Origin of the sequence: Nonomuraea sp. NPDC049646, from assembly GCF_044465525.1 — a bacterium.
Classification (GTDB): domain Bacteria; phylum Actinomycetota; class Actinomycetes; order Streptosporangiales; family Streptosporangiaceae; genus Nonomuraea.
Window position 1 is genome coordinate 781994 of sequence record NZ_JBITLU010000002.1, and the last position, 55419, is coordinate 837412.

The 55419-nt window shown below is 73.7% G+C and carries 52 protein-coding genes and 1 pseudogene (2 of these 53 only partly in view); 21 read left to right on the forward strand and 32 right to left on the reverse strand.

Annotated elements, in window-relative coordinates; genetic code table 11:
* The 7 genes in view from ACIBQ8_RS08450 to ACIBQ8_RS08480 are tightly spaced (each overlapping or abutting the next) and all read right to left on the reverse strand, a layout consistent with a single transcriptional unit that may run on beyond the window.
* Positions 1-370 carry the 5' portion of a P1 family peptidase gene (locus ACIBQ8_RS08450; protein WP_397191562.1) on the reverse strand. It extends 752 nt beyond the left edge of the window, so 370 of the gene's 1122 nt are visible here — the first part of the coding sequence; the start codon lies at positions 368-370; its stop codon lies beyond the left edge, outside the window.
* Complete coding sequence (locus ACIBQ8_RS08455; RefSeq protein WP_397191563.1) at positions 370-1551, reverse strand: M20 family metallopeptidase; 1182 nt, start codon at positions 1549-1551, stop codon at positions 370-372. The genes ACIBQ8_RS08450 and ACIBQ8_RS08455 overlap by 1 nt, the downstream gene beginning before the upstream one ends.
* Positions 1548-2384, reverse strand: a complete 837-nt coding sequence (locus ACIBQ8_RS08460; RefSeq protein WP_397191564.1) for an ATP-binding cassette domain-containing protein — start codon at positions 2382-2384, stop codon at positions 1548-1550. Before ACIBQ8_RS08460 ends, ACIBQ8_RS08455 begins: the two co-directional genes overlap by 4 nt.
* A complete protein-coding gene (locus tag ACIBQ8_RS08465; RefSeq protein ID WP_397191565.1) occupies positions 2353-3267 on the reverse strand; it encodes an ABC transporter ATP-binding protein in 915 nt (304 codons plus the stop codon). The genes ACIBQ8_RS08460 and ACIBQ8_RS08465 overlap by 32 nt, the downstream gene beginning before the upstream one ends.
* On the reverse strand, positions 3254-4087 hold the full coding sequence (locus ACIBQ8_RS08470; RefSeq protein WP_397191566.1) for an ABC transporter permease: 834 nt from the start codon (positions 4085-4087) through the stop codon (positions 3254-3256). The genes ACIBQ8_RS08465 and ACIBQ8_RS08470 overlap by 14 nt, the downstream gene beginning before the upstream one ends.
* Positions 4084-5022: an ABC transporter permease gene (locus tag ACIBQ8_RS08475; protein ID WP_397191567.1), complete on the reverse strand. Its 939-nt coding sequence runs from the start codon at positions 5020-5022 to the stop codon at positions 4084-4086. The genes ACIBQ8_RS08470 and ACIBQ8_RS08475 overlap by 4 nt, the downstream gene beginning before the upstream one ends.
* On the reverse strand, positions 5019-6518 hold the full coding sequence (locus ACIBQ8_RS08480; RefSeq protein WP_397191568.1) for an ABC transporter substrate-binding protein: 1500 nt from the start codon (positions 6516-6518) through the stop codon (positions 5019-5021). Before ACIBQ8_RS08480 ends, ACIBQ8_RS08475 begins: the two co-directional genes overlap by 4 nt.
* Before the next feature lie 89 nt (positions 6519-6607).
* Here ACIBQ8_RS08480 and ACIBQ8_RS08485 point away from each other — a divergent pair, with 89 nt between their 5' ends.
* From ACIBQ8_RS08485 to ACIBQ8_RS08510, 6 genes are all read left to right on the forward strand, one after another.
* Entirely contained in the window at positions 6608-7357 is a 750-nt protein-coding gene (locus ACIBQ8_RS08485) for a FadR/GntR family transcriptional regulator (RefSeq protein ID WP_397191569.1), read from the forward strand.
* 29 nt (positions 7358-7386) lie between these two features.
* Positions 7387-8370 carry an adenylate/guanylate cyclase domain-containing protein gene (locus tag ACIBQ8_RS08490; RefSeq protein WP_397173702.1) on the forward strand — a complete coding sequence of 328 codons (984 nt, stop codon included), beginning with the start codon at positions 7387-7389 and terminating at the stop codon, positions 8368-8370.
* The gene (locus ACIBQ8_RS08495) at positions 8367-9125 is read left to right on the forward strand and encodes an aminotransferase class IV (protein WP_397191570.1); all 759 of its coding nucleotides are present in this window, start codon (positions 8367-8369) and stop codon (positions 9123-9125) included. The genes ACIBQ8_RS08490 and ACIBQ8_RS08495 overlap by 4 nt, the downstream gene beginning before the upstream one ends.
* Positions 9126-9154: 29 nt before the next feature.
* Entirely contained in the window at positions 9155-10126 is a 972-nt protein-coding gene (locus ACIBQ8_RS08500; protein WP_397191571.1) for an LLM class flavin-dependent oxidoreductase, read from the forward strand.
* A gap of 119 nt (positions 10127-10245) precedes the next feature.
* Positions 10246-12408: a choice-of-anchor J domain-containing protein gene (locus tag ACIBQ8_RS08505; protein WP_397191572.1), complete on the forward strand. Its 2163-nt coding sequence runs from the start codon at positions 10246-10248 to the stop codon at positions 12406-12408.
* Between the two features lie 87 nt (positions 12409-12495).
* Positions 12496-14007 carry an acyl-CoA synthetase gene (locus ACIBQ8_RS08510; RefSeq protein ID WP_397173694.1) on the forward strand — a complete coding sequence of 504 codons (1512 nt, stop codon included), beginning with the start codon at positions 12496-12498 and terminating at the stop codon, positions 14005-14007.
* A 15-nt stretch (positions 14008-14022) separates the two neighbouring features.
* Here the strand turns inward: ACIBQ8_RS08510 and ACIBQ8_RS08515 are convergent, their stop codons facing one another.
* Positions 14023-15636, reverse strand: a complete 1614-nt coding sequence (locus tag ACIBQ8_RS08515; RefSeq protein WP_397191573.1) for a benzoate-CoA ligase family protein — start codon at positions 15634-15636, stop codon at positions 14023-14025.
* Between the two features lie 67 nt (positions 15637-15703).
* Positions 15704-16663, reverse strand: a complete 960-nt coding sequence (locus tag ACIBQ8_RS08520; RefSeq protein WP_397191574.1) for a LysR family transcriptional regulator — start codon at positions 16661-16663, stop codon at positions 15704-15706.
* Between the two features lie 64 nt (positions 16664-16727).
* Between ACIBQ8_RS08520 and ACIBQ8_RS08525 the strand changes: the two genes are divergently transcribed.
* Together ACIBQ8_RS08525 and ACIBQ8_RS08530 are read left to right on the forward strand one after the other, a co-directional pair.
* Positions 16728-17924, forward strand: coding sequence for an MFS transporter (locus ACIBQ8_RS08525; protein ID WP_397191575.1), 1197 nt, complete (start codon positions 16728-16730; stop codon positions 17922-17924).
* A gap of 37 nt (positions 17925-17961) precedes the next feature.
* On the forward strand, positions 17962-19155 hold the full coding sequence (locus tag ACIBQ8_RS08530) for a S8 family peptidase (RefSeq protein WP_397173689.1): 1194 nt from the start codon (positions 17962-17964) through the stop codon (positions 19153-19155).
* 20 nt (positions 19156-19175) lie between these two features.
* On the opposite strand, the gene ACIBQ8_RS08535 is transcribed toward ACIBQ8_RS08530, so the two are convergent.
* Genes ACIBQ8_RS08535 through ACIBQ8_RS08555 form a run of 5 tightly spaced genes read right to left on the reverse strand, consistent with a single transcriptional unit; the run spans position 19176 to position 24610 of the window.
* On the reverse strand, positions 19176-20135 hold the full coding sequence (locus ACIBQ8_RS08535) for an aldo/keto reductase (RefSeq protein ID WP_397191576.1): 960 nt from the start codon (positions 20133-20135) through the stop codon (positions 19176-19178).
* Positions 20132-21004, reverse strand: a complete 873-nt coding sequence (locus ACIBQ8_RS08540; protein ID WP_352327509.1) for a branched-chain amino acid ABC transporter permease — start codon at positions 21002-21004, stop codon at positions 20132-20134. The genes ACIBQ8_RS08535 and ACIBQ8_RS08540 overlap by 4 nt, the downstream gene beginning before the upstream one ends.
* Positions 21004-22155: an ABC transporter substrate-binding protein gene (locus ACIBQ8_RS08545; protein WP_397173685.1), complete on the reverse strand. Its 1152-nt coding sequence runs from the start codon at positions 22153-22155 to the stop codon at positions 21004-21006. The genes ACIBQ8_RS08540 and ACIBQ8_RS08545 overlap by 1 nt, the downstream gene beginning before the upstream one ends.
* On the reverse strand, positions 22152-23861 hold the full coding sequence (locus tag ACIBQ8_RS08550; RefSeq protein WP_397191577.1) for an ATP-binding cassette domain-containing protein: 1710 nt from the start codon (positions 23859-23861) through the stop codon (positions 22152-22154). Before ACIBQ8_RS08550 ends, ACIBQ8_RS08545 begins: the two co-directional genes overlap by 4 nt.
* The gene (locus tag ACIBQ8_RS08555; protein ID WP_397191578.1) at positions 23861-24610 is read right to left on the reverse strand and encodes an ABC transporter ATP-binding protein; all 750 of its coding nucleotides are present in this window, start codon (positions 24608-24610) and stop codon (positions 23861-23863) included. Before ACIBQ8_RS08555 ends, ACIBQ8_RS08550 begins: the two co-directional genes overlap by 1 nt.
* Before the next feature lie 185 nt (positions 24611-24795).
* Here ACIBQ8_RS08555 and ACIBQ8_RS08560 point away from each other — a divergent pair, with 185 nt between their 5' ends.
* Entirely contained in the window at positions 24796-26145 is a 1350-nt protein-coding gene (locus ACIBQ8_RS08560; RefSeq protein WP_397191579.1) for an amidohydrolase, read from the forward strand.
* A gap of 19 nt (positions 26146-26164) precedes the next feature.
* Here ACIBQ8_RS08560 and ACIBQ8_RS08565 read toward each other — a convergent pair whose 3' ends face one another.
* Entirely contained in the window at positions 26165-27001 is an 837-nt protein-coding gene (locus ACIBQ8_RS08565) for an aldo/keto reductase (RefSeq protein WP_397191580.1), read from the reverse strand.
* Positions 27002-27116: 115 nt separating this feature from the next.
* On the opposite strand from ACIBQ8_RS08565, the gene ACIBQ8_RS08570 reads away from it, so the two are divergent.
* Positions 27117-27944 carry a metallophosphoesterase family protein gene (locus tag ACIBQ8_RS08570; protein WP_397191636.1) on the forward strand — a complete coding sequence of 276 codons (828 nt, stop codon included), beginning with the start codon at positions 27117-27119 and terminating at the stop codon, positions 27942-27944.
* Between the two features lie 13 nt (positions 27945-27957).
* Here the strand turns inward: ACIBQ8_RS08570 and ACIBQ8_RS08575 are convergent, their stop codons facing one another.
* Genes ACIBQ8_RS08575 through ACIBQ8_RS08590 form a run of 4 tightly spaced genes read right to left on the reverse strand, consistent with a single transcriptional unit; the run spans position 27958 to position 31497 of the window.
* The gene (locus ACIBQ8_RS08575; protein ID WP_397173678.1) at positions 27958-28602 is read right to left on the reverse strand and encodes a LuxR C-terminal-related transcriptional regulator; all 645 of its coding nucleotides are present in this window, start codon (positions 28600-28602) and stop codon (positions 27958-27960) included.
* Positions 28593-29780 (reverse strand): sensor histidine kinase, encoded by a 1188-nt coding sequence (locus ACIBQ8_RS08580; RefSeq protein WP_397191581.1) that lies wholly within the window; start codon positions 29778-29780, stop codon positions 28593-28595. The genes ACIBQ8_RS08575 and ACIBQ8_RS08580 overlap by 10 nt, the downstream gene beginning before the upstream one ends.
* Before the next feature lie 11 nt (positions 29781-29791).
* The gene (locus ACIBQ8_RS08585; RefSeq protein WP_397191582.1) at positions 29792-30586 is read right to left on the reverse strand and encodes an ABC transporter permease; all 795 of its coding nucleotides are present in this window, start codon (positions 30584-30586) and stop codon (positions 29792-29794) included.
* Complete coding sequence (locus ACIBQ8_RS08590; RefSeq protein ID WP_397173673.1) at positions 30583-31497, reverse strand: ATP-binding cassette domain-containing protein; 915 nt, start codon at positions 31495-31497, stop codon at positions 30583-30585. The genes ACIBQ8_RS08585 and ACIBQ8_RS08590 overlap by 4 nt, the downstream gene beginning before the upstream one ends.
* 174 nt (positions 31498-31671) lie before the next feature.
* Here ACIBQ8_RS08590 and ACIBQ8_RS08595 point away from each other — a divergent pair, with 174 nt between their 5' ends.
* The 4 genes and pseudogenes from ACIBQ8_RS08595 to ACIBQ8_RS08610 form a co-directional block, all read left to right on the forward strand.
* A complete protein-coding gene (locus ACIBQ8_RS08595) occupies positions 31672-31848 on the forward strand; it encodes a hypothetical protein (RefSeq protein WP_397173672.1) in 177 nt (58 codons plus the stop codon).
* 100 nt (positions 31849-31948) lie between these two features.
* Positions 31949-32404: a hypothetical protein gene (locus ACIBQ8_RS08600; RefSeq protein ID WP_397191583.1), complete on the forward strand. Its 456-nt coding sequence runs from the start codon at positions 31949-31951 to the stop codon at positions 32402-32404.
* Between the two features lie 10 nt (positions 32405-32414).
* Positions 32415-33086 carry a glycine-rich domain-containing protein gene (locus tag ACIBQ8_RS08605; protein WP_397173668.1) on the forward strand — a complete coding sequence of 224 codons (672 nt, stop codon included), beginning with the start codon at positions 32415-32417 and terminating at the stop codon, positions 33084-33086.
* A 69-nt stretch (positions 33087-33155) separates the two neighbouring features.
* Positions 33156-33623: pseudogene (locus ACIBQ8_RS08610) on the forward strand (methyltransferase domain-containing protein); the annotation flags it as partial.
* On the opposite strand, the gene ACIBQ8_RS08615 reads toward ACIBQ8_RS08610, so the two are convergent.
* Both ACIBQ8_RS08615 and argG read right to left on the reverse strand, forming a co-directional pair.
* Entirely contained in the window at positions 33615-34730 is a 1116-nt protein-coding gene (locus tag ACIBQ8_RS08615; protein WP_397173666.1) for a cupin domain-containing protein, read from the reverse strand. The pseudogene ACIBQ8_RS08610 and the gene ACIBQ8_RS08615 overlap by 9 nt on opposite strands.
* A 101-nt stretch (positions 34731-34831) precedes the next feature.
* Positions 34832-36280 carry an argininosuccinate synthase gene (gene argG / locus ACIBQ8_RS08620; RefSeq protein WP_397173664.1) on the reverse strand — a complete coding sequence of 483 codons (1449 nt, stop codon included), beginning with the start codon at positions 36278-36280 and terminating at the stop codon, positions 34832-34834.
* A 153-nt stretch (positions 36281-36433) separates the two neighbouring features.
* On the opposite strand from argG, the gene ACIBQ8_RS08625 reads away from it, so the two are divergent.
* The gene (locus tag ACIBQ8_RS08625; RefSeq protein ID WP_397191584.1) at positions 36434-37600 is read left to right on the forward strand and encodes an acyl-CoA dehydrogenase family protein; all 1167 of its coding nucleotides are present in this window, start codon (positions 36434-36436) and stop codon (positions 37598-37600) included.
* A 54-nt stretch (positions 37601-37654) separates the two neighbouring features.
* On the opposite strand, the gene ACIBQ8_RS08630 is transcribed toward ACIBQ8_RS08625, so the two are convergent.
* The 8 genes from ACIBQ8_RS08630 to ACIBQ8_RS08665 form a co-directional block, all read right to left on the reverse strand.
* A complete protein-coding gene (locus ACIBQ8_RS08630; protein ID WP_397191585.1) occupies positions 37655-38344 on the reverse strand; it encodes a GntR family transcriptional regulator in 690 nt (229 codons plus the stop codon).
* A 142-nt stretch (positions 38345-38486) separates the two neighbouring features.
* Positions 38487-39347: a 3,4-dihydroxyphenylacetate 2,3-dioxygenase gene (gene hpaD, locus ACIBQ8_RS08635; protein WP_397173659.1), complete on the reverse strand. Its 861-nt coding sequence runs from the start codon at positions 39345-39347 to the stop codon at positions 38487-38489.
* Entirely contained in the window at positions 39347-40783 is a 1437-nt protein-coding gene (locus tag ACIBQ8_RS08640; protein ID WP_397173658.1) for an aldehyde dehydrogenase family protein, read from the reverse strand. Before ACIBQ8_RS08640 ends, hpaD begins: the two co-directional genes overlap by 1 nt.
* Positions 40780-42267, reverse strand: coding sequence for a GMC family oxidoreductase (locus tag ACIBQ8_RS08645; RefSeq protein ID WP_397191586.1), 1488 nt, complete (start codon positions 42265-42267; stop codon positions 40780-40782). Before ACIBQ8_RS08645 ends, ACIBQ8_RS08640 begins: the two co-directional genes overlap by 4 nt.
* Complete coding sequence (locus ACIBQ8_RS08650; RefSeq protein WP_397191587.1) at positions 42254-42940, reverse strand: ABC transporter ATP-binding protein; 687 nt, start codon at positions 42938-42940, stop codon at positions 42254-42256. Before ACIBQ8_RS08650 ends, ACIBQ8_RS08645 begins: the two co-directional genes overlap by 14 nt.
* On the reverse strand, positions 42937-43626 hold the full coding sequence (locus ACIBQ8_RS08655) for an ABC transporter ATP-binding protein (RefSeq protein WP_397173653.1): 690 nt from the start codon (positions 43624-43626) through the stop codon (positions 42937-42939). The genes ACIBQ8_RS08650 and ACIBQ8_RS08655 overlap by 4 nt, the downstream gene beginning before the upstream one ends.
* Positions 43623-45509 carry a hypothetical protein gene (locus tag ACIBQ8_RS08660; protein WP_397191588.1) on the reverse strand — a complete coding sequence of 629 codons (1887 nt, stop codon included), beginning with the start codon at positions 45507-45509 and terminating at the stop codon, positions 43623-43625. Before ACIBQ8_RS08660 ends, ACIBQ8_RS08655 begins: the two co-directional genes overlap by 4 nt.
* Entirely contained in the window at positions 45509-46768 is a 1260-nt protein-coding gene (locus ACIBQ8_RS08665) for an ABC transporter substrate-binding protein (protein WP_397191589.1), read from the reverse strand. The genes ACIBQ8_RS08660 and ACIBQ8_RS08665 overlap by 1 nt, the downstream gene beginning before the upstream one ends.
* Positions 46769-47046: 278 nt before the next feature.
* Between ACIBQ8_RS08665 and hpaE the strand changes: the two genes are divergently transcribed.
* Positions 47047-48513 (forward strand): 5-carboxymethyl-2-hydroxymuconate semialdehyde dehydrogenase, encoded by a 1467-nt coding sequence (hpaE, locus tag ACIBQ8_RS08670; protein WP_397191590.1) that lies wholly within the window; start codon positions 47047-47049, stop codon positions 48511-48513.
* A gap of 74 nt (positions 48514-48587) precedes the next feature.
* Positions 48588-49682, forward strand: coding sequence for a glycerophosphodiester phosphodiesterase (locus tag ACIBQ8_RS08675; protein WP_397191591.1), 1095 nt, complete (start codon positions 48588-48590; stop codon positions 49680-49682).
* Positions 49683-49781: 99 nt separating this feature from the next.
* On the opposite strand, the gene ACIBQ8_RS08680 is transcribed toward ACIBQ8_RS08675, so the two are convergent.
* Together ACIBQ8_RS08680 and ACIBQ8_RS08685 are read right to left on the reverse strand one after the other, a co-directional pair.
* On the reverse strand, positions 49782-50621 hold the full coding sequence (locus tag ACIBQ8_RS08680) for a DUF1206 domain-containing protein (protein ID WP_397173645.1): 840 nt from the start codon (positions 50619-50621) through the stop codon (positions 49782-49784).
* A gap of 67 nt (positions 50622-50688) precedes the next feature.
* Positions 50689-51477, reverse strand: coding sequence for an SDR family NAD(P)-dependent oxidoreductase (locus tag ACIBQ8_RS08685; RefSeq protein ID WP_397191592.1), 789 nt, complete (start codon positions 51475-51477; stop codon positions 50689-50691).
* A 66-nt stretch (positions 51478-51543) separates the two neighbouring features.
* On the opposite strand from ACIBQ8_RS08685, the gene ACIBQ8_RS08690 reads away from it, so the two are divergent.
* On the forward strand, positions 51544-52314 hold the full coding sequence (locus tag ACIBQ8_RS08690; RefSeq protein WP_397173642.1) for a MoaF C-terminal domain-containing protein: 771 nt from the start codon (positions 51544-51546) through the stop codon (positions 52312-52314).
* Positions 52315-52326: 12 nt separating this feature from the next.
* Positions 52327-52719 (forward strand): nuclear transport factor 2 family protein, encoded by a 393-nt coding sequence (locus ACIBQ8_RS08695; protein WP_397173640.1) that lies wholly within the window; start codon positions 52327-52329, stop codon positions 52717-52719.
* Between the two features lie 41 nt (positions 52720-52760).
* Here the strand turns inward: ACIBQ8_RS08695 and ACIBQ8_RS08700 are convergent, their stop codons facing one another.
* Positions 52761-53696 (reverse strand): TIGR03619 family F420-dependent LLM class oxidoreductase, encoded by a 936-nt coding sequence (locus tag ACIBQ8_RS08700; protein WP_397191593.1) that lies wholly within the window; start codon positions 53694-53696, stop codon positions 52761-52763.
* Between the two features lie 96 nt (positions 53697-53792).
* Here ACIBQ8_RS08700 and ACIBQ8_RS08705 point away from each other — a divergent pair, with 96 nt between their 5' ends.
* Both ACIBQ8_RS08705 and ACIBQ8_RS08710 read left to right on the forward strand, forming a co-directional pair.
* The gene (locus ACIBQ8_RS08705) at positions 53793-54983 is read left to right on the forward strand and encodes an ABC transporter substrate-binding protein (RefSeq protein ID WP_397191594.1); all 1191 of its coding nucleotides are present in this window, start codon (positions 53793-53795) and stop codon (positions 54981-54983) included.
* A protein-coding gene (locus tag ACIBQ8_RS08710; protein WP_397191595.1) for a branched-chain amino acid ABC transporter permease crosses the window boundary here: on the forward strand, positions 54983-55419 show its 5' portion. It continues 421 nt past the right edge of the window; the window shows 437 of its 858 coding nt (coding positions 1-437); its start codon is at positions 54983-54985; its stop codon lies beyond the right edge, outside the window. Before ACIBQ8_RS08705 ends, ACIBQ8_RS08710 begins: the two co-directional genes overlap by 1 nt.

The following is a 55419-nucleotide window of genomic DNA, read 5'->3' on the forward strand; positions in this document are numbered from 1 at the left end:
CGTAGATGACGGCCGCCGGGACGATGGGCACCACGCCGCCCGCCACCGGGAAGCCGATGCCCGCGTCGGCCAGCCCGTCCATCACCCCGCAGGCCGCGCTCAGCCCGTACGCGCTACCGCCCGACAGCACGACGGCGTGCACGCGCTCGACCAGGTTGCGCGGATCCAGCAGCTCGGTCTCGCGGGTGCCGGGAGCGGCGCCGCGCACGTCGACGCCGGCCACCACGCCGTCCGGGGGCGCCAGCACCACGGTCGTGCCCGTGCGGTAGCCGCCGCCCACGCGGTGCGCGTGCCCGACGCGCAGCCCGGCGACGTCCACCAGCGAGTTCGTCGGCCCTGGACGCATCCCGGGGCCGGGTCCGGCGAGCATCAGAAGTCCCGGTGCAGGAAGCGCCGCGCCGCCTCGGCGAACACCCGGGTGCACCGGACGATCTCGGCGACCTCGACGTACTCGTCCGCCTGGTGGGCGATCCACTTGCCGCCGGGGCCGTACACGACCGAGGGGACGCCGCCCCAGTGGGTGAGCACGGTCCCGTCCGTCGAGCCCGGCACGCCGCCGTAGACCGGCTCCTCCCCCGTCACCGTACGGTGGGCCGCCGCCAGCGCGGCCACCACCGGGTCGGTCACCGGCACGTCCACCGGCGGCCGGTCCACCAGCACCGCCACCGACGCCTCGATCCCGTCCTCGGCGGCGGCGAGGGCGGCCACCCGGTCGGCGACGACCTTGTGCTCCAGCCCGGGGATCGTGCGCACGTCCACGAAGACGGACGCGGTGGCGGGGATGACGTTGACCTGCTCCTCGCTGCCCGCCCGGAGCACGGTCGGGGTGACGTACACCTCGCCGAGGTGCTCGTGGGCCGGGTGCCGTTCCTGGAGCTCCCGCTGGAGGGAGCGCAGGGCGACCAGCAGCGCGCCGACCGCCTGGACGGGGTTGCGGCCGTGCTGCGGCATCGCGCCGTGGGCCATCTTGCCGGTGAGGTCGACGCGCAGCCGCAGCGCGCCCTTGGCCACCGCGCAGATCTCCCCGGCCTCGGGCTCGGCGACGATCGCGCCGTCCACCCCGTCGGCCAGCCCGGAGGCGACGAAGTGGTGGGCGCCGATCATCAGGCCCTCCTCGTCGGCCAGCGCGCACACCTTGATCCGGCCGGGGAACGGGCCGGCGAGCTGGAGCGCGCGGGTGGCGTAGAGGGTGGCGGCCAGGCCGGACTTCATGTCGGCGCTGCCCCGGCCCCACAGCCGCCCGTCGCGGATCTCGCCGCCGAACGGGTCGACGGTCCAGGTGGACAGGTCGCCCTCGGTCACGACGTCGGTGTGGCCCTCGAACATCAGCGTCGGCCCGTCGCCGCCGCCGCCCTCGACCACCGCGACGACGTTGGGCCGCCCGGCGGCGGCCTCGCTCACGACCGGGTCCCAGCCCCACTCGCGCATCCTGGCCTCGACCAGCTCGGCGGCGGGCCGCTCGGTGCGGCCGCGCGCGGGGTCGTTGGTGCTGGGGATGCGCACCAGGGCCTGCGTGAACTCCACGACTCCCCGCTCGTCGACCTCGATCACAACAATCCCTCCAGGGTCGGTACGGCCTGCAGCAGGTCACGCGTGTAGGGGTGGCGCGGCGCGGCCCAGACGTCGTCCACCGGGCCGGTCTCGACGATCTCGCCGCCGCTCATGACGGCCACGGTCTCGCACACGTGCCGGACCACCGACAGGTCGTGCGAGACGAACACGAGCGTGAGGCCCAGCTCGTCCACGAGGTCGGCGAGCAGGTTGAGTATCTGGCCGCGGACGGACACGTCGAGGGCGCTGACGGGCTCGTCGGCGACCAGCACCTTCGGCCGGGGCGCGAGCGCGCGGGCGACGGCGATGCGCTGCCGCTGCCCGCCGGAGAACTGGTGGGGGTAGCGGTCGGCGGCCGAGGCGGGCAGGCCGACCGCCTCCAGCAGCTCGGCCACCCGCCCGCCGACCGGCAGGCCGAGCGCGACCAGCGGCTCGGCCACCAGGTCGCGCACGCGCATGCGCGGGTCGAGCGAGCTCATCGGGTCCTGGAAGACGATCTGCAGGTTCTCCCGCAGGAAGCGCAGCCGCCGCTCCGGCAGGCCGGTGATCTCCCGCCCGTCGAAGACGACGGACCCGCCGGTGGGCCGGTCGAGGCCGCACAGCAGGCGCAGCAGCGTGGACTTGCCGGAGCCGGACTCGCCGACGATGCCGAACCGCTCGCCGCGGCGGACGGTCAGCGACACCTCCCGCAGGGCGTGGACGGGCGCGGCCGGCCTGGTGAGCGAGGTGCGCGGGCGGCGGTAGACCCGGCTGAGCCGGCGGGCCTCGATCAGCACGTCGCCCATGGGCTCGTTCTGCGGCTCATTCTGCGGGGTGCCAGCATGCGTGGGCATGGCCGTCTCCTGTCAGCGCCGGCGGGGTCTCGCACCGCGGGGTGGCGTGCGGGCAGCGGTTGCGGAACACGCAGCCCTCGGGGAAGGCGCCCGCGGGCGGCACGCTGCCCTTGATGGTCGGGAGCCTGGTGCCGCGCGGCGTGAGCCGGGAGGCGGCCAGCAGGCCCTCGGTGTAGCGGTGGCGGGGGCGGGTGAAGACCTCGCGAACGGTCCCGGTCTCGACGACGCGGCCGCCGTACATGACGATCACCCGTTCGCAGACGGAGGCCACCACCGCCAGGTCGTGGGTGATGAACAGCAGCGCGGGGGCGACCTCGGCGATCAGCTCCAGCATCTGCTTCTGCACGGTGACGTCGAGCGCGGTGGTCGGCTCGTCGCAGACGAGCAGCCCCGGCTCGTTGGCCAGGGCGATGGCGAGCATGACGCGCTGCCGCTGGCCGCCGGAGAGCTGGTGGGGGTAGGCGCGGGCGATCTGCCCCGGTTCGGGGAGCCGGACGCGGTCCAGCAGGGCGAGCGCGCGCCGCCCGGCCTCGGCCCGGGGGACGCCGTGCAGGGTCATGGCCTCGGCCACCTGCGCGCCGACGCGCATGAGCGGGTTGAGCGCGGTCATCGGCTCCTGGAAGACCATCGACAACTCGCGCCCGCGCAGGTCCTTCAGCCGCTTCTCGGGCACGCCGACCAGGTCGCGCTCCCCCAGCCTGGCCGTGCCGGACGCGGTGACGCCCTCGGGCAGCAGGCCCATGAGCGACAGCGCGGTCAGCGACTTGCCGGACCCGGACTCGCCGATCAGCCCGACCCGCTCGCCGGGCCCGATCGCGAACGACACGTCGTGCACGAGCCCCACCGCGCCGGCCCGTACGGAAAGCCGCTCAACCGTCAGCACGGACCCTCCTGAGCTTCGGATCGAGGTGGTCGCGCAGCCCGTCGCCGAGCAGGTTGAACCCGAGGACGGCGAGCGCGATCGCCAGGCCCGGCCACAGCGCGAGGCGCGGGGTGGAGAACAGCAGTTCCTGCGACTCCTGCAACATCCGCCCCCAGGACGGGGTCGGCGGCCGGGTGCCGAACCCGAGGAACGACAGCGCCGCCTCGGCCAGGATCGCGATCGCGAACGACACCGACGCCTGCACGATCAGCACCGACCCGATGTTCGGCAGCACGTGCCGCACGGCGATCGCGCCCCGGCGGCGGCCCGCGGCGCGCGCGGCCAGGACGTAGTCGGTCACCATGACCTGGAGCGTCGCGGCGCGGGCCACCCGCGCGAACGCGGGCACGGTGGCGACCCCGATCGCGATCATCGCGGTGAGCGTGCCGGCTCCGTAGACCGCGCCCAGCATGACGGCCAGCAGCAGCGCGGGGAAGGCGAACACCAGGTCGTTGACCCGCATGATCAGCTCCGAGAGCCAGCCGCGCGGCGTCATCCCGGCGGCCACGCCGAGCGGCACGCCGAGGACGGCGGCGATCCCGACGGCCACCACGCCGACGTAGAGGGTGGTGCGCGCGCCGACCATGAGCTGGCTGAGGGTGTCGCGGCCGAACTTGTCGGCGCCCAGCAGGTAGCCGCCGCCGGGGTCGCGCAGCTTGCGGGCGGCGTCGACGAGGGTCGGGTCGTGCGGCGTCCAGACGAACGAGACCAGCGCGGCCAGCGTCACCAGCCCGACCAGCGCGCCGCCGGTCAGCAGCGCGGCGTTCGCCCGGCCCCTCATCGCAGCCTCGGGTCGAGCAGGCGGTAGGCGACGTCCACCACGAAGTTGATCAGCAGGACGGCGGCCACCAGCACCATCACCACACCCTGGACGAGCAGCAGGTCGCGCCCGGCGACGCCGTTGAGCAGCAGGTCGCCGAGCCCGGGCAGGACGAACACGCGCTCGACCACGACCGCCCCGACCAGCAGGGTGGCCAGTTGCAGGCCGAGCACGGTGACCACGGGGATGGAGGCGTTGCGCAGGCCGTGCCGCCACAGGGCGCCGGTGCTGCCGCGGCCCTTGGCGCGGGCGGTGCGCAGGTAGTCCTCGCGCATGACGTCGAGGACGGCGCTGCGCACGTAACGGGTGAGCACGGCGCCCTGGACGAGCCCGAGCGACAACCATGGCAGCAGCAGCGAGCGCAGCCACTCCTGCGGGCTGTCGGCGAAGGGGACGTACCCGCCGGAGGGCAGCGCCTGCGCCTTCACCGCGAACACGAACACCAGCAGGATGCCCGCGAGGAAGGCGGGGACGGCGATGCCGAGCTGGCTGGCCGCGCTGATCGCCGCGCCGAGCGGGTTGCGGTGGTGGACGGCGGCGAACGTGCCGAGCGGCACCGCGACGACCAGCGCCAGCAGCATGCCGCCGAGCACCAGCACGGCCGTCACACCGAGCCGCTCGCCGATCTGCGGGCCGATGGGCGAGCTGGTGACGTAGGAGACGCCGAAGTCGCCGTGGGCCAGCCCGCCGACCCAGTCGAGGAACTGCACGGCCGGCGGGCGGTCGGTGCCGAACTGCCGGCGCAGCGCGGCGACCGCGTCGGGGGTGGCGTTGACGCCGAGCGCGATCTCGGCCGGGTCGCCGGGCAGCAGCGCCATGAACGCGAACACCGCGACGGCGGCGACGGCGGCGCTCACGATCAGCACCGCCAGCCGTTTGAGCAGGTAGAGCGTCACTGCTTGGCGAGACCGGTGAAGTCGAAGGACTCCGCGATGGCGTTCTTCGGCAGCCCGGTGACGCCCTTCTTCGCCACGATCAGGTTGGGGAACAGGAACAGCCAGTCGGCGGCGGCGTCATCGGAGAGCAGCTTGGCGGCCTTCTTCAGGTCGTCGGTCTGCTGCTGCTCGGTGCCGGCGTCGGCGGAGGCGAGGAGTTTGCCGAACTCGGGATTGTCATAGTGGAAGTAATACGATTTATCGGCAAAAATCCCCATGTCGCGGGGCTCGACGTGGTTGATGATGGAAAGGTCGTAGTCGCCCTGCTTGAACACCACGTCCAGCCAGCGGGCCGGGAACTCCAGCGGCTCGATGTCGGCCGTGATGCCCACCTGGGCCAGCTGCGACTTCACGACCTGCGCGCTGGCCACCGCGTACGGCAGGTTGGGGATGCGCATCTTGACCGTCAGCGCCTTGCCGCCCAGCAGCTCCTTGGCCTTGGCGGGGTCGTAGGGGTAGTCGCCGGTGCGGTCCTCGTACCAGGGGTCGGTGGGCGGCACCATCGAGCCGATGAGCTGGCCGCGCCCGGCCCACGCGGTGTCCAGCAGCGCCTTGTGGTCGATGGCGTACCGGACGGCCTGGCGCGCCTTGACGTCGTCGAACGGCGGCCGGCCGTTGTTCATCGACAGCACGACCTCGCCGTTGGTGGTGCCCTCGACCGTCTGGAACCGGTTCGGGTCGGCGAACTGCTGCAGCGACTCGGGGGCCTGGACGGCGGAGATGACGTCGATGCCGCCGGTCAGCAGCGCGTTGTTCATCGCCGTGGCGTCCTTGAAGTACTTCAGCGTGATCGCCGACAGCGCCGGCCTGGCGCCCCAGTAGGCGGGGTTGGCGGCGAGCTGGATCGACTCGCCGCGCTTCCACGCCCCCAGCGTGTACGGCCCGGTGCCGACGGGCTTGTTGGCCAGGTCGGCCACGCCGGTGCGGCTGAACATGGCGCCGAGCCGGGTGGCCAGGGCGTAGAGGAAGCCGTTGCTCGGCCGCTTGAGGGTGACGACGGCGGTGGCGTCGTCGGTCTTGGCCACCTTGTCGATGACGTCGAGCTGGGCCTTGATCTTGAGCTTCCAGTCGCTCCTGACCCGGTCGAGGGAGAACACCACGTCGTCGGCCGTGAACGGCGCCCCGCTGCTGAACGTGACGCCCTTGCGCAGGGTGAAGGTGTAGGTCTTCCGGTCGTCGGAGACCGACCACTTCTCGGCCAGCAGCGGCTTGATCGCGCCGTCCTGGTCGAGCTTGACCAGGCCCTCGTAGACGTTGACCAGCAACGCCTGCGGGATGGCCGCGCCCTCGGTGGCGGTGAAGTCGAGGTTGGCCGGCTCGGCGACGAACCCGACGGACAGGGACTGGGCCTTCGGGGCGCCTGCGGTGCCGGAGCCGCCGGAGCCGGAACCGCCGCCACAGGCGGCTGTGACCAGCAGGAGACCGCCCACGGCGATCCAGATTCCGATTCGCCTCATGTCTTACAGCCTCCTGGCTAGTGCACTGGTCTGACCAGTAGGCTACGCACATTGCCAGTCCGTGACGGCTCGGGTCAAGGGGGCTTCCGATGGGTGCACGGTTCGAGCCGGTGCGGGCCGTACGCGCTTACGAGCGGGTCGTGGAACAGGTCGAGGAGGCCATCGAGAGCGGGGCCCTCGGCCCGGGGGCGCGGCTGCCGAGCGAGCGCGAGCTGATGGTGCAGTTCTCGGTCGGGCGCTCCACGGTGCGGGAGGCGCTGCGCGTGCTCCAGGCGCGCGGCCTGGTGCGCTCCCGGCCGGGCGATCCCAACGGCGCGGAGGTGCTGCCGTTCTCCCCCGCCGCCTTACACAAGTCGATGACCACGCTGGCGCGGGTGGCCGAGCTGTCGCTGGCCGAGCTGGTGCAGTTCAGGATGGTGCTCGACTCCTCGGCCGCGCTGCTGGCCGCGCGGCTGCGCACCGAGGAGCAGCTCGCCGAGATGGAGGCGGCCATCGCCGGCATGCGCGCCGCCACGCCCTCCGGCCACGACGCCTTCAGCGCCGCCGACGTGGCCTTCCACGACGTCATCGTGGCGGCCAGCGGCAACACGCTGATCCAGGTCTGCACCGACGTGGTGCGCTCGGTCGTGCTGGGCCTGATCGCCGGGAAGATCGCCGACGCGCCCGACCGCGAGTCGCTGATGCGGCGCAGCATCCGGCACCACGAGGAGGTGCTGGCCGCCGTGCGCGCCGGCGACGGGGCCTCGGCCGCCCGCCTGCTGCGCCGGTCCATGTACGACTACTACGCCGTCCACCTGCCCGACGCCGAGCGGCCCGCCCTGCGCGCCCTCCTGGAGTGACGCCCGCCACAGGGTGTTATGTTGCACGCGTGTCACGCGAGGACGGGGACGGGGTGGCGGAGGCGTTCCTGCGCGCGCCGCGCCGCTACACCAGCCACCAGGTGGCCCATATGGCCGGGGTCCCGGTCTACCGCGCGCGCCGGCTGTGGCGGGCGCTGGGGTTCGCCAACGTGGCCGACGACGCCGTCGAGTTCACCGACTCCGACGTCGAGGCGCTGCGCACCATGCTCGCGATGGTCAGCTCCGGCGCCTACGACGAGGAGCACATGCTGCTGATGGCCCGCTCGATCGGGCGGGCGACGGCCCGGCTCGCCGAGTCGCAGGCCGAGCTGGGCGCCGAGGCGCTCGACCAGGCGGGCGTGCCGCTGGCCGAACGGCCGCGGGCCTGGCGGCGGCGGGCCGAGCGGGTGGTGCCCGACCTGGCGCGGCTGCTGGTCTACGCCTGGCAGCGGCAGCTCGCCGCCGCCGCCGGCCGGCTGGCCGACCAGGACATGAGCGCCGTGCGCATGGCGGTGGGGTTCGCCGACCTGGTGGCCTTCACCCGGCTCAGCCGGCAGATCACGGCGACCGAGCTGGCCCGGCTGGTCGACAGGTTCGAGGGCCGCTCGGCCGACGTCGTGACGTCCTCGGGCGGGCGGGTGGTCAAGACGCTCGGCGACTCGGTGCTGTTCGTGGCCGACAAGTCGCACGTCGCGGCCGAGATCGCGCTGCGCCTGGTGGAGACCCACCGCGGCAGGGACATGCCCGAGCTGCGGGTGGGCCTGGCCGCCGGGCCGGTGATCTGGCGCATGGGCGACGTGTTCGGCACCACCGTCAACCTGGCCAGCCGGCTCACCGCGCTCTCCCTGCCGGGAACGATCCTGGCCGACCCCGAGATGGCCGAGGAGCTGGAGGGCGACCGGGCCTTCCTGCTGCGCGCGGTCGACCGGCTGTCGGTGCGCGGGCTCGGCGAGCTGGCGCCTTTCACGATCATGCGCGCGGGCGCCGGCGGACAGGACATGCTGGACGCATGATCGTACGAGCGGTGATCGAGGGCAGGCCGGTGGACGACGACGCGCGCTTCGCGCTGGAGGCCCGCTACGGGCACTTCACCGCCATGCAGGTCAGAGACCGGCGCACCCGCGGCCTGGCCCTGCACCTGGAGCGGCTGGCGGCGGCCAACCTGGAGCTGTTCGGCGCCCGGCTCGACCCGGTGGCGGTGCTCGGCTCGATCAGGGCGGTGCTCGGCGACGACCTGCGCGACGCGGGCGTGCGGGTCTACGTCGTCGAGCACGACGGCCGCCCGCGCGTCGTGGCCACGGCCGCCCCGCCCACCGAGGTCTCCACCCGCCCGCAGCGCGTCACGGCGGTCGTCTACCAGCGTTACCTGCCGCACATCAAGAAGGCGGCCGGGTTCGCCCAGGCCCACCTGCGGCGGACCGCCGCGCCCCTGGGCTTCGACGAGGCGCTGCTGACCACCGCCGGCGGCCTGATCAGCGAGGGCGCGATCACCAACGTCGGCTGCTGGTCCGGCGGGCGCCTGGTGTGGCCGGACGCGCCGATGCTGCGCGGCACCGCCATGGGCCTGCTGGAGGGCCTCGACGTGCCCCAGGAGCGCCGCCCGCTGCGGGTCGCCGACCTGCCGGGCTTCGACCTGGTGTTCCTGTGCAACTCCCACGGCGTGGTCCCGGTCGGCGAGGTCGACGGCGTGCCGCTGCGCCAGGACGGCCCGACGCTGGCCCGGCTGCTCTCCTCCTACGACGCCGTCCCCTGGGACGCGCTGGATTGATCCGGGGCCGTGCGGCGTTGCACGCAGGCGTGACCCTGTACTCGATTCTCGACCGTTCGCTCCTGCGTGAGGGCTCCGGCGCGGCCGCCGCGCTGCGGGACACCGTCGCGTTCGCCCGGCAGGCCGAGGAGCTGGGCTACCACCGGTTCTGGGTGGCCGAGCACCACAGCGTGCCCGGCGTGGCGGGGGCGGCGCCGACCGTGCTGGCCGCGGCCGTCGCGGCGGCGACCGGGCACATCCGGGTGGGCACCGGCGGCGTGATGCTGCCCAACCATCAGCCGCTGGTGGTGGCCGAGCAGTTCGGGGTGCTGGAGTCGCTCCACCCCGGGCGGATCGACATGGGGCTCGGGCGTTCGGTGGGGTTCACCGGCGGCGTCCGGCGGGCGCTCGGCCACGGCAAGGAGGCCGCGGACGGGTTCGGCGACCAGGTCGGCGAGTTGCTGGGGTACTTCACCGGCGGGCAGCGGGCGCATCCGGGCGTGCACGCCGTCCCGGCCGAGGGGCTGCGGCCGCAGGTGTTCGTGCTGGCCATGGGGTCGGGGGCGGACCTCGCGGCGGAGCTCGGGCTGCCCATGGTGATCGGGGCCGGGCCGCGGGCGGTGGAGGCGGCGGCGCGCTACCGGGCGGGGTTCCGGCCCTCGGAGTGGGCGGCGCGGCCGTACGTGATGGCGGCGGTCAGCGTCGCGGTCGGGGCGACGCGCGAGGAGGCGGCGCTGCTCCAGCTTCCGGAGGCGTGGTCCACGGCGCGCTCGCGCACCAGCGGCGCGTTCCCGCCGCTGGCGCCGGCCGAGGAGATCGCCAGGCTGGAGATGACCGGGCGGGAGCGGGCGCTGCTGGCGGAGGCGCTGAAGGGCCAGATTCACGGCACCGCGCCGGAGGTGGCGGTCGCGCTGGGGTCGCTGGTGGAGTCGACCGGGGCCGACGAGGTGCTGGTCACGATGAACACCTACGACCTGGAGCGGCGGCTGGAGTCGTACCGGCGGCTGGCCGTTCTGAACTGATCGCCAATTCCATCGGGTTTTGTTGGCAAATGCCCCTATTGCGCGCGCCAATTCGGTTCCGGTAATTACCGGATGTCACCCCTGTTCCATCCGGGCAACACCCATACCTAGGGGGTTCAATGGCGCGCACCCGAATCATCGGAATCGCTGCCGCACTTCTCTTACTGCCCACGCTGACCGCGATACCCGCGTCGGCCGAGTCCCCGCAGGCGGCCGCCACGGCTGCGCCGCCGAGCGACGTCAAGGAGCTCACCCGCAAGGACTTCACCCTCGACGGCAAGCCCGTCAAGGTCCCCGCGAAGTACGAGGCCCGCGCCAAGGCCAAGGTCAAGGCCGCCGCCGAGACGCCGCCGGTCGGCACCGTACGGCAGTGGCTGGCCACGGACGACTACAACGGCCGCCTGTACCGCAAGGACTACACGCTGCGCGGCGTCGGCGACAAGATCGAGGTCTGGGTCGCCAACGACCTGGCCTTCCCGGCCGGCGACTGCCGGATGCAGGTGCCCGGGACGACGGAGATCACCGACGCCCAGGTCACGAACCTGGTGCAGCAGTTCGACACGAACATGTTCCCGAAGGAGACCGCGACCTTCAGCACGCCGCCGGACCGGGACGGCACGAACGCCGTGCTCGGCCCCGACGCCAACGGCAACGGCGGCGTCTACACCGGCGCCGGCGACCGCACGGTGACGCTGATCGACAACGTCCGGGACGACAACTACTACACCTTCCCGGCCGCGACCACGTACATCGCGGGCTTCTTCTCCTCCCAGTACAACGAGCTGCTCGACCGCAACGTCATGACGATCGACGCGTTCGACTGGCTGCACAGGACCGGCGCGAACCCGCCGGACGACCCGACCTCCGACGTGTGCACCTCGCGCTCGGCCCGGCCCTTCCAGTACGAGGGCGTCTTCGCCCACGAGTGGCAGCACCTGCTGCACTACTACACCGACCCGCTCGAGACCACCTGGATGAACGAGGGCCTGTCGGACTTCGCGATCTCGGTGACGGGTTACGGCAACCCCAAGGCGACGGTGTTCGAGAAGGGCTTCGACAACCACATCAACTGCTTCCAGGGCTTCGGCATCGTCCAGACGCCGTACAACCCGAACCCGCGCAACTGCGGCGGCCCGCAGAACTCGCTCAACCTGTGGGGCGACGGCGGCAACCCGGACGCGGTGCTGGCCGACTACGGCAACGCCTACTCCTTCATGCTGTTCCTGTACGACCGGTACGGCGCGGACTTCCTGTCCAAGCTGCACCGTGACGGCTCCCTGCAGGGCCTGGCCAGCGTGAAGGCGGCGCTCGGCAGCACGGACCTGTACCAGGTGCTGCACGACTACCAGACGATGGTGCTGGTGGACAAGGTCGTGGGCAGCCGCGGCGTGGTGCTGGGCGTGCCGAAGAAGCGGGTGACGACCGCGAGCCTGAACTCCACGGTCAACCTCGCCAACCCGGCCGCGTACAACACTCCGGGTGCGGCCCCGAACGGCGCCGACTACGTGCAGATCCGCAAGCCGGGCGGCCCGGCGCCGACCTCGCTGTCCTTCCAGGGCGCCAAGACGCTGCCGCCGATCCCGCTGGCCTGGACCGTCGTCTCCGACGACCCCGACCGCGCGGGCAACCCGGTGCTGTGGTCGGGCAACGCCAGCAACCTCAACGTCGCCGCGGTGACCAAGGTGACGGTCCCGGCCGCCGACCCGACGCTGCGCTTCCTCGCCAAGTACGGCGCGGAGTCCGGCTTCGACTACGGCTACGTGATCGTCTCCGCCGACGGCGGCAAGACCTACACCGCGATCCCCGGTGACAAGACGGTGGCCGGCCCGCTCGGCCCGGCCGTCAACGGCACCACCACCGGGTTCCAGCCGCACACCTACAGCCTGTCCGCCTACGCGGGCAAGGAGATCCTCGTGGGCTTCCAGTACGTCAGCGACGGCGGCGTCAACGAGGGCGGCTGGAAGATCGACGACGTCACGGTGGGCGCGACGGCGGTGAGCGACGGCGCCGGCCTGGAGCCGTTCGACTCCCCGACCGAGATCTCCCCGACGCCGGTCAGCAACTGGAACGTGCGGCTGGTCGGCCTGGACGAGCGGCACTCGGTGGTGCTGCAGGCCCAGTTCGACGGCAAGGGCTCGATCAGTCTCAACCTGCTGCAGCTCGCGCCGTTCGCGGTCTTCCCGTCGGTGGTCGCGATCGTGGCCTATGACGAGCCGACCGAGCAGGTGCAGCAGTACGCGCCGTACACGCTGAAGGTCAACGGCGTCACCCAGCCGGGGTGAGCCCGAGGAGGCGTCCGCCGGGGGTCGGCGGGCGCCTCCTTCGTCGGGTACGATCGCCGAACATCATTCGGCATGGGGGTGCCCAGCATGACCACGCGCCAGCACACGATCGGCGACCTCCTGCGGCGCTCGGCCGCCAGGTTCCCCGCCAAGACCGCCGTGATCTACGGCAACGTCCGCCAGAGCTACGCCGATCTGGACCTGGAGGTCAACCGGACGGCCAACGCGCTGGCGGCGCGGGGCGTGGCCAAGGGCGACCGGTTCGCCCTGTTCAGCCATAACAACCACGCGTTCGTGGTGGCCTACTTCGCGCTGGCCCGGCTGGGCGCGATCTCCGTGCCGATCAACTTCATGCTCGGGCCGCGCGAGGTGGCCTACATCCTGGAGCACTCCGGCGCGACGGGGATGCTGGCGGAGGAGGCGCTGCTGCCGGTCGCCGAGGCCGCGGCCGGGCCCGCCGTGCGGGTGCGCGGCGTGATCGGCGCGGCCGAGGGCTGGGAGTCCTTCTCCACCTGGCGCGGCGACGACGCCGAGCCGCAGGTGGAGATCGCCGCCGACGACCCGATCCAGCTCATGTACACCAGCGGCACCGAGTCCCGGCCCAAGGGCGCCACGCTGTCCAGCGGGAGCCTGCTGGCCCAGTACGTGAGCTGCGTCGTCGACGGCGAGATGAGCTCCGACGACGTCGAGGTGCACGCGCTGCCCCTCTACCACTGCGCCCAGCTCCACTGCTTCCTGACGCCCGGCATCTACCTGGGCGCCACCAACCTCGTCCTGCCGGGCGCCGACCCGGCCTCGATCCTGGCCACCATCGAGGGCGAGCGCGCGACCAAGCTGTTCTGCCCGCCCACGGTGTGGATCGCCCTGCTGCGCCACCCCGACTTCGACCGCCGTGACCTGTCCTCGCTGCGCAAGGGCTACTACGGCGCCTCGATCATGCCGGTCGAGGTGCTGAAGGAGATCTCGTCCCGGCTGCCTGACGTGCGCCTGTTCAACTTCTACGGCCAGACCGAGATGGCGCCGCTGGCCACCATCCTGCGCCCCGAGGAGCAGCTGACCCGGCTGGGCTCGGCCGGGCGGCCCGCGCTCAACGTCGAGACCAGGATCGTCGACGACGAGGACCGGCCGGTGGCGCCGGGGGTGGTCGGCGAGATCGTCCACCGCAGCCCGCACGCCATGCTCGGCTACTGGAACGACCCGGACAAGACCGCCGAGGCGTTCCGCGGCGGCTGGTTCCACAGCGGCGACCTCGGCGTCATGGACGCCGACGGCTACCTGTCGGTGGTCGACCGGAAGAAGGACATGATCAAGTCCGGCGGCGAGAACGTGGCCAGCCGCGAGGTGGAGGAGGTCATCTACCAGCATCCGGCGGTCGCCGAGGCGGCCGTGTTCGGCGTCCCGGACGAGCGGTGGATCGAGGCGGTGACGGCCGCCGTGGTGCTGCGCGAGGGCGCGGAGCTGACCGCCGCCGAGCTGAACGCGTTCCTGCGCGAGCGGCTGGCCTCCTTCAAGACGCCCAAGAACGTGGTGTTCGTGGACGCGCTGCCGAAGAACGCCTCCGGCAAGGTGCTCAAGCGCGAGCTGCGCGACGCCTTCTGAGGCCCGCCGCGCCGGTCACTTGCCGAGCAGGTCGGCCGCCAGTTGCCGGAGCGCCGCGCGCTGGATCGCGCCGGTCGCCGTCCTCGGCAGCTCGTCCAGCACCAGCACCTCGTGCGGGGACAGGACGGCGGCCGGGCCCTCGCGGCAGAACGCGATGAGCTCGCCCGCGTCGATCGGGCGGCCCGGCCTGGGCACCACGCAGGCGACCGGCCGGTCCGGCCCGTCGGCGGCGGCGTGGGCGACCACCGCGCACTCGGCGACCGAGGGGTGCTCCAGCAGCCGGGCCTCGGCCTCCAGGGGTGACACCTGGGCGTCGCCCGTCCTGATCAGGTCGCCGGAGCGGCCCAGGAAGCGGTAGGAGCCGTCGGCGTCGCGGGCGCAGGTGTCGCCGGTGCGCAGCCACTCGCCCTGGAACGCCTGCCGGGTGGCGGCGGTGCGGCACCAGTAGCCGGTGGCGATCGAGTCGCCGCGCACGTACAGGTGGCCGGGCTCGCCGTCGGGGACGGGCGCGCCGGAGTCGTCCAGGAGGCGCACCTCGTAGCCGGGCACGACGACGCCCGACCCGGCGGGGCGCGCCTGACCCGGACGGCCGGACAGGAAGACGTGCAGCGACTCGGCCGAGCCCAGGCCGTCGATGACGTCCACGCCGAAGCGGCCGGTGAGGCGGCGGTGGAGCTCGGCGGGCAGCGCCTCGCCGGCGGAGACGGCCAGGCGGACCGAGGCGAAGGCGTCCTTCGGGGCCTCGGCGGCCAGCAGCGCGGCGTAGAACGAGGGGCCGGCGAAGAACAGCGTGGGGCGCTCGGCCAGCAGGCGTTCGACGACGCCGCCCGGGGTGGGCGCGGCGGGGTCGAGGATCGTGGTCGCGCCCGCGGCGAGCGGGAGGATCAGGGAGTTGCCGAGCCCGTAGGCGGAGCACAGCCGGGCCGCCGAGAGGCACCGGTCCCCGGGGCGCACGCCGAGCACCTGCCGCCCGTACGCCTCGTGGACGTCGCGCAGCGCGCCGTGGCGGTGCATGGCCGCCTTGGGCGCGCCGGTGGTGCCGGCGGTGTAGAGCCACAGCGCGGGCGAGTCGGGCCAGGTGTCGTACGAGCCGGTCGCGCCCCGGCCGGCCTCCAGCACGTCCGACCACAGGCAGACCGGCACGCCCGGCTCGACCGCCGCCGACGGGCCCGCCCCGGTCGCGGTGGCGATGCGCGAGACGTGGCCGGGGGCCTGGCCGGCGTCGGTGAGCACGAGCGCCACGACCTCGGGCGCCGACAGCAGCGCCTCCTGCACGGCCGGCTCGAACTCGGGCGCGGAGACCACGACCCGCGCCCTGGAGTCGCGGATCAGCGCGCCCAGCTCGGCCCCGTCGTACAGGGCCGGCACCGGGACGGCGACCGCGCCCATCCGCAGCACGGCCAGGATCGTCACCAGCGTCTCGGGCCGGTCGGGCAGGACGAGCAGCACCCGCTCCTCCGGCCGCACGCCCATCACCCGCAGCCCGCCGGCCAGCTCGGCGACGTGCGTGGCGAGCTCGGCGTACGTCATGGCGCCCAGCGGCCCGGCGACGGCGACGCGGTCGCCGTGCCCGGCCTCGACCAGGCGGTCGGTGAGATGGACGCCGGCGTTGAACGACTCGGCAGGCATGGTCGTCCCCATCCGCAGGAGGGCGTGTGCAGCTTGCATCCTCCATACAAAATCGATGAGCCGTCAACTACTTCTGCGAGGACGGGTGTCGGCAGGGTCGCAATCCCGGGCCGACGTCGGCGGCGCCGGAGCGCACGTGGTCCAGGAACGCGCGCACGGCGGGCGTGAGCCGGGCCCCGGCGGGCCAGCACGCCCCGATCGTCCGGAACACCGGGGGCGACAGCGGGATCTGCACGACGCCCTCGGCGGGCGCCAGCCGGGGCAGCACGGCCACGCCGAGCCCGGCCGCGACCAGTCCGCGCACGGTCTCCGACTCCTGCCCCTCGAAGGCGATCCTGGGCGTGAACCCGGCCGCCGCGCACAGGTCGTCGGTGATCTGGCGGACGCCGTAGCCGTGTTCGAGCGTCACCAGCTCCTGCCCGGCCAGCTCGGCGGGGCGCACCCGGGACCGTCCGGCGAAGGGGTGGCCGGGCGGCACGGACAGCACCAGCTCCTGGTCGGCGAGCGGGTGCCCGGCCAGGCCCGGGTCGCCGTCGGGCAGGGGCGCGACGAACACCAGGTCGATCTCGCCCTCGGCGAGCGCGCGCAGCATGTCCTGCCGCGAGCCCTGCGCCAGGCTGAACCGCACGCCCGGGTGGCGCTCGCGGAAGCCCCGGATGAGCGAGGGGACGAGCGTGCGGCCCAGCAGGTGCAGGAACCCGAGCACGATCCGGCCGCTGCCCGGGTCGATCTCCTCGCGCACCTCGCGGGCGGCCGACTCCATGGTGGCCAGCGCCCTGCCGGAGGCGGCCGCCAGGACGCGCCCGGCCCTGGTCAGGCGGATGCCCCGCCCGTACGGGACGACGAGGGGCGCTCCCACGAGGTCGGCCAGCGCGGCCAGGCGGCGGCTGGCGGTGGGCTGCGGCATGCCGAGCAGCTCGGCCGCCCGCGTGACGTGCCCGGTCTCCCCCACGGCGGCCAGCAGGGCGAGCGTGGGAGCCAGCCCGGCGGCCAGCCGCTCGTCCACGAGCTCGAATTCATCCACCACAGCATGAATTATCGCCTATTTCAGCATTGGACGTATTTATTAGCCTTGCTTAGCGTTTCCAGGCGTGGCGGTCATCGAAGCTCAACGAGTCGGCACCCGGCGGGCCGGTCCGGCCGTGGCGGCGGCCGGCGTCTCCTCCTTCGCCCTGCTGTACGCGCCCCAGCCCGTCCTGCCGCAGCTCGCCGCCGACTTCCGGCTCGACCCCGGCGGCGCGTCGCTGGCCGTCGGCGTGGCCACGGCGGCGCTGGCGGTGGCGGTGCTGCCGCTGGCCGCGCTGGCGGAGGTCGTCGGGCGGCGGCGGATGATCATGTGGTCGGTGCTGGCCTCGGCGCTGATCGGGCTGGCGCTGCCGCTGGCGCCGACGTTCCCCGCGCTGGTGGCGATGCGGGCGGCGCAGGGGGTGGCGGTCGCCGGGTTCGCCGGGGTCGGGGCGGCGTACCTGGCCGATCTGGTGGGGGCGACCAGGCTCGCCGGGGCGGTGGGCGTGATGATCGCCGGGAACTCGGTGGGCGGGATGCTGGGCCGGCTGGGCGCCGGGTTCGCCGCCGGGCCGTGGGGGTGGCGGGGCGCGCTGGCGGTGGTGGCCGGGGTGTCGCTGCTCTGCTCGGCGTACGCGGCCCGCACGCTGCCCGCCCCGCCGCCCGTCGTACGCGCCCCGCGCACCGGGGGCGGCGGCCGGATCGGGACGGCGCTGCTGGCGCCGTACACGGTGGGGGCGCTGGGCGTCGGCGCGTTCGTCGCGCTCTACAACGCCGCCTCCTTCCGCCTGTCCGCGCCCCCGCTGTCGCTCTCCCCCGCCGCGGCCTCCCTGGTGTTCCTCTCCTACGCCCTCGGCACCGCCTCCTCGGCCGCCGCCGGCCGCCTGGCGGACCGCCTGGGACGCCGGCCCGCCCTGGTCGCCGCCCTGGCCGTGACGGCCGCCGGCGCGGCGCTGACCGCGCTCGGCCCCTTGGCCGCGGTCGTCACCGGGTTCGCCGTGCTGACCGCCGGGTTCTTCGCCGCGCACGCCGTGGCCAACGCGTGGGTCGCCGCGCAGGCCCCGCCGGCCGCCCGCGGGCGCGCCGCCGGGATCTACACCCTGTGCTACTACCTCGGCAGCGGCGCCGGCGGCACGGCCGGCAGCGCCGTCTACGGCGCTGCCGGATGGACCTGGCTGATCGTCCTGACCTCGGGCTGGCTGCTGGTGGCGATCGCGGCCGTGCTCGTCGCGGGACGGCGACCGCGCGCTGTTGCCAGGCGGCCCCGGCAGGAGTACGCCTGACATCACAGGGGCGGGCTACTTCCAGGAGGGGAAGACGATGGCCGACCAGTTCATCGTGTTGCGCGATCTGAGCAGGACCCGCATGGCCGGGCCGTTCGAGCGGGCCGCCGCCGTGGCCGAGACGCCGAGCGAGCCGCACGTCGAGGTCACCGGGCTCGGCAAGCGCGAGGTGGCCGACCTCGCGCGCGACCCGTCGGTGGCCGCGGTCGCCCGGCCGATGCCGACCACCGTCCCGGGCGCGCCCGAGGACGCCGAGGCCCCGCCGCCGGAGGCGGAGGCGGGCGCGCAGGTCACGTGGGGGGTGCGGGCGCTGGGCGCCGACGCCTCCACCCGTACGGGGGCGGGGACGGTGGTCGCCGTCCTCGACACCGGCATCGACGCCACGCACCCGGCCTTCACCGGGATGACGCTGGTGGAGGAGGACTTCACCGGGTCTGGCCGCGGCGACAAGGTCGGCCACGGCACCCACTGCGCCGGCACCGTCTTCGGCCGCCCGGTCGACGGCATGCGCATCGGCGTCGCGCCCGGCGTCGAACGGGCGCTGATCGGCAAGGTGCTCGGCGACGACGGCAAGGGCTCGACCGCCGCGACGGTCAAGGGCCTGCTCTGGGCGCTCGGGAACGACGCCGACGTCATCACCATGTCGCTCGGCATCGACTTCCCGGCCGCCATGCGCCAGCTTGAGGAGCGCGGGCTGCCGCAGTTCCTGGCCACGTCGATCGCGCTGGAGTCGTACCGGGCCACGCTGCGGCTCTACGACTCGCTGATGCGGATGATCGCGGCCAGGGCGGCGTTCGGCGCCGGCACGATCGTCGTCGCGGCCACGGGCAACGCCAGCCACCGGGAGCTGCGGCCGGACTTCGAGGTCGGGCCGGAGCTGCCGTCGGCCGCCGAGGGCATGATGGCCGTGGGCGCGGTGCAGCGGCTGCCCACCGGGCGGCTGGCGGTCGCGCGGTTCTCCAACACCTTCCCGCAGGTGTGCGCACCGGGCGTGGACGTGGTCTCGGCCCGTACCGGAGGCGGGCTGACCAGCAAGAGCGGCACCAGCATGGCCGCGCCGCACGTGGCCGGGGCGGCGGCGCTGTGGTGGCAGGAGCTGCGGGCGGGCGGCGACGGCGCGCGGGCCGCGGCGGTCACCGGCCGGTTGCTGCTGACCGCCGCGACGGACGTGTTCGTCCCGGACGCCGACGTCGAGGACCTGGGGGCGGGCCTGGTCCAGGCCCCCCGCTGACGGCGGCGGAGCCCGGGACGTCAGGGACCTTCGGGGTCCACCGTGTCGGCGTCGGCCCAGAACGGCGCGGCCAGCTCGCGCAGCCTGGCCGCGCCGACCCGGTCGAGCAGGGCCAGCGCGCCCGCGTTGTCGGCGAGCTGGGCCGTGCTGGTGACGCCGAACAGCACGCTGGCCACCGCCGGATGGGTGAGGCAGAACGCCACGCACACCTGCGCGGGCGTCGCGTCCAGCCCGGCGGCCACCTCGGCCAGCCCGGCGGCGGCCGCCGCGGCCCGCGCGCGCACGCCGCCGGGGTCGGGGAAGACCGGCCGGGCGGGCTTCTCCCTGCCCGCCAGCAGCCCGCCTTCGAGCACGTCGCTGGCCTGCAGCGAGACGCCGGCGTCGAACACCTCGGAGAACGGCACCCCTTCCGGGATCGAGCGGCGGCACGGGTTGTACTTGAGCTGGGCCAGTTGCGGCCCCGGCGAGCCGAGGTCGCGGGCGTGGCTGCGGATGGTCAGGATCGAGGTGGCCGACCAGTTGTTGACGCCCCAGCAGCCGAGCAGCCCCTCGGCCTCCAGCGCGGCCAGCTCGCGGGCCAGGCGGCGCAGGTCGAGGTCGTCGCGGTGGACGTCGCCGACCACGGCCAGGTCGGCGTGGTCGGTGCCGGCCCGCAGCAGCGCGCGTTCGAGCTGGTCGCGCAGGGGACGCCCGGGGTGGTCGTCGAGCCAGAGCTTGACCGAGAGCAGGTAGTCCTCGCGGGCCAGGCCGGCGGCCCTGACCATGGCCGAGAAGAGCACGTCGGTGAAGACCGGCCGGTGTCCTGGCAGGCCGTAGACGCCCACGTCGAACAGGTTGACGCCGATCTCCACGGCGTGCCGCAGCAGCTCGACGGCCGCGCCGAAGTCCATCCGGTCGTAGGTGTGCCAGGATCCCAGCGACAGCACCGACGCCTCGGGGCCGTGCGCGCCGATCTGGCGCTGGGGGACCTTGACCGTCATACGTTCGCCTCCGAGTCCCAGACCTGGTGGCGGCTGCGCCACCACAACAACGCCACCATCACCAGGAACGGCAGCACCCCGCGGTACTGCTGGACCGCCTCCAGCGAGGCCGTCACCCCTTCCAGGCAGCCCAGCAGCAGCCCGCCGGCCAGCGTCAGCCACAGGCTGCTGAACGCCCCCACCATGGCCACCGCCAGCGCGGTGGTGACCAGGTTGCCCAGCGTGGAGAAGTCGCCGCCGAGCCGCGGCGCGACCAGGACGATGACCAGCGTGCTGACCGCGCCGATCGCCACCCACACCGCCAGCGCGAGCCGGGGCGCGGGGATGCCGACGACCTGCGCGGTGGCCGGTCGTTCCGACAGCGCCTGGAGCCGCAGCCCCACCCGGGTGCGCCCGAGCAGCAGCCCGACGCCGACCGTGATGAGCACCGCGAACGACAGCGACACCAGCACCGCCTGCGGCACGACCACCTCGCCCACGGTGAAGGCGGGCGCGTCGAACGGCTGCGGGAAGCGCCGCGCGCCGCTGGTGTTGTTGCCGAACAGCCGCAGCCCGACCGACATCAGCGCGACGAACACCGCCACGGTGACGGCCGCCTTCGTGCGCAGGTCGTGCTCGCCGAACCAGCGCACCAGGCCGAGGCCGAGCAGCGCCGAGACCAGCCCGCCGGCCAGCGCCCCGAGCGGGAGCGCGAGCCAGACGTCCAGGCCGGCGTCGGTGAGGGTGACCATGACGAAGGCGCCCATCGCGCCCACGGCCGCCATCGCGAAGTTCACCACCGCGACCAGCCGGTAGGTCAGGACCACGCAGAGCCCGAGCAGCGCGTACACGCCGCCGCTGGTCAGGCCCGCGACCACGGAGTCGAGCATCAGCCGTTCCGCTTCGGGACGATGAAGCCCTCGGGCAGCACCGTCCACTTGCCGTTCTCGGCCTTGACGAAGCGGCTGCCCTCGATGGGGTTGTGCGTCTGGCCGGGGCCGAACACCCAGGGCGTGCCGACCATGGGATAGGTGATGGGCTGCATCGACTTGAACGCCTTGGTCACCGACTCCCGGGTGATGTCCCCCTTGATCGTCTTGAGGACCTGGACGAACACGTCGGCCGCCATCACCCCGCCCTGGCTGAACGCGGTCTTCTGGATCTTGTTGTCGTTGACGATCTTCGCCCACCGCTCGTTGCCCGGCAGCGTCTCGTCGGTGTACGGCTGCCACTCGGTGCCCGCCTGGGCCTTCATGCCGGCCGGGATGAGCGCGGCGTTGGCGTCGGTGTAGGCGTTGGCCATGAGGATGAAGTCGACGTCCTGCATGCCCTGGGTCTTGGCCTGGGCGAACCAGGGCCCGACCTGGGCGTTGTAGACGACCGCCTGGCAGCCGCCGCTCTTGAGCTTGACCAGGTACGGCGTCGGGTCGCCCTGCCCGACCGAGGTGTCCTTGACGGCCAGCGTCTTGCCGGTGATGTCGCTCCACTCCTTGATGGCCGCGTCGATGCCGCCGCCGCTGCCCGGCAGCACGGTGAAGGCCAGGCACACCTTGTCGTGCTTGAGCGTCTCGGAGGCGTAGTAGAGCATCGCGGTCAGCAGCTTGAACGGGCCGGGGTTGACCGGGGCGATGTTCGGGCTGGTGAAGCAGGCCGGGTCCACGCCCACGGCCGGGATCGAGACGATCTGCGCCTTGCTGTAGGTGGCCCGGTTGAGCCCGCAGTCCACGGCGCTGGAGGAGCCGACGAACGCGACGACCTCCTCGGAGTCGATCAGCTCGCGCGCCGCCTCCGTGGAGCGCTGCGGGTTCATCGCGTCGTCCTTGCTGATCAGCTCGATCTTGCGGCCGTTGATCCCGCCGGCCTTGTTGACCTCCTCGAAGACGGCCTTGACCGCCTGCGGCACCTCGGGGGTCTGGAACAGGCCGGTGACGCCGTTGACGGCCCCGACCTTGATGGGCCCGTCGGTGCCCGAGCCGCCGGAGCAGGCCGTCAGAGCGGTCAGCAGAGCGAGGACGGGCAGGGCCACGAGTACGCGTTTCACGATGTCTCCTCCAAGACGGTGCCGAGGTAGGCGGCCCTGACGGCCGGTGCGTCCAAGACGTCGAGCGTCGGCCCCGAGGCGATCACGTGCCCGAAGTCCAGCACCGTGACCTGGCCGCAGGCGGCTCGTACGAGATCCATGTCGTGCTCCACCAGCAGGATGGACACGCCGAAGCGGGCCGGGACCTGGGCCAGGCGGCGGCCGAGCGCCAGCGACTCGGCGGCGGACTGCCCGGCGGCCGGCTCGTCGAGCAGCGCGACCTTCGGCCGGGCGGCGATCGCGGCGGCGACGTCGAGCAGCCTTCTGGTGCCCGCGTCGAGGATCGAGACCGGCACCTCGCCGGGCGGGCAGCCGAAGAAGCGCAGCACCTCCGCCGCCTCCTGCCGGGGCAGGCGCCGCCCGGCGACGATCGCCAGGTACTCCTCCTGCGTCAGCTCCGGGGCGATGGCGGTGGTCTGGAACGTGCGGCGCAGCCCGCGCCGGGCCCGGACGCTCGGGCTGAGCCGGTCGAGCGGCTGCCCGGCGAGCACGACCGAGCCCTCGTAGCGGGCGGCGAAGCCGGTGACCGCGGAGATGAGCGTTGACTTGCCGGCGCCGTTCGGGCCGATCAGGCCGCAGACGCCGAGGGCGGGCACGGTCAGGTCCACGCCGTCCAGGGCGACGACCTGGCCGAACCGCACGCTCAGCCCGCGGATCTCCAGCACGTTCCCCTCGCCCGCCGCCGGGGGGACCGGGGCGGGTTCGTCGGCGGGCGGGGACTCCAGCAGCGGGCGGGCGGCCCGTTCGCGCCTGCGGGCGCGGGTGAAGTCGGTCTGGCTGACCCCGCTGCGCAGGGCGAAGATCGCCATGACGCCGAACAGGATGCCGCCGAGGTCCTGCGGCAGGCGCAGCTTCTCCAGGACCGTGGCCATGACCGCGCCGAAGATCCCGCCGAGGACGGCGCCCTCGGTGTTGTGCGGCCCGATGAGCACGGCGACCGCGAACAGCGCCAGCGACTGCATCATCGCGAAATTTCCGGATACGACGAGACCGAGCTGTCCCGCCATCAGCCCGCCCCCGATGCCGGCGATGAACGCGCTGATGGCGAAGGCCGTGAGCTTGCTGCGGGCCACGGAGATGCCGTGCGCCGCCGCCGCCCGCTCGGAGTGCCGCAGCTCCAGCCACGACCGCCCGATCCTGGTCCGGTTGACCAGCGCCAGGCCGATCGCGGTCAGCACGAACACGGCCATGGCCAGCACGAAGTAGGCCGCGTCGGAGGAGAAGGGCTCCGGCCGCACGAGCGTCTTCAGCTCGGTCGTGCCGGGGAACTGGTTGGCGTTCAGCACGATGTCGGTGGAGACGGCGAAGCCGAGCGTGACGACGGCCAGGTTGACGCCCCGGATGCGCAGCGCGGGCAGCCCGATCGCGACGCCCACCGGCACGGCCGCCAGGCCGCCGAGCAGCAGCCACAGCAGGAAGCCGCCGGGCGCGTCGGCCAGGTTCAGCCGCAGCACCACCCAGGCCCCGATCGCGGCGAACGACATCTGGCACAGCGACATGACCCCGGCCCGCCCGACGATCACGCCGTAGCTCTGCATGAGCACGCCGCTGACCACGGCCGCGACGGCCAGGTAGATCCAGTACGGCGGCAGCGCCCAGGGCAGCACCGCGCACGCCGCGACGGCCAGCCCGAGCCCGGGACCCCAGGTTCTCAGCAGCGCGTTCATCAGCTCCCGCCTTCCGTGCCGGCCGCCCGGGCGAGGCCGTCGCCGGTGACGGCGCCGAAGTAGAACTCGTGCAGCCGGTCCTGCGCCCCGCGCAGCTCCTCGCACGGGCCCTCGAAGACCACCCGGCCCTTGCGCAGCACGTACGCGCGGGCGCCGATCTCCAGCGCCAGGTTGGCGAACTGCTCGACGAGCAGCACCCCGATGCCCCGCTCGGCCAGCTCGCGCACCGAGCCCATCAGGCGGCGGACCACGACCGGCGCGAGCCCGAGCGACATCTCGTCGATGAGGACGACCTTGGGCCCGGCGATCAGCGCCCGGCCGATGACGAGCATCTGCTGCTCGCCGCCGGACAGGTTGGCGGCCGGCAAAGTGCGCCTGCGGTTCAGCTCGGGGAAGATGTCGTAGACCATGGCCGGGTCGCCGTCTCCGGAGACCAGCAGGTTCTGCTCCAGCGTGAGCGTGCGGAACACGGTGCGGGCCTGCTCGGCGTACCCGAGCCCGGCCTGGGCGCGGCGGTAGGTGGGCAGGCCGGTCAGCGGCGTGCCGGCCAGGGCGACCGTGCCGGCGGCGGCGGGGGCCAGGCCCGCGATGCCGTCGAGCAGGGTGGTCTTGCCCGCGCCGTTCGCGCCGAGCAGCACGGTGACCGTGCCGGGCGCGACGCCGAGGCTGACCTCGTGCACGACGGGCACCTCTCCCCTGGAGACGCTGAGGCCCCGTACGTCGAGGACGTCGTCCGCGGGAGCGCCCATCAGCGGCTCCGGCGGCGGTCGTCGGCCGCGGCGGCCGGCGGCGGGTGCGCCGGTCCGCGAGGGGCCCGATCGATGATGCGCCGTGCCTCGAAAGGTAGAGGCATCGTCACCTCCCGGCACGAAATCGTATCTGATTCCATGTACGTTATGCGGATGGAAATGAGAGTGTCCAGAGCGGAGCGGATATGAAATCTGCGGCTGACAACAGGTCGGCGGATCTGGTCATGACCGGCGGCGTCGTCCACACGATGAACGCGGCCGGCCATCTCGCGTCCGGCATCGCGATCAAGGACGGACGCATCGTCAGGGTCGGCACTCCGCTGCAGGTCCAGGCCATGGTGGGCCCGGGGACGCGGGTCGTGCGCCTGCGCGGCAGATCGGTGCTGCCCGGCATCAACGACAGCCACCTGCACGGCGCCTGGCTCGGCCTGCGCTGGCCCGACCTGCTGCTGGACCGCCTGACCGGCGCCGCCGACCTCGTCCCCGACTCCCGGCTGGGCAAGCAGGAGGAGCGGCGGGCGGCGATCCTGCGCGCGGGCGACCTGCTGGCCTCCCTGGGCATCACCAGCTACACCGAGCCGGGGCTCGGCCCCTGCGAGCACGACGGCGGCGGGCGCTTCGGCGTCGAGGTCCTGCGCGAGTACGCCGGGATGGCCGCGCGGGGCGAGCTGAAGGCGCGGGTGCGCGCGTTGCTGCTGTTCGCCGAGGTGGACGGGCGCAGCTCACTGCCCGACCTGGTCGCCGGGCTGCGCGACCTGACGCCGCCCGACGAGGTGCCGGGCTGGTTCAAGGTGGCCGGGGTGAAGATCTTCGCCGACGGCATCCCGCCGATGCGCACCGCCTGGAGCGACGAGCCGTACGAGGACGGCACGCACGGCGCCCCGCTGGTCGAGGGCGGCTCGGAGGACGAACGCGAGAACGCCCTGACGACCATGATCGAGACCGCCGCCGCGGCCGGGCACCAGGTCGCGGTGCACGCCACCGGCAGCCGCGCGACCCGGACGGTCACCCGCGCCCTGGCCGGGGCCCCGGGGCGGCGCCACTACCTCGTCCACGGCGACGTCCTGCATCCGGACACCCTCACGACGATGGCCGCGGCAGGCATCGGCCTGACCACCCAGCCGGGCATCGCCGCCGCCGCCTCCCCCATGCTGCGCGACGCCCTGGGCCAGGCCGCGCTCGGGCACGCCTGGCCGGTGCGGGACGCGCTGGCCGCCGGCGTACGGCTCAGCCTCAGCTCCGACGCCCCCATGCTCACCCCCGACTGGCGGCACGGCGTGGCCGCGGCCGCCACCCGGTGGGCCGTCGAGGGCGCGCGCGACCAGCGGCTCGCCCTGGACCAGGCGCTGCGCGCCTACACGAGCACCCCGGCCTGGCAGGAGGGCGCGGAGTCGTGGAAGGGCTCGCTGGAGCCGGGCAAGGTCGCCGACCTGTGCGTGCTGGACGACAGCCTGCTGGACGCCCACCCGGCCGACCTGCCCGAGGTGCCGGTCGCGATGACCATGGTGGACGGCAGGATCGTCTACGAGCGCTGACGGGGGCAGCGCCGGAGGGCTACAGCTCCACGTGGCGGTCGGGGTCGCCGCCGAGGCGGCTGCCGCCGTCGCCCAGGCCCGAGATGCGCGCCATCTCCTCGGCCGACAGCTCGAAGTCGAAGACCTCCAGGTTGTGGCGCATCCGCCCGGGGTCGGCCGACTTGGGGATCGGCACGGCGCCGAGCTGCACGTGCCAGCGGAGCACGACCTGCGCGGGGGTGCGGTCGTGCGCGGCGGCGATCTCGGTGACGGCCGGGTCGCCGAGCAGCTTGCCGCCGGCTCCGAGCGGGCTCCACGACTCGGTCGCCACGCCGTGCCCGGTGAGCCAGGCGAGCAGGCCGGGCTGCGGGAAGCCGGGGTGCAGCTCGACCTGGTTGACCGCGGGCCACACGCCGGTGGCGTCGACCACCCGCTCGATCTGCTCAGGGGTGAAGTTGGAGACGCCGATCGAGCGGGCCAGCCCCTCCTCGCGCAGCCGGACGAACGCCTTCCAGGTGTCGACGAACAGGCCGTGGCCGGGCAGCGGCCAGTGGATGAGGTAGAGGTCGACGTAGTCGAGGCCGAGGCGGGACCGGCTCTCCTCGAACCCGCGCAGCGCCAGGTCGTAGCCATGCTGGGCGCCGCGCAGCTTCGTGGTGACGAACAGCTCCGCGCGCGGCACGCCCGACTCGGCGACCGCCGCGCCCACGCCGCGCTCGTTGCCGTAGCTGGCGGCGGTGTCGATCAGCCGGTAGCCCAGCGAGAGGGCGTGGCCGACGGCCTGGCGGGCCTGGCGGTCGTCCATCGGCCAGGTGCCGAGGCCCAGGCGCGGCATGGCGCGGCCGTCGGAGAGCGCGAAGGTCGGCGCGGTCGTCATGGCGGTCCTCCTCCGGGTGCGGGCAGGTGACGTACCTACCCGCCGCCGTGCTGGTCAACCTGGCGGCGGACCGCGCGCCACGCCGGGGCGCGGGCGGCGTACGATCCGAGACGTGATCACCGCTCCCCGCCTGCTCGCCGTCAGCGACCTGCACGTGCACCATCCCGACAACCGCGCGTTCGTCGAGGAGCTGCGCCCCGGGTCGGAGGGCGACTGGCTGCTCGTCGCGGGCGACGTCGGCGAGCTGACGACGGACATCGCCTGGGCGTTGCGGCTGCTGGCCGACCGGTTCGCCAGGGTGGTGTGGGCGCCCGGCAACCACGAGCTGTGGACGCCGGCCCGCGACCCGGTGCGGCTGCGCGGCGAGGAGCGCTACCGGTACCTGGTGGAGCTCTGCCGCGATCTCGGCGTGCTCACGCCCGAGGACCCGTACCCGGTGTGGGAGGGGGCGCGCGGCCCGGTCACGGTGGCGCCGCTGTTCGTCCTGTACGACTACACCTGGCGTCCGGAGGGCGCGACGACCAAGGAGGAGGCCCTGCGCACGGCCTACGACGCGGGGATCGTCTGCACCGACGAGGTCATGCTCCACCCCGACCCCCACCCCGGCAGGGACGCCTGGTGCGCGGCCAGGGTCGAGTACACCGAGGCGCGGCTGGCCGCCCGGCCGCCGGGGCTGCCGACCGTGCTGGTCAACCACTATCCGCTGGTCCGCGAGCCGACGCGGGTGCTCACCCATCCGGAGTTCGCGCAGTGGTGCGGCACCGAGCGCACCGCCCGCTGGCACCTCGACTACGACGCCGCCGCCGTCGTGTACGGCCACCTGCACATCCCCCGCCTGACCCACCACGACGGCGTGCCGTTCATGGAGGTCTCGCTCGGCTATCCCCGCGAGTGGCGGCCGCGGCCGAACCCGCCGGCGCTGCCCCGCGTGGTCGAGGTGTGAACGCCGACCCGGGTCAGCCCTCCAGGTAGCGCAGGATCGCCAGCACCCGCCTGCTGTAGCCGGTGTCGCGCGGCAGGTCGAGCTTGTCCATGATGGCGTTGACGTGCTTCTCCACGGTGGAGGCCGAGACGTGCAGGCGCTCGGCGATGGCCGCGTTGACCAGCCCCTGGGCCAGGTGCGCCAGCACCTCGGACTCGCGCGGGCTGAGCCGGCTCAGCGGGTCGGCGTGGCTGGTGCGGGCCAGCAGCCGCCGCACCACCTCGGGGTCGAAGGCCGTGCCGCCGGCGCGGACGCGGTCGAGCGAGCCGAGGAAGTCGGCCACCTCCGAGACCCGGTCCTTCAGCAGGTAGCCGAGCCCTTCGGCGGGCCCGGCCAGCAGGGTGGCGGCGTAGTGGGGCTCGACGTACTGGGACAGGACGAGCACGCCCACCTCGGGCCACCGCGCGCGGATCTCCAGGGCCGCCCGCAGCCCCTCGTCCTTGTGGCCGGGCGGCATGCGCACGTCGATCACCGCCACGTCGGGCCGGTGACCGGCGACGGCGGCCAGCAGCGCGGGCGCGTCGCCCACGGCCGCGACGACCTCGTGCCCGGCCTCGGCGAGCAGCCGGGTCAGGCCCTCGCGCAGCAGCACGGAGTCGTCGGCCAGGATCAGCCGCACGGCGGCTCCTTGGGCAGCGTGGCGACGATCTTCGTGGGCCCGCCGGGCGGGCTGTCCACGGTGAACGCGCCGTCGAGCGCCAGGACCCGGCGGGCCAGCCCGGACAGGCCGCCGCCCGCGGGGTCGGCGCCGCCTCCGCCGTCGTCGGAGATCGCCACGCTCACCGTCCGTTCGTCCTCGCCCACCACGACCAGGATGTCACGGGCGCGGGCGTGCTTGACCGCGTTGGTGATCGCCTCCCTGGTCACGAAGTACAGGGCGGTCTCGATCTCCGTGGCGGGCCGGGCCGCCAGCCCGTAGTGGACGGTGACCGGCACCGCGGCGCGTTCGGCGACCCCGGCCAGCGCGGCCTCGATCCCCAGCTCGTCCAGGGCGGTGGGGTAGATGCGCCAGGCGACGCTGCGCAGCTCGTCCAGCAGGCGGCGGGACTCGGCGTAGGCCTGGTCGACCAGCTCGGCGGTCCGGTCGTGGTCGTGGCCGTGCCGGGCCCGGCCGAGCAGCATGGCCAGGGCCACGCCGCGCTGCTGGACGCCGTCGTGCAGGTCGCGTTCGATCCGGCGGCGCTCGTCGTCCACGGCCCGGACGATGCCCGAGCGGGTCGCGGTCAGCTCGGCGATGCGGCGGCGCATGAGCTCCCGGCCGCCGGGGCCGAGGAAGCGGGCGGCCAGGCGGCGTTCGAGCACGCCGGCGGCCAGGGCGAGCAGGGCGGTCACCGCCAGCAGGGCCACGCCGCCGGTCAGCCCGAGCATGCCGCCGGTGGTGACGATCCGGACGCCCGGCAGCTCGACGGGGACGGGGTCCGAGCCGCCGGTGATCAGGTCCCAGGCTCCGCCGCCCAGCAGCAGGCCGCCGACGAACAGGGCGACGGCGCAGCCGTACCCGCCGAGCACGCCGAGGGCCGCGCGGGCGGCGAGGTAGGCGTAGCCGCCGTCGCGGGTGGGGGCGGGGTGGCCGAACCAGCGGGTCAGCCGGGCGCGTTCGAGCGCCAGGAGCCGCGTCGCGCCGCGACGGGCCAGGGGGCGCGCGGCCGGGACCAGGAGGGCGGGCCAGGCCAGGCAGAGGAAGGCCAGCTCGACCGCGCCGAGCGCCATGCCGGCCAGCACCCCGGCCAGCGCCCTGACCGCCCGGCTGCCGGTGTTCTCCCGGTTGTCCGGCATGGGCCCGAAGTTGTCCGACACGGGCCCGAAGTCTAGGCGTCGCGGCGGCGCAGCACGGCGTAGCCCGCCGCCAGCGCCGCCGCCGCCCAGCCCAGCAGCCAGGCCAGGCCCTCCCCCGCCGAGTACGGGACGGGCCCGCCGGTCAGGTTGTCCACGCTGCCCATGAACGCCAGCCCCGCGAACGTCGGCATGCGCAGCGAGGCGTCCAGCGCCGCCTGGCTCCCGGTCATCAGCAGCACCAGCGGCAGGCCGAGGAGCAGCATGAACACCACGGTCAGCGTGCCCGCCGCACTGCGCATCGCGGCCCCGGCGCCCAGCGTCGTCACCGCCACCAGGGCGAAGTACGCGCCCGCGCCCGCCACGTCCCGCACGGCCTCCCCGAACGGCAGCGCGACGAGCCCGCCGAACGCGTCGGCCTGCAGCACCGCGTAGACGGCCGCCGTCGCCACCGCCCCCGACAGCACCCCGGCGGCGAACATCACCGGCGCCACCACCAGCGCCTTGGCGGCCAGCACGAGCCCGCGCACCGGCGTGGCCTGCAGCGTGACCCTGATGCCGCCCGAGGAGTACTCCGACGTGATCGCCAGCATGGCCAGAGCCACGAGCGCGAACTGCACGAACGACGTGGCCGACACCACGGACTCGCTCGCCGTCACCCGCGCGCCGGGCACCCGCTCGCGCGCAGCGTCGGTGGCTGCCGCCGCGGCCAGGGCCACGGCGGTCAGCACCATGAGCGCCGCCGCGCCGGCCAGGCACCACCACGTGGACCGGACCGACCACAACTTGTCCCACTCGGCCCGTGCCGCCTGCCACAACGCCGCCGTCATGCGCCCGCCTCCGTCGTCCCGTACTCCACGCTGCTCTCCGTCAGCTCCTGGTAAGCCTGCTCCAGGGACGCCTCCCGGGTGCGCAGGCCGTGCAGCCTGATCCCGGCCTCGTGGGCCAGGTCGCCCACCCGTTCGACGGGCGCGCCGGTGACGACGACCTCGTTCTCGGCGACGCGCTCGGCGGCGATCCCGGCGGCGCGCAGGCGGGCGGCCAGCTCCCCGGCGTGCGGGGTGCGGGCCAGCACGGCCGTCAGCGAACTGCGCCCGATGACCTCGGCCAGGGGCGCGTCGGCGATCAGCCGGCCCTTGCCGATCACCACCAGGTGGTCGGCCGTGAGCTGCATCTCGCTCATCAGATGGCTGGAGACGAACACCGTGCGGCCCTCGGCGGCCAGCGAGCGCATGAGCCGGCGCACCCACCGCACGCCGTCGGGGTCGAGCCCGTTGACGGGCTCGTCGAACAGCAGCACCTCCGGGTCGCCGAGCAGCGCGGCGGCGATGCCGAGCCGCTGGCTCATGCCGAGCGAGAGCGCCCCGGCCCGGCGGTTCGCCGCGCCGGCCATGCCGACGCTCTCCAGCACCTCGGTCACCCGCCGCAGGGGGATGCCGTTGCTGCGGGCCAGCGCGGTCAGGTGCGCCCGGCCGCTGCGCCCGGGGTGCAGCGCCCGCGCGTCGAGCAGCGCGCCGACCGTTCGCAGCGGGTTCCTGATCCGGTGGTACGGCACGCCGCCGACGAGCGCCGTGCCCGCCGAGGGCCGGTCCAGCCCGAGGACGAGCCGCATCGTGGTGGACTTTCCCGCGCCGTTGGGCCCGAGGAACCCGGTCACCGCGCCGGGTCTCAGCTCCAGCGACAGGTCGTCCACCGCCGTCCGGTCGCCGTACCGTTTGGTCAAACCCCGCAGACTGATCACGAGGGTCAACGCTAGGCAGCCGGGGGGCGGGCCACCATGGGGACCGGCCGCCGACCTCGATGGCGGAAAACCGGAACAGACCAGGTCGCGGCGGCGTCCGGCCGGGGCCACCGCGCCCAAACAAGACGGTGCCGTTGCCCCGCGTTGACGTGCGGCTCACTACGGTTGCCGAGCATGACCGAAGACAAGAGCCGGAACCGGCGGCGGATCAGCATCGACGAAGTGGGCCTGGAGAAGCGCAGGTCCGCGATCCAGGCGCTCATGGAGCAGCCGCCGTCACCGGCCTCCGAGCAGGCGGGCGTCTTCGCCGAGGCGAACGCCACAGGGACGGCACAGGCCGACCTCGGCTGAGCCCGCCCGGCGCGGGCCCCGGGTTCGGCAAAGCGGCGGCGCGTCGCGCCGCCGCTCCCGGGGCGGGATGTCACGCTCGCCGGGAACGAGGAGTATCGCCATGAGCAATGCCGTACAAGGGCCGGAGGCGCATCCTCTGCTGGTCAAGCTGCTCGCGGAGGGTCGCCAGGACGCCATGACGTTCTGGGGCTACGTGGGCCCGCCGTACCAGGATGGATTCGTCACGTTGTATCCCAGCCTGGAGGATCTGAACTCGGCGCTCGACATCCCGCTGAGCGACGTCCTGCACATCGAGAACGTGCCCGAGAGCATCCTGCTCTTCGGCGCGAAGGTGTTGTGGGTACGCCGGGACGCCGAGGTCGTCCGCCGGCAGGCCGGCACGGCGGAGGCGTCGCTGACCTCGGGGGCCGCCGAGGACGCCGGGGAGATCCGGACGGGCCGGCTGCACCTGCGGGTCAAGACCGAGCGCGCCGACTGCCACAGCCCCTGCATGACCTGCCGGGACTGCAGCAGCGTGTGCATCTCGTCCTGCCGCGCGAAGTCGTCGCCGGAGTAGGGGAACCGTCATGATCACCGGCACCCCGCTCGCCGCGCTCGACCACCAGGCCCCCTACCTCCTCGAACGGCTCGTCAAGGAGCGCGTCGCCGCGACGGAGGAGGAGGCCGGGGAGCTGTTCGCCGAGGCGAAGAAGTACCTGGTGCTCACGCAGGTCGACCGGTCGCGGATCTGGATGATGCACTCGACGCGCGTCGACGACGCCTGGCATCAGTTCATCCTCTTCACCGGCCTGTACACCGAGTTCTGCCACACCTACTTCGGCCGGTACGTCCACCACAGCCCGAGCAACGACCCCGGCGTGCGGGACGAGCCCGCCCCGGAGACCCCGGAGACCCCGCCGGCCACGTTCGCCGAGTTCCGCGACCGCTACGAGGAGCTCTTCGGCGGCCCGCTCCCCGACGTCTGGTACGACCACCGCACCGTCACGCTGAGCCGCCGCGTGGTGAACGAGCGCGCCGGGCTGCTCACCACCCGCCGCGACGGGAACCAGGTCGAGCTGCTCTCCCCGTCGGGCGAGCCGCTGGTGGCCGCCAACATGATCGCCGCGCCCGCGCTGGAGTTCGCGGCCCGCACCGGCGCATTCTACGTGCGGGAGCTGCCCGGCGGCCTGACCGGGGAGGAGCGGGTCGCGCTGGCCGAGGTGCTGGTCGAGCAGCGGATCCTCAAGGTGAGCGGCTAGCGGCGGCATGACCTACGCCTCTCTGCGGGCGGGGCGGGGGCCCAACGCGCTCGTCGTGCAGGCGCTGGCCCGCTCAACGACACCCGCTTCCTGCTGGAGCTGGGCTTCTCGGTCGAGGCCGTGGACACCGATCCCTGCACCCTCGCGCTGGCGGCGGCATGGCGGCACCCGCGGCTGCGGGTCGTGCCCGCCGACGTCCGTGACGTGCCGGTCGCGGCGGGGGCCTACTCGTTCATGGTCGCGATCCACGTCCTGCCCTTCCTGCCCAGGGCCGACCTCCGCCGCGTGGCGGCCGCGATGGCCGGCGGCCTGGCCGCGGGCGGCGTGCTGTGCTGCACGTTCTTCGGCCCCGAGGACGCCTGGGCGGGACGGCCGGGGCGCACGTTCCTGCGCGCCCCCGAGGCCGGCGCGCTGTTCCCCCCGCTGGAGCCGGTCGTCCTGCGCGAGGACCGCTACGACGGCATCGACGCCCATGACGAGCCCAAACACTGGCACGTCGTGCGCTGCGTCTTCCGCAGGCCCGCCGGGTCAGCCTGACGTCGCCAGGGTCAGGAATCCCTCCTGGACCAGGCGGCGTACCAGGGCGAGGCCGTCCGTCCCCGGCAGGCCGGCCGCCGTGAAGGGCTCGCCGTCGGCCATGCGCAGGACGGCCGCCTCGTGCCGGGCCGGGAGGCTGAGCCGCTTGCCGTGGAAGGCGAGGACCAGCGTGCCGGCGTCCCGCCTGCTCTCCCAGCGCAGGCCGGGGCGGCGCCGGACGGCGGTGCCGGCGTCGAGCTGGGCCAGGCCCGCGAGGTCGAGCAGATGGCCGTCCAGCCGGTCGCCCTCGGCGAGCAGCGCCATGTCCACCGCGTCGTCGGCCAGCCTGTCGGGGGTGAGGGCGGCTGCCAGGCGGGCGGCCAGCTCCCCGGCGCGCTCCCGTGCGGCGGCCCGTCCGCCGCTCGTGCGGGCGAAGCCGACGGGCAGCGGCTCCTGGAAGGCCGGGTCGGCCGAGACCGCCGCCTCGCAGCCGGCCAGCAGCACGTCCGCCCAGGTCAGGGGGTGGACCCCGATGCTCAGGTGCAGGGACGCGGCCTGCGCCGAGGCGGCCTCGTGCGGCAGGCCGCGCGGCAGGTAGAGCAGGTCGCCTTCGCACAGGTCGAACTCGTGAGGGGCGTCGTCGTGGATCCGCCAGCGTTTGGCTCCGGACACCTGCAGCACGAACACGTCGTGGGAGTCGCGGTGGACGCCGAAGCCGCGCGCCCGCGGCGGGGTGAGGTAGGCGTTGACCCGGCACTCCGCGCTGAACTCGCCCGCCAGCCGCCGGCACAGCCGCCGCAGCGGCGGCCACCGTTCGTGGACCGCGGGCATGATCAGGGTCGAGCCGTCGCGGTAGCGGGCGTAGAGGTCCTCCAGCCCGGCCGCGCCGCCGCCTGCGTGGCCGTCGCGGACCACGCGCACGGCCCCGGCGTGCAGGCCGGAGCCGGACAGCAGCTCGTCGAAGCGGGCCAGCGAGAACAGCTCGCGGTAGTGGCCGGGCGACCGCCTGCGCAGCAGGAGGTGCCGCCGGCCCTGGTGGTCGCGCAGGAACTCCTCGCGGGACACCGGGCCGAGCAGCCAGTCGGTGGCGGGCGTGACGTCCGGGCCGTCCCGCTCGTCGGTCGTCATCTCCGGTCCGTACCCGTGGCGTCCGCGCGCCACGCCCCGGGCCGCTCCGGGCCGCTCCGGGGCGGTCCAGGGGTGGTCCGGGGGCGGCCCAGGGGGCGCGGTCAGTCGGTGCCGAACTCCATCGCGGCGCGGTCGAGCAGCTCGTCGTCCTCGGCGACCTCGCCGCGCGAGGCGATGGCCTCCGCGCCGCCCTGCGGCATCGCGCCGATGAGGCCGGTCGAGGCCGCCTGGGCGGCGCCGATGAGCGCCGGGTGGGTGGTGCCGACCATGCCGAGCGTGGCGTACTGCTCCAGCTTGGCACGCGAGTCGGCGATGTCCAGGTTGCGCATGGTGAGCTGGCCGATGCGGTCGACGGGGCCGAACGCGGAGTCCTCCGTGCGCTCCATCGACAGCTTGTCGGGGTGGTAGCTGAAGGCCGGGCCGGTGGTGTCGAGGATCGAGTAGTCCTCGCCGCGGCGCAGCCTCAGGGTGACCTCGCCGGTGACCGCCGTGCCGACCCAGCGCTGCAGCGACTCGCGCAGCATGAGCGCCTGCGGGTCGAGCCAGCGGCCCTCGTACATGAGCCGGCCGAGCCGCCGGCCCTCGTTGTGGTACGTGGCCAGGGTGTCCTCGTTGTGGATGGCGTTGACCAGGCGCTCGTAGGCGGCGTGCAGCAGCGCCATGCCGGGGGCCTCGTAGATGCCGCGGCTCTTGGCCTCGATGATGCGGTTCTCGATCTGGTCGGACATGCCCAGGCCGTGCCGGCCGCCGATCGCGTTGGCCTCCATGACCAGGTCGACCGGGGAGCCGAACTCCTTGCCGTTGATCGTGACCGGGCGGCCCTGGTCGAAGCCGATGGTGACGTCCTCGGGGAGGATCTCGACCTCGGGGTCCCAGAAGCGCACGCCCATGATCGGGTCGACGGTCTCGATGCCGGTGTCGAGGTGTTCGAGGGTCTTGGCCTCGTGGGTGGCACCCCAGATGTTGGCGTCGGTCGAGTACGCCTTCTCGGTGCTGTCGCGGTAGGGCAGCCCGTGGGCGAGCAGCCACTCCGACATCTCCTTGCGCCCGCCGAGCTCGGAGACGAAGTCGGCGTCGAGCCAGGGCTTGTAGATGCGCAGGTGGGGGTTGGCCAGCAGGCCGTAGCGGTAGAACCGCTCGATGTCGTTGCCCTTGAACGTGGAGCCGTCGCCCCAGATCTGCACCTCGTCCTCGAGCATGGCCCGCACCAGCAGGGTCCCGGTGACGGCGCGGCCGAGCGGCGTGGTGTTGAAGTACGCCCGGCCGCCCGAGCGGATGTGGAACGCGCCGCAGGTGAGCGCGGCCAGGCCCTCCTCGACCAGCGCGGCGCGGCAGTCGACCAGGCGCGCGAGCTCGGCCCCGTAGGCCAGCGCGCGGCTGGGCACCGAGGCGATGTCGGGCTCGTCGTACTGGCCGATGTCGGCGGTGTAGGTGCACGGGACGGCGCCCTTGTCGCGCATCCACGCGACGGCCACCGAGGTGTCGAGACCGCCGGAGAAGGCGATGCCGACCCGCTCGCCGGTGGGCAGGGAGGTGAGAACCTTGGACATAGAAGAAGATTATGCATTGCAACGCATGTTCATGCAAAGCCAGCGTCTTTTCCGGGTGCGGGCCGGGATCTCCGGCGGAGGGTGGACAACCGGCCGGGGACGTGATCTGACGGAGGAAGGACCGCCGACGATCACGGACAGGAGCACCGGGACATGAGCGACAAGCCGCGACTGCACTCAGCCGGCCCGACCCACCTGCACCGCGCCCGCGACCTGCGCACGCTGATCGAGAGCGAGGCGGCCGAGGCCGAGGCGCTGGGCAGGCTGACCGAGCCCGTCGTGGCCGCCCTGCACGAGGCCGGGCTGTTCGGCATCTGGCTGCCCGCCCCGCTGGGCGGCGCGGAGCTGTCGCCGTCGGAGCTGCTGGCCCTGTTCGAGGAGCTGACCTACGCCGACGCCTCGACCGGCTGGGTGGTCATGGCCACCACCCTGGAGAACGGCACGGCGGGCGCCTACCTGGGCGACGACGCCGTCGAGCACATCTTCGGCGGCCTCCGCACGCCGCTGTTCGCGGGCCAGGGCACCCGGCCGGGCACCGCCGTGCGCGAGGGCGGCGGCTTCCGGCTGACCGGCCGCTGGAGCTTCGCCTCGGCCATGCCGCACGCCCGGTACGTGCACAGCCTGGGCGTCGTGGCGGGCACCGGCGAGGAGCGCATCTTCATCACCCCGGTCGACGACGCCGAGCTGCTCGGCAACTGGGACGTCCTGGGTCTGCGCGCCACCGGCAGCGTCGACTACGCCATCGACGGCGCGTTCGTGCCGGAGTCGCGCACGCACCCCTTCGCCCAGCGGGAGCCGCTGCGCGGCGGCGCGATCTACCGGCTGGGCCTGCTGGACCAGGCGCTGATCGCCCACTCCGGCTGGGCGCTCGGCCTCGGCCGCCGCCTGCTGGACGAGCTGGGCCGGCACGTCGCGGCCCGCGCCGGACGTCCGGGTCAGCTCGCCGTCAGCGACGCCTTCCACACCGGCTTCGCCCGCGCCGAGGCGGCCCTGCGGGCGGCGCGCGCCCTGGTCCGCGAGACGTGGGAGGACGCCGAACGCACCCTGGAGGCGGGCGGCACGCTGTCCACCCGCCAGGAGACGATGGTGCGGCTCGCGCTCAACCACGCCACCTCGACGCTCGTCGAGGCGGCCGGGTTCGCCTACGCCTCGGGCGGCACGACGGCGCTGCGCGACGGCCTGCTCCAGCGCCTGTTCCGGGACGCGCACGCCGGCGCCCAGCACATCACCTCGGGCCCGCAGGCGCTGCGGGAGTGCGGCCGCGAGCTGGCCGGGCTGGCCCACGGCGAGGAATGGACCCTCTTCACCCTGGAGCCCTGACCTCCAGCGCCCCGCCCTGAGCCCTGCCGCAGGGCGCCGGGCGCGGGCGGGAGGTCAGTGCCGGCGGGAGACCTGGGCGGTGTGCAGGGCGTCGGCGGTGGCGATCTTGTGGTTGCGGGCCGCCTGCTCGATCACCTCGGCCTCGGCGGCCCCCTCGATCAGGCTCAGCAGGTGGTCGTGCTCCTCCACCGACCTGCGCGCCCGCCCCGGCACGTACGTGAAGCTGGAGCGGCGCATGTGGTCGAGCCGCGCCCACTCCGACTCCAGCAGGGCGTTGAGGTGCTCGTCGGGGCAGTGGCGGTAGAGCGAGAAGTGGAACTCGCGGTTGAGCGCGGTGAAGGAGGTGGGGTCGAACTCCTCCAGCGCCTCCTTCATCCGCTCGTTGATCTCCCGCGACTCCTGGATCTTGGCCGCGTCCATGTGCGGCGCGCAGATGGCCGTGGCGTAGCCCTCCAGCCGGGCCAGCACGTTGAGGGTGTGCTCGACCTGCACCGAGTCGAAGACGGCGACCCGGGCGCCGATGTTGCGCACGACCTCGACCAGCCCGTCGGACTGCAGCCTGCGCACGGCCTCGCGCAGCGGGATCGTGCTGACGCCGGTCTCCCGGGCGAGCTGGTCCATGACCAGCCGGTAGCCGGGGCCGTACGTGCCGTCGAGGATGCGGGCCCGCAGCAGGTCGTAGCTGATCTCGGCCTTGGAGCCCTTGGGCCGCTTGGCCTGGGCCGGTTTTCTCGTGCTGCTCACCATCACCCCTGCAGGACCTTCATGATGGCGTCGCGGAAGCCCGCACCCACTGTCATCCCCTCATCTTGCCCGACCACGAGCCCGCGCGACGCCTGGACCCCCGCCATCCAGAACCTCCGTCTGTCCTATTTCACATATGATTTCAGATCTTATCGTACGCGGGCACGGGGAAGTCCACGACCACCTGCCCGGTTCCCGTCGAGCCGAAGTACGGGCACAACTGCTCCCCCCGCCCCTTGTACGACCGCCACCCCAGCAGCCCGAACAACATCGCCGTGTCCGCCATCGCCCCCTCGCCCGCGCAGCGCACGTTGTAGTCGGGCAACATGTCCAGGAACTCGCCGATGCGCCCTTCGGCCCACATGTCCAGCACGGCCATGTCGATCTTCCGGTTGAGCGGGCTGCTGACCTCGTTGAGCAGCGACTCGGCGGTCTCGTTGGAGGGGAAGGCGTGCGAGAGCGAGCCGCTGGCCAGGAAGGCGACCCGGCGGTCGCTCTGCCGGATGCCGCGCAGCAGGGCCTCGCCGATGCGCCGGTTCTCGTCGATCGAGGAGTAGACGTTGCAGCCGATCGGCAACACCCGCACGGCGGAGTCCTCGTTCATGAAGTGCATCGGGACCAGCGTCGCGTACTCCAGGCCCAGGTCGCGGTAGGTGTGCACGAGCGCCTTCTGCCCGCCGGCGGTGATCTCGGCGCGGATGAGCTCGGCCAGCTCGGGGTCGCCCGGGTAGTCGTAGTCCAGGTCGTGGATGAAGTGCGGCAGCTCGTGGCTGGCGTAGGAGTCGCGGTGGCGCTCCTTGCCGTTGAGGTGGAAGCCGATGCTGTTCATCCAGTGGGTGTCGGCGATCAGGTACGTGTCCGCCCCCAGCTCCCGCGCCCGCCTGCCGACCTCGGTGAGAGCCAGCTCGGCGGGCCGGCGGATGCCGAAGTGCCGGCCCGGCTGGATCGACAGCCAGATCGACGGCACATGCGTGATCTTGGCTGCCAGGACGAGCTCTCCCATCACACCCTCCCCAGGTGCGTCCAGACGCCCTTGACCTCGGTGTAGGCGTCGATGGCGTACGGGCCCATCTCCCTCCCCCACCCGCTGGCCTTGTAGCCGCCCCACGTGGTGGCGGCGTCGGGCACATGGATCATGTTGATGAACACGGCTCCCGCCCGGATCCGGGCGGCCAGGCGGTGGGCGGTCGACAGGTCGTCGGTCCAGATGGAGGCGGCCAGGCCGTACTCCAGTCCGTTGGCGCGGCCGGCGATCTCGTCGGGGTCGTCGTAGGCCAGCACCGGGATGACGGGCCCGAACACCTCCTCGCGGGCCACGGCCATGGCGTCGGTCACCTCGGCGAACACGGTGGGGCGGTAGAAGAAGCCGGGGCCCTCGGCGCGCCTGCCGCCGGTGACGAGTTGCGCGCCATCGTACAGCGCGCTGCGGACGTGGGCGTCCACGGCCATCAGGTGGTCCTCGCTGATCAGCGGGCCGAGGTCGGTGGCCGGGTCGAGGCCGGGTCCGACCTTGAGCGCGTCGGCCGCGGCGGCCATCTTCGAGGCGAACTCGTCGACGCGCCTGCGGTCGACGTAGAAGCGCGAGTACGCGGCGCAGACCTGGCCGCTGTTGAACAGCGCGCCCTGGACGTTGCCCGCCACCGCGGCGTCGATGTCGGCGTCGGCCGCGATGATGCTCGGGGTCTTGCCGCCGAGCTCCAGCGTCAGGCGCTTGAGGTTGTCCGCGGCGGCGTGCACGAGCGAGCGGCCGACCGACGTCGAGCCGGTGAAAGAGATCTTGTCCACGCCCGCGTGACCGGCCAGCGCCGCGCCGGTCTCCGGGCCGCCGGTCAGCAGGTTGACCACGCCGGGCGGGAAGCCGGCCAGCGCCATCAGCTCCACCAGCCGGACCGTGGTCAGCGGGGTCTGCTCGGCGGGCTTGACGATCACCGTGTTGCCGCAGGCCAGAGCGGGGGCGAGCTTCCAGGCGGCGATCATCAGCGGGAAGTTCCACGGGGTGATGAGCGCGCACACGCCGACCGGCTCGCGCCGGGTGTAGTGCAGGGTGTCGGGGTACGAGACGGGCAACACCGAGCCCTGGATTTTCGTACACCATCCCGCGAAATATCGGAAATGTTCGGCAGTGCCGGGCACGGTCACGTTCCGCGCCACCGCCAGCGGCTGGCCGTTGTCCCTGGTCTCCAGCTCGGCCAGCTCGTCGGCGTGCTCCTCCACCAGGTCGGCCACCTTCCACAGCAGCCTCGCGCGGGCGGCGGCGGGCATCTCGGCCCAGGCCGGGTCGTCCAGCGCGGCCCTGGCCGCCGCCACCGCGCGGTCCACGTCGGCGGGGCCCGCCTCGGCGCACTCGGTGATCACGGTGGCCTCGGCCGGGTCCAGCGTGGCGAACGTCGCGCCGTCCGCGGCCGGACCCCAGGCGCCGCCGATGTACAGGCCGGTCATGAGCCGATCTCCTCTCGCACCATGTCCGCGCACCGCTCGCCGATCATGATGGCGGGCGCGTTCGTGTTCCCTGACGTGACGGCGGGCATCACCGAGGCGTCGGCGACGCGCAGCCCGTCGATGCCGTGGACCCTGAGCCGCTGGTCCACGACGGTTCCCATGGCGCAGCTCCCGACCTGATGGTGGTAGGTCACCAAGGTCCTCTCTATGTGCTCGGACAGTTCACGGTCACCGGGGTGGAGCTCCGGGCCCGCCCATTCCCGCAGGGCGGCGGCGTGGGCCGGCTCCCGGCACAGCTCGACGGCCGCGCGCATGCACGCGCGGTCGGCGGCCGCCGCCAGGTAGGCGGGGTCGAGGTGCAGCGGCGCGTCGGGGTCGGCCGAGGTCAGCGCCAGGTGGCCCCTGCTCTCCGGCCGGACGATCCCGGCCATGAGCGTGAAGGCGTCCGGCGGGCCGGTCATGCCCTCGTCGTACAGGGGGATGTGGAAGAACAGCGGCTGCACGTCGGGGCCGGGCAGGCCGGGACGGCTGCGCCAGAAGAGCTGGCTGTGCATCGGCTGCAGGCCGGGCATCGCGGGCGGCACGGGCCGGCGGGCGGCCACGATCACCGGGACGAGCGCGTGGTCGTGCAGGTTGCGTCCGACGCCGGGCAGGTCCTCCACCGCCTTGATGCCGTGCCGGCGCAGCCCGGCCGCGTCGCCGAGGCCGCTCAGCAGGAGCAGGCGCGGCGACTCGACGGTCCCGGCGCTGACCACGACCTGGGCCGCGGCCCCCACCTGGTGCAGGCGGCCGTCCTGGCGGTACTCCACGCCCACGCACCGCCGCCCGCGCAGCAGCAGCCGGCGGGCGCGGGCCCCGGTGCGGATCTCCAGGACCGGCCGGTCGCAGCGCGGGCGCAGGTAGGCGTCGGCCGTGCTGTGCCTGCGGCCGTGCCGGATCGTGAGCTGGCAGAACCCGGCGCCGTCGGGACGCTCGCCGTTGCAGTCGGGGTTGAACGGCAGGCCCTGCTCCACGGCGGCGGCCACGATCGCCGCGTTGACCTGGTGCGGCGCGTAGTCGGCGATCACCCGTACCGGGCCGCCGACGCCGTGGTGGTCGCCCGGCCCGCGGTCGAAGTCCTCCAGCCGCTTGAAGTACGGCAGCACCTCGGGGTACGACCAGCCGGGCCCCCAGGCGTCGTAGTCGGCCGGCGCGCCCCTGACGAAGATCATGCCGTTGAGCGAGGACGAGCCGCCCAGCACCTTCCCGCGCGGCCAGTGCGGACGCCGCCCGCCCAGCCGCCGCTGCGGCGCCACCCGGTAGTCGTAGTCCTCGGGGCCGCCCCACAGCCGGAACACCCCGCCGGGGTCGTGGATGTCGGGGTTGACGTCGGGGCCGCCAGCCTCCAGCAGCAGCACGCGCAGCGTCTCGTCGTCGGCCAGCCGGCGGGCCACCGCGGCGCCCGCCGAGCCCGCGCCGACCACGACGACGTCAAAGGTCTCCATCGCCCGCTCCCAGATAGGCCGACCGCAGCCGGCCGCGCAGCTCGTCCGGCGTGCCGCGCAGGACGACCCGGCCCCGGTCCAGCACGTGCACGCGGGCGGCCAGCTCCAGGGCGAGCCGGGTGTACTGCTCGATGAGCAGCACCCCGGCGCCGGCCTCGGCCAGCGCGGCCAGGGCGGGGACGAGCCTGGACACCACGGCGGGGGCCAGGCCGAAGGACAGCTCGTCCACCAGCAGGTAGCGCGGCCCGCCGGTGACGGCCTGGGCCAGGGCGAGCATCTGCTGCTGGCCGCCGGACAGCGTGCCGGCCCGCCGGTCGAGCAGCCCGGCCAGCTCGGGGAAGGCGGCCAGGGCCGGTCCGGGGTCGGGCCCGGCCACGCGCAGGTTGTCGGCCACGCTCAGCGAGCGCAGCACCCGGTGGCCCTCGGGCACGGCGGCCACGCCCAGCGCCCGGACCCGTTCGGGGCGCAGCCCGGTCAGCCCGTCGCCGTCGGCGCTGACGGCGCCCGCCTCGACCGGCAGCAGCCCGGCCACGGCGAGCACGAGCGTGCTCTTGCCCGCGCCGTTCGCGCCGAGCAGCGCGGTGATCTCGCCGGGCGGCACGTCGAGCGTCACGTCGTGCAGCACCTCGCGCCCGCCCCTGCGCACGCGCAGGTCGCGCACTTCCAGGCTCACGGCGCCTCCCCCAGGTAGGCGGCGCGCACCCGCTCGTCGGCCAGCACCGCCGCGGTCGGGCCGGCGGCGACCAGCCGGCCGAAGTCCAGCACGGCCGTGGTGGCGCAGATCTCGCCGACCAGGGCCACGTCGTGCTCGATGAGCAGCACGAGCGCCCCGAACCGCTCCGGCACGGCCGTGACCACCTCGGCCAGCGAGCGCGACTCCGCCTCCGACAGCCCGGCGGCCGGCTCGTCGAGCAGCACGATCCTGGGCGTGCCGACCAGGGCGCGGGCCAGTTCGAGCCGCCGCCGTTCGGGCAGCGTCAGCTCGGCCGCCGGGCGTCCGGGGTCGCTCAGGCCGCAGAAGGCGAGCAGGCCCTCGTCCGGGCCGCCCAGGTGGTCGGCGGCCAGGCGCAGGTTGCCGGCCGCGCTCAGCTCGGCGACCACCTGCTCCTGCTGGAACGTGCGGCGCAGCCCCCACCTGGCCCGCCGGTGCGGCGCGAGCGCCAGCAGGTCGGCGCCGCCGGCCGTGACCCGCCCGCAGACCGGCCGGACGAAGCCGGACAGCACGTCGAACAGGGTGGTCTTGCCCGCGCCGTTGGGCCCGATGAGCCCGCACAGGCCGGAGTCGAAGGTCAGGGTGACGCCGTCCAGCGGGCGCACGCCGCCGAAGCGCACCCGCAGGTCCTCGATCTCCAGCCTCATGCGGGCCGCCGCAGGTCCTCTAGCTGCCCGCCGATGCCGCGCGGCGCGGTGATCAGCGCGTGCACGGTGCCCGCGCCGAAGACGACGAGCATGAGGTTGCCGTCGAGCCCGGCGGCGTCCAGGGCGGCGGGCACGACCTGGCCGACCACGCCGGACAGCACCACGCCGGTCAGCCCGTACGCGCCGCCGACCAGGACGACGGCGAACAGCAGCACCGAGTCCGAGGCCCGGAACGAGATCGGGTCCAGCCGCCCGGTGTTGGCGGCCAGCAGCGCCCCCGCGGTCCCGGTGACGAACGCCGCCAGCGCGAACGCCCACACCTTGTACCTGGTCAGGGCCACGCCGACGGCCAGCGCGCCGGCCTCGCCGCTCCTGATCGCCGCCCACGCCCGGCCCGGCCGCCCGCGCTGGTGCAGCACGACGAGGACGAGCGCGAGCACCGCGCACAGGACGGCGAACCGGAAGAACCCGGCGTCGGAGGCGGCCATCGAGGGCCGCGGCATGGCCTGCTGCGTCCCGCTGCCCGCCACCCGGCCGAGGAGCCCGGGCCCGCCGTCGGGGAACCCGGTCGCCGAGAACGCCACCTGGAACGCCCCGCCGGCCATGAGCGTCACCAGGGCCAGGTCCACGCCGGACAGGCGCAGCGCGGGCAGCCCGTACACGATGCCGACCAGGCAGGTGATCGCCCCGGCCGCCGCCACGACCAGCGGGAACGGCCATCCGGTGGCGAACGCCAGCCGCAGCGCCACCCAGCCGCCGACGCCGAGCAGCGCCACCTGGCCGAGCGAGACCAGCCCGAGCCGGGCGTACAACAGGGCGATGCCCGCGGCGGGGATGACGAAGATGACCGCGGAGGTGAGCACCCGCACCCAGTAGCCGTCCACGGCCAGGGGCACCAGCACCGCCAGCGCCGCCGCCCCGGCGGCCAGCCCGAGCACCAGGCGCAGCACCGAGCGGGCGTCGCCGGGCGGCAGCGGCCGGGTCCGCGCGGTCAGCGCGGGCTCGGCGGGACGCACCTCGACCGTGCCGCCGCGCCTGGCCCGCGCACCGGTGCGCTGCAGCCACAGGATCGCCGCGACGGCCACTGCGAACGGCGCCACCGACCGGTACGGCGCGGTCTGCTCCCACGCCCCGCCCAGCGCCTCGGCCAGCCCGATCGCCAGCCCGGCCGCCAGCGTGACCGGCAGCGACCTGAAGCGGCCGACCACGCCCGCCGCCAGCGAGGCGATCACCAGGAAGGTCAGGGTGCCCGCCTCCAGCCGGGTCAGCGAGCCGAGCACCAGCCCGGTCAGCCCGGCCACCGCGCCGCCCGCGGCCCAGGTGACGGTCTCGACCCGCCGGATGGGCACGCCGAGCAGCGCGCTGATCTCGCGGTCGTCGGCCAGCGCGCGCATGGCGGTGCCGAAGCCGGTGCGGCGCAGCAGCACGGCGGTCCCGGCGGTCAGCGCCACGGCCAGCGCCAGCGCGAGCGCCTGGGTGAGGGTGACCCGCGCGCCGCCCACGTCGAACCCGGCCGTGTCGGTCGGCAGGGTGAGCGTGCGCGGGTCGTCGCTCCACGTCCAGTAGCACAGGCCGAGCAGCACGAGCGCGAGGCCGAGCGTGCACACCGCCTTGACCAGCGGGTCGCGGGCGGCGACGAGCGGGCCGACCAGGCCGCCGTACAGGCCGGACAGCAGCGCCGGCAGCAGCGGCGCGGCCGCCAGGGCGAGCGCGACCGGCCAGCCGTCCTGCAGGAGCTGCCAGGACAGCAGCGCGCCGGTCGCGCCGAGCGCGCCGTAGGCCAGGTTGAGCACGCCCGTGGCGCGGTAGAGCACGACGATGCCCACGCCCGACAGCGCGTAGACGGCCCCGAGGGCGAGCCCGCTGATGACGAACGGCAGCATCAGCCGGTCAGCCCCAACTGCTTCTCCTCCCGCAGCAGCGGCGCGAGGTCGGGGTCCTGGGCCGGCGTGCAGTCCTTGATCTTCGTCCAGCCGCCGCCCTTCATCGTGACGTAGCGGGTGTCGTGGTTGGCGTTGTGGCGGGCGGCGCGGCCGAAGTACCAGGGGGCGCAGAGCAGGTCGCTGCGGAAGCCCTTGACCTGCGACAGGGCCCGGCTCACCGAGGCGCGGTCGATCGTCCCGCCGGTTCTGGTCAGGGTGTCGACGAAGATCTTGGCGGCCAGGAAGCCGCCCTGGGAGAAGGAGTCGCGGGGGGCCTTGTCGTCGGCGTACTCGTCCATGACGCGGCGCCACAGCTTGTTGTCGGGGGTGCCGGCGTCGAGCATGGTGAACTCGGAGTTGGACACGAAGCCCTCCCAGTAGCCGCCGACCTGGCCGGGGAAGGCGGTGTCGTAGCAGGGCGTCAGGCAGACGAAGGTGACCTTGTCCTTGAGGCCCTGGGCCTGGGCGGCCTTGAGGATGGCGGCGTCGTCGGGGGCGGGGTCCTGGAGGATGATCGCGTCCGGGCGGCCCCGCATGGCCTCCAGGAGCACGGCGGTGGCGTCCTTGACGCCGGGGTCGTGCAGCACGTCGCCGGCCGAGGTCAGGCCCTTGGTCCGCAGGTAGGCGCGCACGCCGTCCTGGGTCCAGTCGCCGACGCCGGGCACCCGGTTGCTGATCTGGGCGACCCTTCTGGCGCCCTTGACCTCGACGGCGTACTGGGCGGCGGCCACGGCGCTGATCCTGGGGCCGGCGTTGACCGGGGCGATGCGCGGCGACTCGAAGCACGCGCGCGGCACGCCGACCGCGAGCACGTCGAACAGCCCGTTCTGCTCCCAGATCGGGCCGGAGACGCCGCAGGCGACGAAGCTGGAGCCGCCGACCAGGGCGACCAGGTCCCGGTCGCCGGCCAGCTTGGTGGCCAGGGCCGAGGCCTTCTGCGGGTTGAGGCCGTCGTCCTCGACCAGGTACTCGACCGGACGGCCGCCGATGCCGCCGCCGGCGTTGACGCAGTCGAAGTACGCCCTGGCCGCCTTGGTGGCCGAGCTGAAGTCGATGCCGCCGCTCGCGGTGACGATCGCGCCGACGGTGATCGGGGTCCCGGTGGCGGGCCTCCCCGTGCCGCAGGCCGTCTTGGCGGCGCCGCCGTCCTGGCCCGTCCCGCAGGCGGAGACCACCAGAGCGACGGCGGCCCACCACACCAGGCGTCGTGGACATCGCATACGCACCCCTCCTCGAAGCGCCGTGCGTCCTGCCCCGATGGACAAATCATGTACGACATCAGATATTTCTGTCCATAGGTTCCCCATGTATCATCGACGATGTCCTATACGATTTGACGGGGTTGCGAGGGGCCTTCCGCTGGGCCTTCCACCTGGGCAGTCATCGTGGCGGGGCGGAGGAGGAGTGCCATGAGACGGCGATCCGGCCGCACGTCCGACAGGGGATCGATCGCACCCGTGGCCGGGGGGCCGCCGTCCCAGTGCAAGGAGATCGCCCGTTGAACCTGGAGCACTACATCGACGGGGCCCACGTGCCCAGCGTGTCCGGCCAGACGTTCACCTCGCTGGAACCCGCCACCAACCGCCCCGCGCTGACCGTCGCCTCCGGGGACGCCGAGGACGTCGACCTCGCCGTGCGCGCCGCGCTCAGGGCGTTCACCGACGGGCCGTGGCCGCGGATGCCGGGCGAGCAGCGGGCGGCGGTGCTGCGCGGCATCGCGGCGGCCATCGAGGCGCGCGACGAGCGCATCGCCGAGCTGGAGTGCGGCGACACCGGCCTGCCGATCACCCAGGCCAGGGGCCAGGCGCGGCGGGCGGCGCACAACTTCCGCTTCTTCGCCGACGTCATCAGCAGCCTGGGCGAGGACGTCTACCGCGTCGGCTCGGCCCAGCTCAACTACGTCGTGCGCAAGCCGGTCGGGGTGGCCGGGCTGATCACGCCGTGGAACACGCCGTTCATGCTGGAGACCTGGAAGCTCGCGCCCGCCCTGGCGGCCGGCTGCCCGGTGGTGCTCAAACCGGCCGAGTGGTCGCCGCTGTCGGCCAGCCTGCTGCCGGAGATCATGGAGGAGGGCGGGCTGCCGACCGGCGTGTTCAACCTCGTCCACGGCATCGGCGAGCGGGCCGGGGCGGCGCTGGTGGCCCACCCCGACGTGCCGGTGATCTCCTTCACCGGCGAGACCGCCACCGGCCAGACGATCATGCGCGACGCCGCCACCGGCCTCAAGACGTTGTCGATGGAGCTGGGCGGCAAGTCGCCGCTGCTCGTCTTCGACGACGCCGACCTGGACCGGGCGCTCGACGCGGCCGTCTTCGGCGTCTTCTCGCTCAACGGCGAGCGCTGCACGGCAAGCTCGCGGGTGCTCGTCCAGGACACCGTCTACGAGGAGTTCGTGGCCCGGCTCGCCGAGCGCGCCGCGCGGGTGCGCGTCGGGCCGCCGCACGACCTGGCGACCGAGCTGGGCGCGCTCATCCACCCCGAGCACTACGAGCGGGTCATGTCGTACGTGCGGGCCGGCGTCGAGGAGGGCGCCCGCCTGGTGGCCGGCGGCGGCCGCCCGGACGGCCTGCCCGAGGGCAACTTCCTGGCCGCCACGGTCTTCGCCGACGTGACGCCCGCGATGCGCATCTTCCAGGAGGAGATCTTCGGCCCGGTCGTCTGCGTCACCCCCTTCGCCACCGAGAAGGAGGCCCTGGCGCTGGCCAACGCCACCCGGTACGGCCTGGCCGCCTACGTGTGGACCAGCGACCTGCGCCGCGCCCACCGCCTGGCCCAGTCCGTCGAGGCCGGCATGCTCTGGATCAACTCCCAGAACATCCGCGACCTGCGCACGCCCTTCGGCGGCGTGAAGGCCAGCGGCCTGGGCAGGGAGGGCGGCCGGTACAGCATCGACGTCTACACCGAGGCGCACATCGTGCACGTCGCCACCGAGGACCTGCCGATCCCCCGCTTCGGCCTCGGTTGAACCCGTCCCGCCACGTCCTTCACTGTGCGCCCGGGCGTAACGTCCGGGCCACCTCGGCGGTCTACCGTGCCCGCATGACGACGCGCAGGTTGTTCGCGAGCGTGCTGGCCGCCGTCCTGGCCGGCGGTACGGTCGCTGTCGTGCTGACCCAGACGCCATCCGCCACGGCCGAGCGCCGCGGCCAGGCCCCCGTCGTGATCGGTCACCGGGGCGCCAGCGCCCACCGGCCCGAGCACACGCTGCTGTCCTACGAGGCGGCCATCGCCATGGGCGCCGACTACATCGAGCCCGACCTCGTCTCCACCAAGGACCACGTGCTGGTCGCCCGGCACGAGAACGAGATCTCCGGCACGACCGACGTGGCCGCCCACCCCGAGTTCGCCGATCGGCGCGCCACCAGGACCGTGGACGGCCGGCCGGTCACCGGCTGGTTCACCGAGGACTTCACGCTGGCCGAGCTGAAGACGCTGCGGGCCAAGGAACGCGTGCCGGACCTGCGGCCGGACAACACCGCCTTCGACGGGCTGGCCGAGATCCCGACGTTCGAGGAGGTCGTCCGGCTCGCGCAGCGGCACGGCGTCGGGGTCTACCCCGAGACCAAGCACCCGACGTACTTCGACTCGATCGGCCTGTCGCTGGAGGATCCGCTGCTGGAGGTGCTGAACCGGTACCGCGTGCGCAAGGCGTACATCCAGTCCTTCGAGACGGCGAACCTGCGCGAGCTGCGCGGACGGACGCGGCTGCCGCTCATCCAGCTCATCACCTACGGCGGCGCGCCCTACGACTGGGTCGCCGCCGGCAGCACCCGCACCTACGACGACATGGTGACCCCCGACGGGCTGCGCGAGGTGGCCCGGTACGCCGCCGGGATCGGCGTGGACACCCGCCGGGTGGTCCCGGTGGACGCCGCGGGCGCGACGCTGCCCCCGACCACGCTGGTCCAGGACGCCCACCGCAGGCGGCTGGAGGTGCACGTGTGGACGATCCGCAACGAGAACTCCCAGCTGCCCGCCGACTACCGCAGGGGGAACCCGGCCGCCCCGGTCTTCGGGCGGGCCACCGGCGACGTCGCCGGCTGGCTGAGCAGGCTGGTCGAGCTGGGCATCGACGGCGCGTTCTGCGACGACCCGGCGATGGGCCGCGCGGTGGTCACCGGCCGCCCCTCCTGACCGGGTCCCCTCCCGGCCGCCCCTGCCGACCGGGGCGCGCACGCGAAGCGGCGGGCCCCCTTGCCGGGGACCCGCCGCCAGTGCGCCGCTCGGGACGCGTCAGGTACGGCGCCAGCGGGACTCGCCGAAGCAGTAGCCCGCGAACAGCAGCAGCCCGAGCGCCACCACCGCGAGCAGCCACGGCCCCACCGGCGTGTCGGCGAAGCGCCGCAGGGTGGCGTCGATGCCGCCCGCCTTGTCGGGGTCGAAGGTGACCGCCGCGTAGCCGACGAAGACGCCGGCGCCGCCGGTGATCACGCCGCGGGCGATGTAGCCGGCCTGGCCGAGCCGCTCCATCACCTTGCGGGCCTTGGGCGACATGCGGCCGAGGTCGAGCTCGCGCTCGAACTTCTTGGTGACGCCCTCGTGGATCCAGTAGATGCCGAGGGCGACGATGCCGAGCCCGATCAGGCCGACGATGATCTGGCCGCCGGGCAGGTCGAGCAGCTTGCTCGTCAGGTTCTGCGACTGCTTGTCGTCGGACTTGGCCTGACCGGCCAGCAGCACGCTCAGCAGGGTCACGCAGATCAGGACGTACACGCCGGTGCGGAAGGCCGACTGCGCGCGGTCACTCGCCTTGCGGTGACTGAACAGCGCCTCCGACGCCTGCCACAGCGCCAGCCCGGCGAAGCCGACCGTCATGATCCACAGCAGCACCTGGCCGAAGGGCAGTCCGGCGATGGTGGTGATGGCTCCCGACTTGTCGGCCTGGCGGGAGCCGTCGCCGAAGGCGATCTGCAACGCCAGCACTCCGATCAGCGCGTACAGCACGCCGCGGCAGGCCAGTCCGATGCGGGCCAGCGTGGTCATCGCCGGGCTGTCGGCTGCTCTGCGGGCCGCGTTCTTGGCCTCGCGGCCCGCGTCCATGGCGTCGCGGCCCGCGCTCTGTGCGGTGCTCACCGTTCCTCCTGGGGGTTTGCGGAAGAACTCCCCTTTGCCCGGGAAACGGCGTTCTAGGCGTCGCCGATCAGTCGAAGGCGAGGGTGGGCAGGTCAACGGCGGTGGCGCCGCCGTCGGCGACGACCACGCTGCCGGTCATGACGGCGCTGTCCGGCGAGGCCAGGAACAGGCAGATCGCGGCGATCTCGTCGGCGGTGGCCGGGCGGCGCAGCGGCACGTCCTTGGTGACCAGCTCGTACGCGGTGTCGCGGGTGATGCCGTCGCGGGCGACCAGCACGTCCATCTCCTCATCGGCCATCGGCGTGCGCACCCAGCCGGGGCACAGGCAGTTGGCCCGGACGCCCTGGGGCCCGTAGTCGCGGGCGATCGAGCGGGTGAGGCCGATGAGCGCATGTTTCGTCGTGACATATCCGGACACGGCCGGGCCGGCGGCCAGGCCCGCGATCGACGACACGACCACGATCGCCCCCTTGGACCGCACCAGCGCCGGCAGCGCCTCCCGGCAGGTCACGAAGCAGGTGTTGAGGTTGGCGTCGAGGCTGAGCCGCCAGGACGCGTCGTCGGTCTCTCCGACCGGCCCGCCCCCGTGGCCGCCCGCGTTGGCCACCACCACGTCGAGCCCGCCGAAGCGGCCCAGGCACGCCTCGACCGCCGCCCGCGCCTGGCCGGTGTCGGACATGTCCGCGCAGGTCACGGCCGCCGCGTCGCCGAGGTCCGCGGCCACCTCGGCCAGCGGCCCGGGACGGCGGCCAGCCAGCATGACCGAGGCGCCCTCGGCGGCGAACCTGCGGGCGGTCGCCGCGCCGATGCCGGTGCCCGCCCCGGTGATCAGCGCGACCTTTCCCTTGAGCCTCATCGCCTACTCCTTTGCAACGGGAAGCTATATGATTTCATAGACGAATTCGTGGAGGAAGGAGCGGCCATGACCGATCGCCCTGCCGGTTGGAAGAACATGGACGATTTCGCGCCCGGGATCGCCACGAACCGCCTTCCGGCCACGTACGCGCTCGCGGGCACCGAGATCGACCTCACCTTCGACGACGGCAGCAAGACGTCGCTGGCCTTCGCCGGTCGTTACAAGGTGCACGCCGACGGCGGCCCCGCCGAGCCGTACGAGGCCGTGGCCATGCGCGAGGACCTGTTCTACGTCGGCCGCGCGCACGCCGAGCGGCCCCGCGAGTACACGGTCACCGTCCTGCACACCAGCACGGGCCGGGCGCTGCGGGTGGTCTCGGTCATCGCGCCCGAGCCGGTCCCGGGGCAGCCGCGGGTGTCGCAGACGTTCACGCCCGGCGTGATCGAGGGCCGGGAGGTCACCGGCGAGCCGCCCGCGCCGACCCGCGAGCTGATCGGCCGGCGGGCCCTGTACCGCTACAGCCCCGAGCACCTCTACGAGCACGTCTACCTCAGCTCCGAGCGTTACGCCTGGCAGTGCCTGGCCGGCGCGCAGCGCGGCCATGGCGACGTCGACCTGTCGGCCGCCTGGAAGATCGCCGACGGCCTGTACGTGTTCGCCTTCCGCGAGTTCCGCATCCCGGTCGCGGCCACCTGGCTCTACGACTGGACGGCCCTGCGCACGGTCGGCACCTTCTTCGGCCTGTCGGGCGAGGGCGAGATCCACCATTCCCCCGGCGGCGCGCACATCGAGCCGCTGGGTCAGGTCACCTATCCGGCCGGTGAGGAACCGGTCTGAGGAGAAACACAGATGAGCGACAATCTCGACGCCGTACGCGCCTCCTACGCGGCCTCGGCGGCCGGCGACGTGAACGGCATCGTGTCCCTGCTGGGCCCGGCGGCCCGGTGGACGGAGATGGCCGGCTTCCCGTACGCGGGCACGTACGTGGGGCCGCAGCAGGTGCTGTCGGAGGTGTTCGCCAAGCTGGGCAGCGAGTGGGACGGCTACCAGGCCGAGCCGGAGGAGTTCGTGGACGGCGGCGACGTGGTCGTCGTGATCGGCCACTACAGCGGCACCTACCGCGCCACCGGCAAGTCGATGAAGGCGCGCTTCACCCACGTCTGGCACCTGGAGGACGGCGTGGCCACCCGGTTCGAGCAGTTCACCGACACGGCCCTGGTCCGGGAGGCGCTCGTCCCATGATCCCGTCGCGCGGCCGGATGAGGGCCGGCCGCGCGACGTCCTCAGCCGGTCAGCTCCCCCACGCGGCGCATGACCTCGCGGCAGAACGCGCCCACGCCGTCCGGGTCGTCGATGAACTGCGACGGCTTGATGCAGAACGTGGTGTACCCCTCGGCCATCCGGGCCGGGATGTGCTCCAGGGCGGGGCCGAGCGGCGCGCAGGAGACGGCGTCGGGGAAGACGGCCCGCGTGCCGCCGGCCAGTTCCAGCTCGCCGATGTCACGACCGGCCGCCTTCATGCCGTCGGCCAGCGCCTTCATGTCCTCGGCGGGCGGGTAGCCGAGCGGGTTGAACCCGCTGCCCCAGCGGGTCATCCGGCGCAGCAGGTGGCCGCTCATCCGCGCGCCGCCGAACCACAGCGCGGGCCCGCTCTCCCGGTACGCCTTCGGCTCGAAGTACACCTCGTCGAACCGGTAGTGCCGGCCGTGGTAGCTGACCGGCGAGTCCCGCCAGAGCAGCTCCCAGATCTCCAGGTGCTCGTCGAGGAGCTCGCCGCGCCGCTCGAAGGGCACGCCGAGCGCGGCGTACTCGTCGCGGCTCCAGCTCACGGTGGGCAGCACGACGAGCCGGCCCTGCGACAGCAGGTCGAGCGTGCCGAGCTCGCGGGCCAGCGCCAGCGGGTGGCGCAGCGGGGCGAGCACCGCGGCGGCGGCCAGGCGCAGCCGGGTGGTGACCGAGGCGACGGCCGCCAGCAGGCCCAGCGAGTACGGCCACGGCGTGAACGGGTCCTGGTTGCCGGGCATCGCGTACTCGCGGGGGTTGGCCATGCGGCCCCGGGCGCCGGCGTCGGGGCCGAGCACGATGTGTTCACTGATCATGACCGAGTCGAACCCGGCGTCCTCGGCCTCACGCGCCCACCGGACCAGCACCGGCAGGTCGCGGGCCGAGGTCATCGTCCAGTTCTCGGACAGCACGAGTTGCATGCGCGGTTGCTTCATCTTGCATTCATACCCGAACGATCTCCATCAAGCTAGCTCTTGAACCCAATCGTTTGGCACCTTACGATCCCTCCAAAATCCGCAGAGAGGTCGCCCATGATCCCCATGAGGGCACTCGCCGTCCCGCTCGCCGCCCTGCTTGTGGCCGCCGGGTGCGGCCTGTCCGACGACCCGCCGGCCGCCTCCTCCGGCGCCGCCGGCGTCATCAAGGTGGGCGGCGTCAGCTCGCTGAGCGGCGCGGTCACCTTCCCCGACTCCTCGGCCGCCGCCAAGGCCGTCTTCGACCGGGTCAACGAGCAGGGCGGCGTCAACGGCCACAAGATCGAGTACGTCGGCGCCGACGACAAGGGCGACCCGGCCGCCGCCGCCCAGGCCGCCCGGGACGTCGTCACCAACCAGGGCGTGGTGGCGCTCGTCGGCTCGGCCAGCCTGCTCGACTGCGCCGTGAACGCCCCCTTCTACCAGCAGTCGCGCATCGTCTCCGTCCAGGGCACCGGCGTCGACCCGACCTGCTTCGAGTCCCCGGCGATCTCCCCGGTGAACACCGGCCCGTACCTCAACATGGCGATCAACCTCTACTACGCCTCCGAGGTGCTCAAACGGGACAAGGTCTGCATGTTCCTGGCGATCCTCGGCAACACCAACGACGCCTACGGCGGGGCCGTGAAGAGCTGGACCGCGCTCACCGGCAAGAAGCTCACCCTGGACGACCGCACGGTCAAGCCGGACTCCGACCCGACGCCGTTCGTGCTGCGGGCCCGGCGGGAGGGCTGCCAGGCGGTCCTGTACAACGGCACCGAGCCGATGGCGATCTCCTGGATGAAGGTCGTCAAGCAGCAGGGCGTCAGCGGGATCGACTGGCTGATGACCACCGCCCCCTACACCGAGGCCGTCGCCAGGGCCCTGGGCGCCGACGGGGACGGCATGTACGCCAACGCCGAGTTCGAGCCGTTCACCGAGGCCGACTCGCCCGCGCTCAAGGACTGGCGCACGCTCATGACCTCGAAGAACGTGCCGCTGACCTCCTTCGGGCAGGGCGGCTACCTGGCGGCCAGGTACTTCGTGGACACGCTGAAGGCGATCAAGGGGCCGATCACCCGGGAGTCGGTGACGGCGGCCTTCCAGGCGCTCAAGCCCGTCCAGAGCCCGATGACCGGCACCCCGTACGCGTTCGGGCAGGCCGCCAGGCACTTCTCCAACCGGGCCGGCAAGATCGTCCAGCTCAGGGGCGGCGCGTGGCACGTGGTCACCCGCGAGTGGGTGCGCTACCCCGGGACGCTCGGCTGATGTTCCAGGGCCTGGTCTCGGGGCTGGCCGCGGGCGGCACGTTCGCCGCCCTCGGCCTGCTGCTCACCGCCATGTACCGGCTGACCGCGACGGTGAACCTGGCCGTCGCGGCGACCGGCGTGGCCGGGGTGTACGTGATGGCCGCGCTCACCGGGACGGGGTGGCCGTACTGGGCGGCGGCCCTGGCCGGGGTGGCGGCGGGGGCGCTGGTGTCGGCCGGGTGCGGGTTCGTGATGACGCGGTGGTTCGCCGAGAGCGGGCCGCAGACCCGTACCGCGGTGTCGATCGCGCAGCTGATCGGGATCATCGCGCTGGCCTACATCGCCTTCGGCGACGAGCCGCGGGTGCTGCCGAACCCGGCCGCGGGCCGCGTCGCCACGCTGGCCGGGGTGGTGGTGACGCAGGGCGCGGTCGTGCTGCTCGCCCTGGCCGTGGT

Bases quoted from the DNA above. Each gene is read 5' to 3' on its own strand.
- ACIBQ8_RS08460 (WP_397191564.1), bottom strand. From the start codon at position 2,384: ATGCCCACGCATGCTGGCACCCCGCAGAATGAGCCGCAGAACGAGCCC.
- ACIBQ8_RS08470 (WP_397191566.1), bottom strand. From the start codon at position 4,087: ATGAGGGGCCGGGCGAACGCCGCGCTGCTGACCGGCGGCGCGCTGGTC.
- ACIBQ8_RS08480 (WP_397191568.1), bottom strand. From the start codon at position 6,518: ATGAGGCGAATCGGAATCTGGATCGCCGTGGGCGGTCTCCTGCTGGTC.
- ACIBQ8_RS08485 (WP_397191569.1), top strand. From the start codon at position 6,608: ATGGGTGCACGGTTCGAGCCGGTGCGGGCCGTACGCGCTTACGAGCGG.
- ACIBQ8_RS08495 (WP_397191570.1), top strand. From the start codon at position 8,367: ATGATCGTACGAGCGGTGATCGAGGGCAGGCCGGTGGACGACGACGCG.
- ACIBQ8_RS08505 (WP_397191572.1), top strand. From the start codon at position 10,246: ATGGCGCGCACCCGAATCATCGGAATCGCTGCCGCACTTCTCTTACTG.
- ACIBQ8_RS08510 (WP_397173694.1), top strand. From the start codon at position 12,496: ATGACCACGCGCCAGCACACGATCGGCGACCTCCTGCGGCGCTCGGCC.
- ACIBQ8_RS08515 (WP_397191573.1), bottom strand. From the start codon at position 15,636: ATGCCTGCCGAGTCGTTCAACGCCGGCGTCCATCTCACCGACCGCCTG.
- ACIBQ8_RS08530 (WP_397173689.1), top strand. From the start codon at position 17,962: ATGGCCGACCAGTTCATCGTGTTGCGCGATCTGAGCAGGACCCGCATG.
- ACIBQ8_RS08535 (WP_397191576.1), bottom strand. From the start codon at position 20,135: ATGACGGTCAAGGTCCCCCAGCGCCAGATCGGCGCGCACGGCCCCGAG.
- ACIBQ8_RS08540 (WP_352327509.1), bottom strand. From the start codon at position 21,004: ATGCTCGACTCCGTGGTCGCGGGCCTGACCAGCGGCGGCGTGTACGCG.
- ACIBQ8_RS08550 (WP_397191577.1), bottom strand. From the start codon at position 23,861: ATGAACGCGCTGCTGAGAACCTGGGGTCCCGGGCTCGGGCTGGCCGTC.
- ACIBQ8_RS08555 (WP_397191578.1), bottom strand. From the start codon at position 24,610: ATGGGCGCTCCCGCGGACGACGTCCTCGACGTACGGGGCCTCAGCGTC.
- ACIBQ8_RS08560 (WP_397191579.1), top strand. From the start codon at position 24,796: ATGAAATCTGCGGCTGACAACAGGTCGGCGGATCTGGTCATGACCGGC.
- ACIBQ8_RS08565 (WP_397191580.1), bottom strand. From the start codon at position 27,001: ATGACGACCGCGCCGACCTTCGCGCTCTCCGACGGCCGCGCCATGCCG.
- ACIBQ8_RS08585 (WP_397191582.1), bottom strand. From the start codon at position 30,586: ATGACGGCGGCGTTGTGGCAGGCGGCACGGGCCGAGTGGGACAAGTTG.
- ACIBQ8_RS08595 (WP_397173672.1), top strand. From the start codon at position 31,672: ATGACCGAAGACAAGAGCCGGAACCGGCGGCGGATCAGCATCGACGAA.
- ACIBQ8_RS08600 (WP_397191583.1), top strand. From the start codon at position 31,949: ATGAGCAATGCCGTACAAGGGCCGGAGGCGCATCCTCTGCTGGTCAAG.
- ACIBQ8_RS08605 (WP_397173668.1), top strand. From the start codon at position 32,415: ATGATCACCGGCACCCCGCTCGCCGCGCTCGACCACCAGGCCCCCTAC.
- ACIBQ8_RS08615 (WP_397173666.1), bottom strand. From the start codon at position 34,730: ATGACGACCGACGAGCGGGACGGCCCGGACGTCACGCCCGCCACCGAC.
- argG (WP_397173664.1), bottom strand. From the start codon at position 36,280: ATGTCCAAGGTTCTCACCTCCCTGCCCACCGGCGAGCGGGTCGGCATC.
- ACIBQ8_RS08625 (WP_397191584.1), top strand. From the start codon at position 36,434: ATGAGCGACAAGCCGCGACTGCACTCAGCCGGCCCGACCCACCTGCAC.
- hpaD (WP_397173659.1), bottom strand. From the start codon at position 39,347: ATGGGAGAGCTCGTCCTGGCAGCCAAGATCACGCATGTGCCGTCGATC.
- ACIBQ8_RS08640 (WP_397173658.1), bottom strand. From the start codon at position 40,783: ATGACCGGCCTGTACATCGGCGGCGCCTGGGGTCCGGCCGCGGACGGC.
- ACIBQ8_RS08645 (WP_397191586.1), bottom strand. From the start codon at position 42,267: ATGGAGACCTTTGACGTCGTCGTGGTCGGCGCGGGCTCGGCGGGCGCC.
- ACIBQ8_RS08655 (WP_397173653.1), bottom strand. From the start codon at position 43,626: ATGAGGCTGGAGATCGAGGACCTGCGGGTGCGCTTCGGCGGCGTGCGC.
- ACIBQ8_RS08660 (WP_397191588.1), bottom strand. From the start codon at position 45,509: ATGCTGCCGTTCGTCATCAGCGGGCTCGCCCTCGGGGCCGTCTACGCG.
- ACIBQ8_RS08665 (WP_397191589.1), bottom strand. From the start codon at position 46,768: ATGCGATGTCCACGACGCCTGGTGTGGTGGGCCGCCGTCGCTCTGGTG.
- ACIBQ8_RS08675 (WP_397191591.1), top strand. From the start codon at position 48,588: ATGACGACGCGCAGGTTGTTCGCGAGCGTGCTGGCCGCCGTCCTGGCC.
- ACIBQ8_RS08685 (WP_397191592.1), bottom strand. From the start codon at position 51,477: ATGAGGCTCAAGGGAAAGGTCGCGCTGATCACCGGGGCGGGCACCGGC.
- ACIBQ8_RS08690 (WP_397173642.1), top strand. From the start codon at position 51,544: ATGACCGATCGCCCTGCCGGTTGGAAGAACATGGACGATTTCGCGCCC.
- ACIBQ8_RS08695 (WP_397173640.1), top strand. From the start codon at position 52,327: ATGAGCGACAATCTCGACGCCGTACGCGCCTCCTACGCGGCCTCGGCG.
- ACIBQ8_RS08700 (WP_397191593.1), bottom strand. From the start codon at position 53,696: ATGAAGCAACCGCGCATGCAACTCGTGCTGTCCGAGAACTGGACGATG.
- ACIBQ8_RS08705 (WP_397191594.1), top strand. From the start codon at position 53,793: ATGATCCCCATGAGGGCACTCGCCGTCCCGCTCGCCGCCCTGCTTGTG.